The organism is Ruegeria sp. CE12, from assembly GCF_056537525.1.
The window spans coordinates 57,672-115,342 of sequence record NZ_JBQFRS010000007.1; the positions used below are offsets into that span (position 1 = coordinate 57,672).

At 55.3% G+C, this 57,671-nt stretch carries 51 protein-coding genes (2 of these 51 cut by a window edge); 28 read left to right on the plus strand and 23 right to left on the minus strand.

All coding sequences use genetic code 11. The annotated features are described in order from the left end of the window. Window positions 1–211: the final stretch of a LysR family transcriptional regulator gene (locus tag ACR0IO_RS16190; protein WP_155147669.1), read on the plus strand. It extends 752 nt beyond the left edge of the window; the window shows 211 of its 963 coding nt (coding positions 753–963); the start codon falls outside the window, past its left edge; its stop codon occupies window positions 209–211. 113 nt (window positions 212–324) lie between these two features. Here ACR0IO_RS16190 and ACR0IO_RS16195 read toward each other — a convergent pair whose 3' ends face one another. Beyond that, window positions 325–2,466, minus strand: coding sequence for a 3-hydroxyacyl-CoA dehydrogenase NAD-binding domain-containing protein (locus tag ACR0IO_RS16195; RefSeq protein ID WP_480742621.1), 2,142 nt, complete (start codon window positions 2,464–2,466; stop codon window positions 325–327). Window positions 2,467–2,481: 15 nt separating this feature from the next. Next, on the minus strand, window positions 2,482–3,690 hold the full coding sequence (locus ACR0IO_RS16200) for an acetyl-CoA C-acetyltransferase (RefSeq protein ID WP_480742622.1): 1,209 nt from the start codon (window positions 3,688–3,690) through the stop codon (window positions 2,482–2,484). Window positions 3,691–3,788: 98 nt separating this feature from the next. Between ACR0IO_RS16200 and ACR0IO_RS16205 the strand changes: the two genes are divergently transcribed. Continuing rightward, the gene (locus ACR0IO_RS16205) at window positions 3,789–4,784 is read left to right on the plus strand and encodes an AraC family transcriptional regulator (protein WP_480742623.1); all 996 of its coding nucleotides are present in this window, start codon (window positions 3,789–3,791) and stop codon (window positions 4,782–4,784) included. Between the two features lie 8 nt (window positions 4,785–4,792). On the opposite strand, the gene ACR0IO_RS16210 is transcribed toward ACR0IO_RS16205, so the two are convergent. Together ACR0IO_RS16210 and ACR0IO_RS16215 are read right to left on the minus strand one after the other, a co-directional pair. After that, the gene (locus ACR0IO_RS16210; RefSeq protein WP_480742624.1) at window positions 4,793–5,950 is read right to left on the minus strand and encodes an acyl-CoA dehydrogenase family protein; all 1,158 of its coding nucleotides are present in this window, start codon (window positions 5,948–5,950) and stop codon (window positions 4,793–4,795) included. Continuing rightward, window positions 5,947–6,588, minus strand: a complete 642-nt coding sequence (locus ACR0IO_RS16215) for a TetR/AcrR family transcriptional regulator (protein WP_480742625.1) — start codon at window positions 6,586–6,588, stop codon at window positions 5,947–5,949. The genes ACR0IO_RS16210 and ACR0IO_RS16215 overlap by 4 nt, the downstream gene beginning before the upstream one ends. A 114-nt stretch (window positions 6,589–6,702) precedes the next feature. Here ACR0IO_RS16215 and ACR0IO_RS16220 point away from each other — a divergent pair, with 114 nt between their 5' ends. The 7 genes from ACR0IO_RS16220 to ACR0IO_RS16250 all read left to right on the plus strand — a co-directional run bounded on the left by ACR0IO_RS16220 (window position 6,703) and on the right by ACR0IO_RS16250 (window position 15,973). After that, window positions 6,703–8,487: an acyclic terpene utilization AtuA family protein gene (locus tag ACR0IO_RS16220; RefSeq protein ID WP_480742626.1), complete on the plus strand. Its 1,785-nt coding sequence runs from the start codon at window positions 6,703–6,705 to the stop codon at window positions 8,485–8,487. Further along, a complete protein-coding gene (locus ACR0IO_RS16225) occupies window positions 8,487–10,106 on the plus strand; it encodes an acyl-CoA carboxylase subunit beta (protein WP_480742627.1) in 1,620 nt (539 codons plus the stop codon). Before ACR0IO_RS16220 ends, ACR0IO_RS16225 begins: the two co-directional genes overlap by 1 nt. Before the next feature lie 2 nt (window positions 10,107–10,108). Beyond that, complete coding sequence (locus ACR0IO_RS16230; RefSeq protein WP_480742628.1) at window positions 10,109–10,903, plus strand: enoyl-CoA hydratase/isomerase family protein; 795 nt, start codon at window positions 10,109–10,111, stop codon at window positions 10,901–10,903. Window positions 10,904–10,906: 3 nt separating this feature from the next. Next, window positions 10,907–12,880 (plus strand): acetyl/propionyl/methylcrotonyl-CoA carboxylase subunit alpha, encoded by a 1,974-nt coding sequence (locus ACR0IO_RS16235; protein ID WP_480742629.1) that lies wholly within the window; start codon window positions 10,907–10,909, stop codon window positions 12,878–12,880. Further along, window positions 12,881–14,011: an NAD(P)H-dependent flavin oxidoreductase gene (locus ACR0IO_RS16240; protein WP_480742630.1), complete on the plus strand. Its 1,131-nt coding sequence runs from the start codon at window positions 12,881–12,883 to the stop codon at window positions 14,009–14,011. It begins immediately after the preceding gene. A 3-nt stretch (window positions 14,012–14,014) separates the two neighbouring features. Further along, window positions 14,015–14,800 carry a TIGR03084 family metal-binding protein gene (locus tag ACR0IO_RS16245; RefSeq protein WP_480742631.1) on the plus strand — a complete coding sequence of 262 codons (786 nt, stop codon included), beginning with the start codon at window positions 14,015–14,017 and terminating at the stop codon, window positions 14,798–14,800. 123 nt (window positions 14,801–14,923) lie between these two features. Further along, window positions 14,924–15,973, plus strand: coding sequence for an AI-2E family transporter (locus tag ACR0IO_RS16250; RefSeq protein ID WP_480742632.1), 1,050 nt, complete (start codon window positions 14,924–14,926; stop codon window positions 15,971–15,973). A 217-nt stretch (window positions 15,974–16,190) separates the two neighbouring features. On the opposite strand, the gene ACR0IO_RS16255 is transcribed toward ACR0IO_RS16250, so the two are convergent. After that, window positions 16,191–17,225: a glycosyltransferase WbsX family protein gene (locus ACR0IO_RS16255; protein WP_480742633.1), complete on the minus strand. Its 1,035-nt coding sequence runs from the start codon at window positions 17,223–17,225 to the stop codon at window positions 16,191–16,193. A gap of 819 nt (window positions 17,226–18,044) precedes the next feature. Between ACR0IO_RS16255 and napF the strand changes: the two genes are divergently transcribed. The 9 genes from napF (at window position 18,045) to ACR0IO_RS16300 (ending at window position 26,459) form a co-directional block, all read left to right on the plus strand. Then, on the plus strand, window positions 18,045–18,563 hold the full coding sequence (napF, locus tag ACR0IO_RS16260) for a ferredoxin-type protein NapF (protein ID WP_480742634.1): 519 nt from the start codon (window positions 18,045–18,047) through the stop codon (window positions 18,561–18,563). Then, window positions 18,557–18,826 carry a chaperone NapD gene (locus tag ACR0IO_RS16265; RefSeq protein ID WP_155147693.1) on the plus strand — a complete coding sequence of 90 codons (270 nt, stop codon included), beginning with the start codon at window positions 18,557–18,559 and terminating at the stop codon, window positions 18,824–18,826. Before napF ends, ACR0IO_RS16265 begins: the two co-directional genes overlap by 7 nt. Before the next feature lie 16 nt (window positions 18,827–18,842). Further along, window positions 18,843–21,344 carry a nitrate reductase catalytic subunit NapA gene (gene napA / locus ACR0IO_RS16270; protein ID WP_480742635.1) on the plus strand — a complete coding sequence of 834 codons (2,502 nt, stop codon included), beginning with the start codon at window positions 18,843–18,845 and terminating at the stop codon, window positions 21,342–21,344. Between the two features lie 29 nt (window positions 21,345–21,373). Next, window positions 21,374–22,243 (plus strand): ferredoxin-type protein NapG, encoded by an 870-nt coding sequence (napG, locus tag ACR0IO_RS16275; protein ID WP_480742636.1) that lies wholly within the window; start codon window positions 21,374–21,376, stop codon window positions 22,241–22,243. Continuing rightward, on the plus strand, window positions 22,240–23,163 hold the full coding sequence (napH, locus tag ACR0IO_RS16280) for a quinol dehydrogenase ferredoxin subunit NapH (RefSeq protein ID WP_480742637.1): 924 nt from the start codon (window positions 22,240–22,242) through the stop codon (window positions 23,161–23,163). Before napG ends, napH begins: the two co-directional genes overlap by 4 nt. A 19-nt stretch (window positions 23,164–23,182) precedes the next feature. Continuing rightward, window positions 23,183–23,626 carry a nitrate reductase cytochrome c-type subunit gene (locus ACR0IO_RS16285; protein WP_480742638.1) on the plus strand — a complete coding sequence of 148 codons (444 nt, stop codon included), beginning with the start codon at window positions 23,183–23,185 and terminating at the stop codon, window positions 23,624–23,626. Window positions 23,627–23,655: 29 nt separating this feature from the next. Further along, window positions 23,656–24,357 (plus strand): NapC/NirT family cytochrome c, encoded by a 702-nt coding sequence (locus ACR0IO_RS16290; RefSeq protein ID WP_170336049.1) that lies wholly within the window; start codon window positions 23,656–23,658, stop codon window positions 24,355–24,357. A 15-nt stretch (window positions 24,358–24,372) separates the two neighbouring features. Next, the gene (locus tag ACR0IO_RS16295) at window positions 24,373–24,630 is read left to right on the plus strand and encodes a hypothetical protein (RefSeq protein WP_480742639.1); all 258 of its coding nucleotides are present in this window, start codon (window positions 24,373–24,375) and stop codon (window positions 24,628–24,630) included. A 209-nt stretch (window positions 24,631–24,839) separates the two neighbouring features. Further along, window positions 24,840–26,459 (plus strand): GMC family oxidoreductase, encoded by a 1,620-nt coding sequence (locus ACR0IO_RS16300; RefSeq protein ID WP_480742640.1) that lies wholly within the window; start codon window positions 24,840–24,842, stop codon window positions 26,457–26,459. A gap of 14 nt (window positions 26,460–26,473) precedes the next feature. On the opposite strand, the gene fdhD is transcribed toward ACR0IO_RS16300, so the two are convergent. From fdhD to ACR0IO_RS16315, 3 genes are read right to left on the minus strand one after another with little or no spacing between them, the layout of a single operon-like run. Beyond that, window positions 26,474–27,301 carry a formate dehydrogenase accessory sulfurtransferase FdhD gene (gene fdhD / locus ACR0IO_RS16305; protein ID WP_480742641.1) on the minus strand — a complete coding sequence of 276 codons (828 nt, stop codon included), beginning with the start codon at window positions 27,299–27,301 and terminating at the stop codon, window positions 26,474–26,476. 2 nt (window positions 27,302–27,303) lie between these two features. After that, on the minus strand, window positions 27,304–27,576 hold the full coding sequence (locus tag ACR0IO_RS16310; RefSeq protein WP_480742642.1) for a hypothetical protein: 273 nt from the start codon (window positions 27,574–27,576) through the stop codon (window positions 27,304–27,306). Window positions 27,577–27,593: 17 nt separating this feature from the next. Beyond that, window positions 27,594–29,888: an FdhF/YdeP family oxidoreductase gene (locus tag ACR0IO_RS16315; protein WP_480742643.1), complete on the minus strand. Its 2,295-nt coding sequence runs from the start codon at window positions 29,886–29,888 to the stop codon at window positions 27,594–27,596. Between the two features lie 419 nt (window positions 29,889–30,307). On the opposite strand from ACR0IO_RS16315, the gene ACR0IO_RS16320 reads away from it, so the two are divergent. The 4 genes from ACR0IO_RS16320 (at window position 30,308) to ACR0IO_RS16335 (ending at window position 35,225) form a co-directional block, all read left to right on the plus strand. Continuing rightward, the gene (locus ACR0IO_RS16320; RefSeq protein WP_480742644.1) at window positions 30,308–31,513 is read left to right on the plus strand and encodes a YcaO-like family protein; all 1,206 of its coding nucleotides are present in this window, start codon (window positions 30,308–30,310) and stop codon (window positions 31,511–31,513) included. Next, window positions 31,510–32,850, plus strand: a complete 1,341-nt coding sequence (locus tag ACR0IO_RS16325; RefSeq protein WP_480742645.1) for a TfuA-like protein — start codon at window positions 31,510–31,512, stop codon at window positions 32,848–32,850. Before ACR0IO_RS16320 ends, ACR0IO_RS16325 begins: the two co-directional genes overlap by 4 nt. Before the next feature lie 42 nt (window positions 32,851–32,892). After that, window positions 32,893–34,188 carry a gluzincin family metallopeptidase gene (locus ACR0IO_RS16330; RefSeq protein ID WP_480742646.1) on the plus strand — a complete coding sequence of 432 codons (1,296 nt, stop codon included), beginning with the start codon at window positions 32,893–32,895 and terminating at the stop codon, window positions 34,186–34,188. 152 nt (window positions 34,189–34,340) lie between these two features. After that, a complete protein-coding gene (locus tag ACR0IO_RS16335; protein WP_480742647.1) occupies window positions 34,341–35,225 on the plus strand; it encodes a hypothetical protein in 885 nt (294 codons plus the stop codon). Between the two features lie 269 nt (window positions 35,226–35,494). On the opposite strand, the gene ACR0IO_RS16340 is transcribed toward ACR0IO_RS16335, so the two are convergent. The 15 genes from ACR0IO_RS16340 to ACR0IO_RS16410 all read right to left on the minus strand — a co-directional run bounded on the left by ACR0IO_RS16340 (window position 35,495) and on the right by ACR0IO_RS16410 (window position 51,898). Further along, window positions 35,495–36,289: an inositol monophosphatase family protein gene (locus tag ACR0IO_RS16340; protein WP_480742648.1), complete on the minus strand. Its 795-nt coding sequence runs from the start codon at window positions 36,287–36,289 to the stop codon at window positions 35,495–35,497. After that, on the minus strand, window positions 36,282–37,301 hold the full coding sequence (locus tag ACR0IO_RS16345; protein ID WP_480742649.1) for a LacI family DNA-binding transcriptional regulator: 1,020 nt from the start codon (window positions 37,299–37,301) through the stop codon (window positions 36,282–36,284). Before ACR0IO_RS16345 ends, ACR0IO_RS16340 begins: the two co-directional genes overlap by 8 nt. Next, complete coding sequence (locus ACR0IO_RS16350) at window positions 37,294–38,715, minus strand: glycerophosphodiester phosphodiesterase family protein (RefSeq protein ID WP_480742650.1); 1,422 nt, start codon at window positions 38,713–38,715, stop codon at window positions 37,294–37,296. Before ACR0IO_RS16350 ends, ACR0IO_RS16345 begins: the two co-directional genes overlap by 8 nt. Next, a complete protein-coding gene (locus tag ACR0IO_RS16355; protein ID WP_480742651.1) occupies window positions 38,715–39,764 on the minus strand; it encodes an ABC transporter ATP-binding protein in 1,050 nt (349 codons plus the stop codon). The genes ACR0IO_RS16350 and ACR0IO_RS16355 overlap by 1 nt, the downstream gene beginning before the upstream one ends. Further along, window positions 39,764–40,591, minus strand: coding sequence for a carbohydrate ABC transporter permease (locus ACR0IO_RS16360; RefSeq protein ID WP_480742652.1), 828 nt, complete (start codon window positions 40,589–40,591; stop codon window positions 39,764–39,766). The genes ACR0IO_RS16355 and ACR0IO_RS16360 overlap by 1 nt, the downstream gene beginning before the upstream one ends. Before the next feature lie 9 nt (window positions 40,592–40,600). Next, a complete protein-coding gene (locus ACR0IO_RS16365; RefSeq protein WP_480742653.1) occupies window positions 40,601–41,902 on the minus strand; it encodes a carbohydrate ABC transporter permease in 1,302 nt (433 codons plus the stop codon). 62 nt (window positions 41,903–41,964) lie between these two features. Beyond that, window positions 41,965–43,317 carry an ABC transporter substrate-binding protein gene (locus ACR0IO_RS16370; RefSeq protein WP_480742654.1) on the minus strand — a complete coding sequence of 451 codons (1,353 nt, stop codon included), beginning with the start codon at window positions 43,315–43,317 and terminating at the stop codon, window positions 41,965–41,967. Window positions 43,318–43,736: 419 nt separating this feature from the next. Next, a complete protein-coding gene (locus ACR0IO_RS16375) occupies window positions 43,737–44,636 on the minus strand; it encodes a LysR family transcriptional regulator (RefSeq protein ID WP_170336072.1) in 900 nt (299 codons plus the stop codon). A gap of 71 nt (window positions 44,637–44,707) precedes the next feature. Beyond that, a complete protein-coding gene (locus tag ACR0IO_RS16380; protein ID WP_480742655.1) occupies window positions 44,708–45,382 on the minus strand; it encodes a DUF1028 domain-containing protein in 675 nt (224 codons plus the stop codon). Further along, on the minus strand, window positions 45,379–45,798 hold the full coding sequence (locus ACR0IO_RS16385; protein ID WP_480742656.1) for a RidA family protein: 420 nt from the start codon (window positions 45,796–45,798) through the stop codon (window positions 45,379–45,381). Before ACR0IO_RS16385 ends, ACR0IO_RS16380 begins: the two co-directional genes overlap by 4 nt. A gap of 12 nt (window positions 45,799–45,810) precedes the next feature. Further along, entirely contained in the window at window positions 45,811–46,923 is a 1,113-nt protein-coding gene (locus ACR0IO_RS16390; protein WP_480742657.1) for an aromatic ring-hydroxylating oxygenase subunit alpha, read from the minus strand. 1 nt (window position 46,924) lies between these two features. Next, complete coding sequence (locus ACR0IO_RS16395) at window positions 46,925–48,091, minus strand: aromatic ring-hydroxylating oxygenase subunit alpha (RefSeq protein ID WP_480742658.1); 1,167 nt, start codon at window positions 48,089–48,091, stop codon at window positions 46,925–46,927. 23 nt (window positions 48,092–48,114) lie between these two features. Then, the gene (locus ACR0IO_RS16400; RefSeq protein WP_480742659.1) at window positions 48,115–49,371 is read right to left on the minus strand and encodes a flavin-containing monooxygenase; all 1,257 of its coding nucleotides are present in this window, start codon (window positions 49,369–49,371) and stop codon (window positions 48,115–48,117) included. Between the two features lie 188 nt (window positions 49,372–49,559). Next, a complete protein-coding gene (argE, locus tag ACR0IO_RS16405) occupies window positions 49,560–50,714 on the minus strand; it encodes an acetylornithine deacetylase (RefSeq protein WP_480742660.1) in 1,155 nt (384 codons plus the stop codon). Then, window positions 50,714–51,898: a M24 family metallopeptidase gene (locus ACR0IO_RS16410; protein ID WP_480742661.1), complete on the minus strand. Its 1,185-nt coding sequence runs from the start codon at window positions 51,896–51,898 to the stop codon at window positions 50,714–50,716. Before ACR0IO_RS16410 ends, argE begins: the two co-directional genes overlap by 1 nt. 96 nt (window positions 51,899–51,994) lie before the next feature. On the opposite strand from ACR0IO_RS16410, the gene ACR0IO_RS16415 reads away from it, so the two are divergent. From ACR0IO_RS16415 to ACR0IO_RS16440, 6 genes are all read left to right on the plus strand, one after another. Beyond that, window positions 51,995–53,140 (plus strand): M24 family metallopeptidase, encoded by a 1,146-nt coding sequence (locus tag ACR0IO_RS16415; protein ID WP_480742816.1) that lies wholly within the window; start codon window positions 51,995–51,997, stop codon window positions 53,138–53,140. Further along, on the plus strand, window positions 53,137–53,844 hold the full coding sequence (locus tag ACR0IO_RS16420; protein ID WP_480742662.1) for a maleate cis-trans isomerase family protein: 708 nt from the start codon (window positions 53,137–53,139) through the stop codon (window positions 53,842–53,844). The genes ACR0IO_RS16415 and ACR0IO_RS16420 overlap by 4 nt, the downstream gene beginning before the upstream one ends. A 138-nt stretch (window positions 53,845–53,982) precedes the next feature. Further along, window positions 53,983–55,083 (plus strand): ABC transporter ATP-binding protein, encoded by a 1,101-nt coding sequence (locus ACR0IO_RS16425; protein ID WP_170336086.1) that lies wholly within the window; start codon window positions 53,983–53,985, stop codon window positions 55,081–55,083. An 88-nt stretch (window positions 55,084–55,171) separates the two neighbouring features. Further along, window positions 55,172–56,263 (plus strand): extracellular solute-binding protein, encoded by a 1,092-nt coding sequence (locus ACR0IO_RS16430; RefSeq protein WP_155147750.1) that lies wholly within the window; start codon window positions 55,172–55,174, stop codon window positions 56,261–56,263. Between the two features lie 74 nt (window positions 56,264–56,337). Then, window positions 56,338–57,612, plus strand: coding sequence for an ABC transporter permease (locus ACR0IO_RS16435; RefSeq protein ID WP_480742663.1), 1,275 nt, complete (start codon window positions 56,338–56,340; stop codon window positions 57,610–57,612). Window positions 57,613–57,617: 5 nt separating this feature from the next. Next, window positions 57,618–57,671: the start of an ABC transporter permease gene (locus ACR0IO_RS16440; RefSeq protein ID WP_480742664.1), read on the plus strand. It continues 1,158 nt past the right edge of the window; 54 of the gene's 1,212 nt are visible here — the first part of the coding sequence; it begins with the start codon at window positions 57,618–57,620; its stop codon lies beyond the right edge, outside the window.

The following is a 57,671-nucleotide window of genomic DNA, read 5'->3' on the forward strand; positions in this document are numbered from 1 at the left end:
CCTGTTGATTGACGGGATGGTCGAGAACATGCAGCTTCGCCTGCTTGAGTTGCCGGTGGTTGGTCTTTCACGCACGCTGACTGTTGTCGCCCGAAAGGGGGAACTGCAGAACTTACCGAAAGCAATCGCCGCGTTGTCCAAACAAAAGCTGACACATCATATTGCAGAATATGTCGGGAAGATCGGATCCCAGAGTGTAGATCGTTCTTAACTGGTGCATCGGTCTCACCATGGAGTATCGGATATTGATCTAAACTATGCACGCAAAGAAGGGCGAGGCGCATTGTCAGCACCCCGCCCCCTTTGTTGTCTGATGATATAATACTAGCAGAACTCCAATTGATCCGCTGCGTGTTTCTTCAGGATATCAGGTGGTGCAAAGCGGTCGCCGTATTTAGAGGACAGTTCTTCACACCGGGCCACGAACCGGTCCAGCCCGTAGGTGTTGACGAATTGGATGTATCCCCCGGTATGAACAGGGGCGCCGATGCCCAGGATCGAACCAACATTGCCGTCCGCGACTGAACGCAGCACGCCTTCTTCCAGACAGCGCAGGGTTTCCAGGATAGCCCGGAACATGATGCGGTCCTGAATGTCCTGATCGGGCAGGTCTGACCCCTCTTTGCGCCACGCTGCTAAGCCTGACCAGATCTCCTTGCCATCGGCAGAATAATCATAGAACCCCTTGCCAGCTGCTCGGCCGGGTCTGTCATGCTCAGCAACCAGTTCACGGACCAATTTGCGGGCCTCAGGTGTCACCTCTTCTGTCGGATCCTGAAGGCCCATCTGTACTTGCGTGTTGTAAATGTCATCTACAAGCTTCAGCTGTACCTCATCCAGCAAAGAGAGCATTCCGGTTGGCATACCCGTCAGACGCGACAGGTTGTCGACGCGCAACGGATCCTGTCCCTCCGCCACCAGTTGTGCGGCCTCAAGCATCTTTGTACCAATGGTACGCGAGGTGTAGAACCCGGTCTTGTCGCCTACGATAATCGGCGTCTTTTTGATTTGGCGTGCAAAGTCAAAGGCCCGCGCCAGGGTTTCGTCCGACGTCATGTCGCCTGCGATGATCTCAAGCAACGGCATCTTATCGACGGGCGAGAAAAAGTGCAGTCCAACGAAGTTTTCCGGCTTACCCGACTCTTCTGCCAAACGCGTGATAGGTAACGTCGAGGTGTTTGATCCCCAGAAACCGCCTTCGGCCAGCAGTTCCTCGTGTTCGGCCAATACTGCATTCTTGATGTCGATCTTTTCGAAAACCGCTTCGATGATCAGATCGCATCCTTTGACTTCTTTGGCCTTGTCGGTCGGCGTGATCAGCGCCAGCACCGCATCCCGCTTCTCCGGCGTCATGCGTCCTTTATCGACACGCTTGTTCAACAGCATTTCGGTGTAGGCTTTGCCACGTTCCGCAGCCTCAAGCGTCATATCCTTAAGTACAACTGGAATACCTGCCATCGCCGCCGAATAGGTGATGCCCTGACCCATCATACCAGCACCCAGAATGCCGAGGCGTTCCACTTTTGAGCGTGGGACATCCTTGGGGCGTGACGCTCCGCCATTAACCTTGTTCATGCCAAAGAACAGTGTTTCGATCATGTTCTTGGTCGGAGCCAGCGGTGTTAGCGAAGCAAAGCGGCGGCTTTCGTAGCGCTGAGCTGTATCGAAATCGACACGACCCGCGGCCTCGGTCATTATGTCCAGAATGCGCGTTGGCGCGGGCATCAATCCTTTGGTTTTTTTGAACAACATAGCCGCAGCGCCTGCGATGCGCGGTGCATTCTTGGGTGATGCCGACGGGCCGCCGGGGATTTTGTAGCCCTTTGTGTCCCAGGGCTGTGTCACTGCTGCTTCGTCTCCCTGAACCGACAGGATGTACTCCTTTGCGCGGTCCAGCAGCTGATCCGGGGTGACGACCTCATGGATCAGTCCCGCAGCCAACGCCTTTTGTGGATTCACCTGACGACCTTCCAGTAGGTAAGGCATCGCGGCTTCAAGGCCCAACAGCCAAGTCAGACGAACCGTGCCACCACCACCGGGCAGCAGGCCCAGCGTGACCTCAGGCAGACCGATCTTGGTTTTAGGGTTCTTCGCAGCGATGCGATAATTGCAAGCCAGGCAGATTTCATAGCCACCGCCAAGCGCCGCACCATTGATTGCAGCGACGACAGGGACCGGCAATTTCTCCAGCCGGCGCATGACAGCTTTGGTGCCTTCCACGTTCTCAAACAGGGCTTCGACCCCATCCGGAGTGATGGATTTCAGCATGTTTAGATCGCCACCGGCAAAGAACGTTTCCTTAGCCGACGTCCAGATGACACCTTTCAGATCGTCCTCGGCTTCGATCTTATCCACGGCTTCGCGGAATTGCGGCAGAAAGGCGTCGTTCATCGCATTTACGGGACCGTCCATGTCCATGGTGACAGTCACGATGTCATTGGCGTCTTTTTTATATGCAAATGCCATTGATTTGATCCTTCCTTACACGCGTTCGATCAGGGTCGAGATACCCATGCCACCACCAATGCACAGCGACAGCATTGCGCGTTTGGCGTCACGTCGCTCCAGCTCATCCAACATGGTTGAGACCAGCATCGCGCCAGTTGCTCCCAGAGGGTGGCCCATGGCGATTGCGCCACCGTTCACATTGGTGATCTCGTGATCGATACCCAGATCTTTCATGTAACGCATGGCGACCGAAGCGAAGGCTTCGTTAATCTCCCAGAGGTCAATATCGTTTACGTTCAGTCCGGCCTTATCCAGACATTTTTTCGCAGCCGGACCCGGACCCGCCAGCATGATGACCGGGTCTGTAGACACCATTGTGGCCTGCACGATGCGACCGCGCGGCTCCAACCCCAGATCCTTGCCTGCCTGTTCCGACCCGATCAGAACCGAAGCGGATCCGTCCACAATGCCCGAAGAGTTGCCGGGTGTATGAACGTAATTGATGCGCGCTACTTCGGGGTATTTCGACAGGGCCATGTCGTCATAGCCATAGCTGCCCATGGCCGCGAAGGACGGGTTCAGGGCGCCCAGCTTCTGCATGTCGGTGCCGGGTTTGATGAAATCGTCCCGCTCCAAGATGGTCAGGCCACTTTCGTCGCAAACCGGAACCACGGACTTGTCGAACCAACCACTGTCACGTGCGTGGGCAGCGCGGCGCTGGCTTTCTACTGCAAAAGCGTCAACGTCCTCTCGGCTGTAGCCGTCGATGGTAGCGATCAGATCGGCACCGATGCCCTGCGGCACGGCACGCTGATCCATGATCATGTCGGGGTCCAGATACATCGCACCGCCGGATGACCCCATGGGTACGCGGCTCATGGATTCCACGCCGCCTGCGACCATCAGATCCTCTTGCCCGGCGATAATCTTAGCGGCTGCCGTGTTCACTGCCTCAAGCCCGGACCCGCAGAAGCGGTCCAACTGTACGCCCGACACAGATTCGTCCCAATGTGCAGCTTGCACTGCGCCTTTGGCGATATCGCTGCCCTGATCGCCCACGGGTGAGACACACCCCAGCACCACATCACCAACGCGACTGGTATCCAGATCGTGACGGCTCTGCAATTCGCGCAACAGACCCGCGGCAAGTTGAACGGGTTTGACTTCATGCAGTGTTCCGCTGGCCTTGCCACGCGAACGCGGCGTGCGGATGGCATCGTAGATATAGGCGGCGTTCGCCATCAGGGACCTCCAAACTCTATTCAGCGCGCAGCGTGACAGCCAGATAGACAGGCAACAATGATCTGGTGATACAGAAAAATAGACATTATCTTACATGAATGGCGGTTCTCATTCCGGCGGTTTTTGCTGTTAATCTACTTCAGGGTGTGACGCGGCGCGGGGGCGATCCCGCGGCTATTCTAAGTCATGCCGGAATAGATAGTGCGGCGCGTCCAATATCTCATCCAGACTTTGTCAAACTGGTCCGTACAGTCACGCTGACACTCGATGATGAACTAGGGGGGTTGCAGGAACGGCCGCAGCGCATTGGAAGCACAGCCATACTCGCAGCTCACGCAAGTCACGCCGAGACCCTGGGTGATGCTTATCGTCGAACAGTCCAATTCATGGACATTATAGACAATTCGTTCCGCTACACGTTTCGCGAAGAGGGTGAGAGCGCCATATTCGAGATGGTGCGCATACCCGGGCGAGTGGTGCTCAACGAGCTGGCGGTTGAAATGATCATGGTACTGGTCAACCGAATGCTCAGTTGGCTGGCGGGCAACAAAGGCGCCGTCAACCGGGCCTGGTTCGACTATCCCAGCCCGCCCCATGCGCCGATCTATCGGGCGATGTTCATGCAGGCGCCGGTACGGTTCGAGCAATCCAGCAGCGGTCTGGCAATCCCGCGAAACCTGATGAAATTGCCGCTTGTACGCACGGAAGAACAGGCCATGGCATATGCCCGGCGTACGCCTCTGGACGCTTTTTTACCGGTGGACGGCACCACGGGCCTGGCGCTTGAGGCCGCACTGACCATTGATGCAACTCTGACCCGTGAAGGCAGACTTGCGGATATGGACGAGGTCGGTCGCAACCTGAACATGCCCAGTCACAGGTTGCGTCGGCGTCTTAAGCTTGAAGGCGTGGATTATTCGGACCTGCGTAAGCAGGTCCGGCGCGATCTGGCTGTACGTTTGCTGACAACAACGGATCTGTCCATCGAAGTTATTGCGGCGCGCGCCGGGTTTAGTGAGGCCAGCTCTTTTATTCGTGCCTTCAGGGGATGGACTGGTCTGACACCGCGCGCTTATCGCGTCTCAGACCTTTAAACTTGCTGCTATTGGCCCGCTAGGCCCATCTGTCGCACCGCCAGATCACGCATGATCTCTTCCGAACCGCCGCCTATTGCCATTATTTTGATCTCACGCCAGACACGTTCGACCGGGTTGCCCAGCATGTAGGCCGCACCGCCAAAAACCTGCATCGCCTCAGAGGCGACAAATTCCAGCGACTTTGTCGCCTGTACCTTGGCCTTGGCAAGTTCGGCAACGGGCATCAAGCCTTGCTCAATCGCCCAACAGATGCGCTCGATATATGCCTCGTTCATATCGATCCGGGCAGACATTTCCGCAAATTTGTGGCCGATTACCTGGTGCTCAATCAGCCGTTTTCCAAAGGTCTCGCGTTCGCGCGCCCACGCAAGCGCGCTGTCGTAACACAGTTTCATCATGCCCAGTGAAGCAGATGTCAGCCCCAATCGTTCAAAATTGAAATTGTTCATGATCGCGATAAAGCCTTTATTTTCAGGCCCCAATAGCGCGTCCGCATCAAGTTCGCAATCGACGAAATGCAATGTCGCCTGCTGCGAACTATGCCAACCCATTTTGCCACCCAGCGGGGTGCGGCTGAAACCCGGCGCATCGAAGGGAACAAGGAACAAGGAAATCCCGGCTAGTCCAGGACCCCCGGTGCGGGCACCAATCACAAACCATTCGGCATCCATCCCACCGGTGATATAGGTTTTTTCGCCGTTCAGGATCCATTTCCCACCTTTAAGCTCGGCCCGTGTCTTAATGTTGGCCACATCTGATCCTGCACCTGGCTCTGTTATGCCTAGAGCAGACATCATTCGTCCGCCGATAATCTCCGGCAGGACCGTTTTCTTGAACTCTTCAGATGCGAACTGTGCAATCGGGCTGATCGAGATCGTACGACCACCTACCGCCGCGCCGATACCTGACGCGCCACATCCAAACAGAATTTCGCTGTAGTCATGACGCATGAACGCATTGTCGAAACCCAAGCCGCCATATTCTTCATCGATTCCAAAACCAAAGACGCCAAACTCCGCGATTGCAGCATGCAACTCCCAAGGAACTCCGCGATCCGCTTCCCATTGTTCTATGTGAGGCTTGATTTCTGCATCAACAAAACGCCCGAAATCGCGCCGAAACGCTTCTCGTTCGGGCGTCATGAAGGGGGATGGCATTGTCATTCTACTTCCTCAATCTTGGCGTTGTCCGGGGAAGCAACGCGAAGCTGGCTTTCCATCATTCGTGCAAAGCGGCCCATCATCTTTGTCAGGTATTCCGGCGATGAAACGAATTTTTCGTGCAACAAAAGACCGCGTAAGAAATTCCGGGAGATGCTCCACAACAATTCGGTGTCATCTCGGTCACCTGAAACGCTGGCATACTGGCTGGCGATGAGGTTCAGATTGGATTTATCCCAGTCCTTCAGGCTCTGTTCGAGCAACTCAAACAGATCCGCATCAGTTCGGCATGCAACCAGAATCTCGACGATCGCACGACCGCCCGAAGAGTTTACGATGTTGCTCCAGGACGACATGATCAGATCATAGACAGGCGGGGGCGGGCTGCCCTGCTTCCAGATCGGGCTCTGCGCATTGTCCAAAAGCCGCATTGCAGTCGCGGCAACAAGTGCTTGCTTGGTCGGGAAGTGATGCGTGATGGCCCCGCGCGAGATGTCCGCTTTGGCTTGAACTTTGGCGAAAGTTGTCTCGGCATAGCCTAGTTGATCCAGGCAAGCGACCGTAGCGTTGCAGATTCTAGCCTGCATATCCCGAGATCGTTGATCCTGAGCCTTGGGCTTTTTGGATGTTGTTTCCGTCATGTTCCGTGGCGTCGTGTTGGCAGATCACTGTTGACCGATGTAATCGGCAAATCATAAAAACAGAACAGTCGGTCTGTAAAGTACGGAGTCACCGACAGGCGGGAGAGACGTTACGTGAAGCATTCTCTGCGGATCGGAGGGGCAAGCGGGTTTTGGGGTGATGCGCCCCACGCCACACGGCAGTTGTTGCGCGATCCGGATCTGGACTTTCTGGTCTATGACTACCTGGCAGAAATCACCATGTCGATCATGGCGCGTGCTCGCCTGAAGGATTCAGAAAAGGGATATGCTGTGGACTTTGTTTCCGAGGTCATGGCCCAAAACCTGAGCCGGATCGACGAACTGGGCGTAAAAGTTCTTTCGAACGCGGGTGGTGTCAACCCGATGGCCTGCGCCGACGCCTTGCGCGCTGAAATTGCTGAGCTTGGGCTGAACCTGAAGGTAGCGGTTGTCGAAGGTGATGATTTGCTGCCGCGTGCGGCGGAGTTTGCGGATCGTACCGAGATGTTTTCCGGGACTCCGATGCCTGCAGCCGAAAAGATCGCGTCCATCAACGCCTATATCGGTGCCGACCCGATAGTGGCCGCGTTGAAAGCTGGGGCAGATATCGTCGTTACAGGGCGATGTGTTGACAGTGCCCTGACGCTGGCGGCCTGTATGCATCACTATGGGTGGGGGCAGGGTGATCATGATCTGCTGGCAGCAGGATCATTGGCGGGACACCTGCTGGAATGCGGCCCTCAGGCCACAGGTGGAAATTTCACCGACTGGAAACTGGCCGGCGATATCGCGCAGATCGGATATCCGGTTGCCGAGATCAGCGCAGATGGTTCGATGGTCCTGACCAAGCCCGAGGGCACCACCGGATGCGTGACACCGGCATCTGTTTGCGAACAGATGCTGTATGAGATCGGTGATCCGCGCGCGTATATACTGCCGGATGTGGTTTGCGATTTCTCAGAAGTCAGGATGGAACAGGCGGGGCCTGACGGGGTGGCGGTGACAGGTGCCAGAGGGCGCGCACCAACTGGGCAACTCAAAGTGTCGGCGACTTGGGTTGATGGCTATCGTGTTGGGATGACTTTCCTGATCAACGGGCGCGAGGCCCGCCAAAAGGCCGAAGTTTTCGCTCAGGCCGGGCTTGATCGTGCCCGGGCCATACTGACTCGCTTGGGCGCCCCTGACTACCGGGAAGTGTCATTCGAAGCATATGGCGGGCGGCCCGGCGACAGTGACTACGAAGAGATTTCATTCAAGGCGGCCGTAAAACACGATGATGCTCGCGCAGCGGGCCTGTTTTTGCGCGAAATGACTGGAGCAGCTCTGGCTGCTCCGCCGGGTCTACACATCTTTACTGGCGGAGGACGCCCCAAACCTTCGCCGGTCGTTGCCTTGTTTTCATTTTTGCTTCCGGCGGGCACGCTTTCCTACCGTGTGACCCTGGAAGGGAAAAACGTCCCCTATCAACAATCTGAAATCACCCCGAATGAACCAAAACCTATCAAAGGAGAAGTTCCTGAACCCGCAGAAACGGATGTGATGGATTGGGTGACTCGTCCGTTGGAGGAGTTGGCCTGGGCGCGTTCGGGAGACAAAGGTGACAAGGCCAATATCGGTGTCATCGCAAGGAACGCGGCCTACATGCCCCACATCTGGTCTGCGCTGACAGAGGAAAAAGTGTCAGCCGTTTTCTCTGATTATCTGTCCGGCGAAGTCGAACGATTTTATCTGCCGGGCACACATTCCATGAACATTCTGCTGCACGAAGTTTTGGGTGGAGGCGGCATCGCGTCGCTGCGCAACGATGCACAAGGAAAAAGCTTCGCCCAGCTTCTGCTGGCCACACCGGTCAGAATTCCGGCGCGGCTGATCGCCAATTCCGAGCAAGGAGGTATCTGATGGGCTTTGTAAGCCAGGTCGTCCGCGACTCTGAAACCTATGCAAAGAACCGAGCCGACATGCTGGCTCTGGTCGATGAGATGCGCGCGCTTGAGGCGCGGCCCGTGGCCTTGTCCGAGCAACGCCGCGAACGGATGGAAGCGCGTGGTCAGATCACCCCACGCGATCGCCTTGCACATCTGTTGGATCCGGGGATGCCATTTTTGCAGTTGCACGGATTGGCGGGGTATTGCGTCGACAGCAACGATCCAGAGAAATCAGTGCCGGGCGCATCGCTCATTATCGGGATCGGTTTCATTTCCGGTGTCCGATGCATGATTATAGTCGACGACGCCGGGATCAAAGCTGGCGCGATGGTCGAGATGTCAGGTGTGGCATTCCTGAGCGCGCAAGACATGGCGCATAAACAGAACCTGCCATTTGTGCATCTGGTCGAAAGCGCCGGCGCGAACCTGATGGAGTACAAGGTCGAGTTCTGGGCCAACGGCGGAAAACTGTTCCGCAATCTGGCCCGTCATTCTGCTGCTGGCCTTCCCAATGTTGCTGTGTTGCACGGACCTTCAACCGCGGGCGGGGCTTATATGCCGGGGCTCGCCGATTATGTGGTGGGCGTAAAGCAGAACGGTATGGCTGCGTTGGCCGGTGCGGCGTTGGTGTATGCGGCTACCGGCGAGAAGGCTAATGATCGCGATCTGGGCGGATCCGAGATGCACGCGACCACCTCAGGGCTTGTAGAGTATCTGGCTGAAGATGACGCGCACGGTGTCGAATTGGCGCGAGACGTGATGGCGCGGTTGGATTGGAACAAGTCTCTGCCTCTGAGGCGCATTAAAACGGTAGAGCCGCCCAAATACGACCCGGACGAGATCGCCGGTGTCGTCCCAACCGATTATCGCATTCCCTACGAAGTTCGCGAAGTCGTGGCACGTATCGTGGACGGTTCGGATTTTGAAGACTTTAAACCGGGCTACGGTCCGGCAACCGTCTGTTTGCAGGCTGCAATCAACGGTATCGCCGTAGGCATCCTCGGTAACAATGGCCCGCTGGACCCAGCCGGTGCGAACAAGGCCGCGCAGTTCATCCAGCTTTGTGGCCAGGCAGACATTCCGTTGATTTTCCTGAACAATATAACTGGCTTCATGGTTGGCACCCAATACGAGCAGGGTGGCATGATCAAACACGGGGCCAAGATGATCCAGGCCGTGACCTCGGTAGATGTACCCAAAATCACACTGTACATCGGCGCCAGTTTTGGGGCGGGCAACTACGGGATGTGCGGATACGCTTATGACCCGGATTTCTTGTTTGCATGGCCAAACGCTTCTACCGGAGTGATGGGGGGTGAGCAGGCTGCCGGTACGATGGAGATGGTCGCTCGGGCAGGGTTCAAACGAAAAGGGATCGAGCCTGACGAAAACAAACTGGCGGCGCAGAAGGCAGCAATCACGGCACATTTCACCAAGCAGGAGAACGCGTTTTACACTTCGGGCCGTTGTATCGACCACGGTGTCATCGACCCACGCGATACGCGGCGCGTACTGGGATTCTGTCTTGAAACCTGCCTTGAGGCGCGCGCGCGAAAGGTCAAACCCAGCAGCTACGGCGTCCACAGGTTCTGATCATGCTGCCACAATCTCAACATCTTGAGCTGGAACAGGATGGTAGTTGGCTGACCGTCTGGTTCAACGAGCCAGAACGACGGAACCCTCTGACAAATGCGCGGGTGGATGCCCTGCTCGACTTGTGCGCGGCGCTGCCAAACGCACCGATACAAGGTGTAACATTTCGCGGGCGCGGCGGCATTTTTTGTGCCGGCGGCGATTTGAAGTCCTTCAATTCCAGCTTTGACGGCTCGGCATCGCAAGATGACATAGTCCGCCTGAGCCTGCGGGCTGCCGATCTATTCGACGCGGTGGCCGCTCTGCCACAGTTCAGTGTCATGGCTGTTGAAGGCGCTGCAATGGCTGGTGGACTCGGATTGATCTGCACCGGGGATATGATTGTCGCAAGCGAACACTCACGGTTTGGCCTGTCCGAAACACGCATCGGACTGACCCCTGCGCAGATCGCACCATTTGTGGTGACCCGGCTGGGCATGCCCGCTGCGCGGCGACTAATGCTGACAGGTGCTACGGTTAATGTGCAAGAGGCTAAACGCCTGGGATTGGTGGATCGGGTTGTCGCCCCTGAGGAGATGGACAACGCGATTGAAGAAATTCAGGCAATGACCCGATCGACAGCGCCGCAAGCCATGGCCGCGATAAAACGGCAATTGATTGAGATGCCGTTTCAAACCCGGGAACAGCAGAGACAGATGGCAGCAAAGAGTTTCGCCGAGCGATTGCTGTCGGACGAGGCGAAAGAAGGCATTTCGGCCTTTTTGGACAAACGCAAACCCAATTGGGCAGGGGGTTGAGCAATGGCATTCGATACACTTCTGATCGCCAATCGCGGGGAAATAGCCGCACGCATCATCCGGACCGCGCGATCGCTCGGTCTTCGGACAGTGGCTGTTTATACGACTGCGGATGCCAAGGCACCGCATGTTGAGCTTGCTGATGAGGCGGTCTGGATCGGAGACGGACCCGTTGGCGAAAGTTACTTGAAGGGCGACAAGGTCATCGCAGCTGCCGAAAAAACGGGGGCTGGGGCGATCCATCCGGGATATGGCTTTTTGTCTGAAAACGCAGAGTTTGCCCAATCTGTTGAGGCCGCTGGACTGATCTTTGTCGGTCCCGACCCCGAAGCAATCAGGTTGATGGGCGACAAAGCTGACGCCAAACGGCTAATGCTCTCTGCAGGCGTGCCTTGCGTACCGGGATATGAGGGCGAGGATCAGTCCGAAGCCGTTTTGGTCAAAGCCGCGGACAACATTGGATTCCCCATCATGGTCAAGGCAGCAGCTGGAGGCGGCGGGCGCGGGATGCGGCTGGTTCACGACGCTGCTGCTTTGCCCACAGCAATCGCGTTGGCGCGATCTGAGGCAGAAAATGCGTTTGGTTCTGGTGAACTGATCCTTGAAAAGGCGATTACCGACGCCCGCCACGTTGAAATTCAGGTCTTTGCCGACACACATGGAAATGTGATCCATCTGGGCGAACGGGACTGTTCGGTTCAGCGCCGTCACCAGAAGGTTGTCGAAGAGGCTCCTTGCCCGGGGATGACATCTGAATTGCGGGCAAAGATGGGCGATGTCGCCATTGAGGCTGCGCGCGCGGTGAACTATCGCGGAGCAGGCACTGTTGAATTCCTGCTGGATGCTTCAGGGGCATTTTATTTTCTCGAAATGAACACCCGCCTGCAGGTGGAACATCCGGTGACTGAAATGGTCACCGGTCTTGATCTTGTGGCAATACAGATCGCGGTCGCTCAGGGCGAAGCTCTTCCGGTTTCGCAAGTGGATGTGACCCTGAATGGGCATGCGATGGAAGTGCGCCTATATGCCGAGGATCCGGTCAACGGCTATCTGCCGGCAACGGGTCCGATTGACATCTGGCAGTTTGCGACCGGACCCGGAGTGCGCGTGGACGCAGGCATTGAAACCGGGCAGGAAGTGTCTCCGTTCTACGACCCGATGCTGGCCAAAATCATCGCGCATGGACCCACCCGCGAAACTGCGCGAGCGCGGCTGATCAGGGCAGTAAAGGAATCCGTGTTACTCGGAACGGTGACGAATTCGGCCTTCCTTGTGGATGTGCTGGGGCAGGGCACTTTCATCAGCGGCGATGCTACAACAACCTTTCTTGATCGCATCTATCCCGAGGGTTTCCCCGCTTATCAGACCAGCGGGCGCGACGCCGCTTTGGCACTTGCCCTGATGCTCGAAGCCGACCAAGCGCGTGCTAAGGATGCGGCGGGTTACGTCTCATGCGATCAGCTCGGTTGGTCCAGCGCCGCCCTTTTGCCGTTCAGGGTAAAACTGGTGTGTGGTGAGGATGAGGTTAGCATTCGTGCCCGCGCGCGTCCGGATGGTTGGACCGTTTGGGTCAGAGAAGAGAAGTTTGATGTTACGTTCGTGAACCGCTCGGGCTCCAATATCCGAGCACGCATCAATGACCAGACCGTAGATGTTGTGGCCCATCTGACACGCGACATGGTCAAGTTCGCCATCGGTGCTGAGCGTCTGAAGTTTCGACGTCTGCGCCCCGGTGCTGTTGACGAAACAGCCACTGCCGGAGGCTGCGTAATCGCCCCAATGCCGGGTTTGCTGATCGAAATGAACGCGGAAGCCGGTCAGAACGTGGCCAAGGGCGACCGGCTGGCTGTTCTGGAAGCGATGAAAATGCAGCATCAAATCACGGCGGCTGTAGACGGTGTGATCACCGCGGTTCACGTCGAAACGGGGCAGCAGCTGACCTCGGGCGATCTGATGATCGAGATTGAGGAGATCTAGATGAATTCCGATCTGTGCCGTCGACTTGGCATCGAGTTCCCGCTGTTTGCGTTCAGCCATTGCCGGGATGTTGTGGCTGCAGTTTCGCGCGCGGGCGGCATGGGCGTTTTCGGGGCGGTCTTGACGCCACCGGACAAGTTGAGGGCTGAATTGGATTGGATCGACGCACATTGCGGCGGCAAACCTTATGGTGTGGATCTGATCATTCCGACGTCGATGCAGAAACAGGGCGATCCGGCCCTCAGCGGGCAAGACCTGCTTGCCGCTCTGCCGGAGACACACAAGCAGTTCGCCGATACCCTGCTAAACGATCACGGCGTTGGCCTTGACGGTTTGGGCGACGCCCGCCTCGATATGATGCACCTTTCCGACAACATGAACACCACCGGTGCCGAAGCTGTTCTGGACATCGTGTTTTCATATCCGATCAAGCTGATCGCCAATGCACTGGGGACGCCTCCGCCAATCATGATGGAGCGCGCACAGGCTGCTGGTGTACCGGTTGCCGCGCTGGTTGGTTCGAAAAAGCATGCAGAACTGCAGGTGGCTGCAGGTGTTGATATCCTTGTAGCTGCCGGTGGTGAAGCTGGTGGTCATTGCGGGGAAGTGTCGACCATGGTTTTGGTGCCCGAGGTCGTCTCGGTGGCGAACGGCACCCCTGTGCTGGCGGCGGGGGGTATTGTGAATGGCGCGCAGATGGCCGCAGGAATTGCAATGGGCGCTGCGGGCGCCTGGTGCGGCTCGGTCTGGTTGACAACCGCCGAGGGCGAACCTCCACAGCAGATCAAGGACAAGATGCTGGCAGCGACATCGGCCGACACCGTGCGGAGCCGTTCACGCACCGGCAAGCATTCCCGCCAACTCAAATCCACTTGGACGGATGCGTGGGAGGCTGATGGGCCGGATCCACTTGCGATGCCCTATCAGTCGCTGGTTTCAGAACCGGCTTTGCGCAAGGTCGAGAAACTGGCGCAGTCCGGACATGAGGGGGCGGAGAAGCTCTCAACTTACTGGGTCGGACAGGGGGTCGGTCTGATGAACCAGGTAACCTCGGCTACGGCAGTCGTTCAGGAATTTAAGCAGGATTATCTGGCCGCTATCGACCGTCTGAATTCAACGTTGGAGGGCTAAGCAGTGCAACAGGCAATGGATTTTCTGGAAGAAAGCGACGCTTTGCATGCGGTTTTGGCAGATGTATCAGGCAACCAATGGGAAACTGTAACCCAATTCAAGGGATGGACGCTGAACGATGTTCTCGTGCATCTGCACTATTGGAACCAAATGGCTGACCTGTCCCTTAACGATCCTGACGCCTTTACCGCCCGAATTGGGGCATTGTTCGCCAAGGCCAAGGTTGAAGGCCTGCGCGCGGCAGAGAATGAGGTGATCTCAGAACGCGGGGCAGAATTGCGCGCGGCCTGGCGGTCGCTTTATGCCGACATTGGCGCACGCTGGGTGGATCTCGATCCCAAGCACAGGGTGAAATGGGCGGGTCCGGATATGTCGGTACGTTCCTCAATCACTGCCCGGCAGATGGAAACCTGGGCACATGGTCAGGAAGTGTTCGATATTCTGGGTCTTGTGCGCAGCGAGCATGATCGTATCAGGAACGTCGTTGTTTTGTGTGTGAACACTTTTGGTTGGGCCTATAAGGTCAACGGTCGGCCCGTACCTGATGCAATGCCGCGATTGGAGTTGACCGCGCCATCAGGGATACTTTGGGAGTTTGGTGAGCCGGGTGAAAACAAGATCACAGGCTCTGCCGTAGAGTTTGCTCAGGTTTCCGCCCAGACGCGCAACATCGGAGATACTTCCCTGAAAGTGGAAGGTGCAATAGCGACAGAGTGGATGTCGATCGCTCAGTGTTTTGCGGGTGGGGTGGAAAAGCCCCCTGCTGTGGGTACGCGTCACCGATCCTAACGCCAGAAGCGTTGTTGTTTGGCTGGCCGTGATTGTTGGAGTCGCACGGTTTAGTGGGCTCAAGTTGACGATACGTTGTTAACGCGTCAGACACGAACGCAGAAGCGGACAGAGAATACGGATATGCTACAGTTTGATGTGACAAAACTGGCCGCTGGCCTAATCATCGCAGTGTTGGTGGGCTGGCTGTTGGTTCTTGGAAAAAGCATCCTGCTACCGGTGCTTCTGGGCATCATCGGCATCTATGTTCTGGATTCCACCGCTTCGGCGGTTGGTCGCGTTCCCGGGTTGCGTGGCATACCGCGACGGCTGCGGCGCCTGCTTGCCCTGCTGACGATATTCCTGATCGTTTTCCTGATGGCCATGTTCATTGAGGCAAACGCGCAAGCAGTTGCTGAGAACATGCCGCGCTATCAAAGCAACCTGAACACGTTAGTCGAAACCATCATGGGTTCTCTGGGTGTCGAGAAACTGCCGGACTGGTCCACGATCGAGAAAACCATTTCGGATAAATTTGATGTCATGGGTTTCCTGCAAGGGGCACTGACCACCGTGCAGGGTTTTGGCACAATCCTGTTCATGGCGATCCTCTACATGGCGTTCATCCTGACCGATCTGGACGGTATGCCAGCAAAGGTACAGCAAGCTTTTGGCAACGCGGAAACCGCGGGCCGGTCGCTGAAAATAGTTGGCCAGATCAACCAGAAAATCGGCAGCTATCTGAGCGCTAAAACACTGATCAATGTCATTCTGGCGACGATCTCTTTCGTGATTATGCTTCTTTTGGGGATTGAGTTTGCGTTGTTCTGGGCCATCCTGATCGGGCTTTTGAACTACATTCCATACCTCGGATCCATCCTGGGCGTGCTGTTTCCGGTCATGCTGAGCTTGGTGCAGTTCACTGACCTCTGGCATGCCGGGATTGCCTTTGTGGCGCTTATGGCGGCACAGTTGTTTGTCGGCAACGTGCTGGAGCCACGGCTGGTTGGCAATTCCGTGAACCTGAGCGGGTTCATGGTTTTGTTCTCGCTGGCAATCTGGACCGCCATGTGGGGACTGGCGGGCACAATCCTGGCCGCACCTCTGACCGCGGTCGTGATGATCATCCTGTCTCAGATCCAGTCAACACGCCCAATCGCCATCCTCATGTCCGAAAACGGAGAAATCGATTGAGAGTGCAAGCTTTGGGCCCTCGGTTTCCCTGCATTGTGGTTCACGGTATCACTGGAACGATGCCTGCGAACACCAGTTAGCTCTCGATATGTCGAGCATCCTTTTTCTTAGCAACGTATTGCTTCCAGAGCGCAAGTATGCCGGCGCAGTTGACCCTGTATTATTTGCAAGGCACCGGCTGCGCAGAATTTGCTCTGCTCCAACCCCGGATGGGGGCCTATCCGTCCTTTTTCGGTAGCGCATCATAGGTCGCCTGAAGATAGGCAAACCCGTAACGCTGATCCGGTTCCAGGTGAGTTCCCTCGGCCCACTCATTCCAAGCATTGATGAAAACGATTTTTTCGTCAGCGCTGTATTTGTCCCGTGCCAGAACCTGATTGCACAACTGTGCCGTCCAGCGCTTGTATGCGTCGATGGAAAATCGACCCATGATACGGGGTGCATCCTGATTGCGTGCCGTATTGTCCCATGACAGCGTAGAAGATCGGAACAGCTTGTAATCCGGTTCCGGTTTTTGGATTTGGGCTTCCACCACCGCTTCGTAATCCATGATCATACCTGTAAATTCAGGATTGTAGACACCCATTTCGTCGGTGATATCAGTACGCTGTACCTGTTGAGGCGGAAACTCCATCGCGGCATCAAAGCCCAGTTTTTCGGGGTCTCCGATATCGAAGGTCTGCGCTGCGACAAGATAGAGACCCTGCTCACCCCAACGCTGTGCTTCTTCTCGCCAGGCTTTCGTTGTTTCCCTGATATCGGGAATGATATTGGCGCGATAAACAATAAATACGGGTTTTCCGTCTATCCGAATATAGCGCGGATCTTCCGTGTATTTGCGCACATGCCGCAGCAGATTCACAGAGTCCGCGATGGAATGATTCTGCCCGATCAATACGTCATGTTCTCGCCCATCCCAACGACGGGTCCAGTTTTCGTTTGCCCATGTCAAACAAAAGGGCATGTCAACGTCGGGGTTGGCAAGCATCTGCTCCAGCGGATGCTCCAATAGGGTCTTTCCGCCAAACCAATAGAAATAGTATGAAAATCCGCCTATCCCATAGGCTTTGGCCATCTGTGCCTGCTCGACCATGATCTCAGGCAATCGCAGATCATAATACCCCAGGTGAATTGGACAATGCGGCTGATAATGGCCCGGATAGTTTGGGACCGCCTTTCCGACGTTGGTCCACTCGGTAAAACCTTTACCCCACCATTCATCGTTTTCCTTGAATGGATGAAATTGGGGCAAGTAATGTGCGATTGCTTTGACTGCCGGTTCAGCCGCTGCAGGTGGGTTGAAGGGCACAAACTCGTCAGACCGACCGATTGCTTCGAAACTTTGCCGCTGTGATTGGCCTTGAGTATTCCAGCCCCGTCTCGGATCACGCTTTTTAGCCGAATTGCGAAATCGCCTTGCCGTTCGTGAGGATAGAGGAGGGCTGCATTTGGAAGCAGCTGAAAGCAGGTAGAAAAGCAGGGTATCTTTGATCGACATGCAAATTTCTCATTCTACGGCGTTTGACGCTGACTGCGAGGAAGTGGCCCTTCCGCTGTAAGCATGCCAATCGCTTATAGGAATGCTTCCGTCATGCTCAAATGATGCTATCGAGTTTGCTGCTAAATAATATGGCGCTATTCCGCAATCCCTAATTCCAGAGGCAGTAGCCGCTGCAACGATGCGTCTGGGTCAGTCCACCAAGGTACGAATTACCAATGGAAGACTTCTGGCAACATGGTGCATGTTGGGGCCAAATCAGGGCTCAAGCTTCTGCTCTGACCTCAGGATAGATGTTGTCATCAGGGCTTCAGGCAAAACACCAACCAAGGTTGTGGTGAAACTCCAAAACCGCATTTTTCACACAGCGATCCAGAATGTAGTTTCATCGTTTCGATGGCGGTGCCTTTCGCTGATCGCGCTCGCAATACTTGGTAAGTGCATAACATATATGAATAATATAATTCCAAGACTAACTGGTCAAACATGATATAAATCAAGTCTGGGATCCAAAAAACCAAATAGGCTGCTGAACGCAAGGAAAGTAACTTTGTAAGCTAGGACGCGCGCATCATGACGCCCCAAGCCACTCGACGCAGTTTTTTGCGGGGAAGATTCTCGACGCCCGCAGAGAATGAACCGCCCGCCCCGAGGCCATTTGGGGCGATCGGGGATTCTCGCTTTTCTGAGATCTGCTCAAACTGTGGTGATTGTGTACGGGCCTGCCCGGAAGGCATCATCTTATCGGCCCCGGACGGATCGCCGGTCGTCGATTTCAACAAAGGCGCTTGCACTTTCTGCGGTGATTGCATCGATGCTTGCCAGACAGGCGCGTTGGAGGAATCTCAACCCTGGCACTGGCGTGCAGATACCACCGACACCTGCCTCGCCAAGAATGGTGTGCAGTGTCGCAGTTGCGAGGACCACTGCGATGAGTCCGCCATCCGGTTCCGATTGATGACGCAGGGCCGAGCCGAGCCACAAATCGATGAAACCTCCTGCACGGGTTGTGGCGGCTGCGTCGCGCCTTGCCCAGTAGGTGCAATCCAAATGGTCCAAATGCTTCAAACAACGGAGGCACAGACATGCTGAACATTTGCGGCTGCCTTGTCCACGCGATGCCCGAAACGACTGACAGCGTGATCAAATCCATAAATGCGGCCGAAGGCTGTGAGGTTCACGCCTGTGAAAACGGGCGCATTGTTGTCACCGTCGAAGACACCGAAACAACGCGGGCATCTGATCAGATTATGGATATGCACCAGATCCCCGGCGTGCTGACTGTCACCCTGACTTACCACCATTTCGAAGAGCTTCCGGCCGAGAACGAAGCTCATTCGCAACCCTCTGCCTGAACGGGAGAAAATAGCCATGACTCTGCCAACGTCCCGCCGCTCGTTCCTTAAGGCGACCGCTGCCGCTGCAACGGCTTCGGCCGCCGGTATCACCCTGCCTCAGAGTGCTTCTGCTCAGATCGGGGCTCCAGACATTCGCTGGGACAAAGCAGCCTGTCGCTTCTGCGGTACGGGTTGTTCTGTTCTTGTCGGTGTAAAAGACGGTCGCGTTGTGGCCACCCAGGGCGACCCCGAGGCGCCGGTGAACCGCGGCCTTAACTGCATCAAGGGCTATTTCTTGTCCAAGATCATGTACGGCTCCGACCGTCTGACCACTCCGTTATTGCGCAAGTCAAACGGAGCCTACGACAAGAATGGTGAGTTCGAACCGGTCAGCTGGGACGAAGCCTTCGACGTGATGGCCGAGAAATGGAAGGCCTCCATCAAGGAAAAAGGCCCAACCGCGGTTTCGATGTTTGGTTCAGGGCAATGGACCGTCTGGGAAGGCTACGCAGCCGCAAAATTCATGAAGGCCGGTCTGCGTTCGAACAATATCGACCCGAACGCACGCCATTGCATGGCATCAGCTGTGGCCGGCTTCATGCGCACATTCGGCATCGACGAGCCGATGGGCTGCTATGACGACTTCGAACATGCCGACACGTTCGTGCTGTGGGGTTCGAACATGGCCGAGATGCACCCGATCCTTTGGTCGCGGCTGACTGACACCCGTCTGACCAAACCGGGTGCCGAAGTGCATGTGCTTTCGACTTTCGAACACCGCTCATTCGAGCTGGCCGACAACGGCATGATATTTGTGCCGCAAACCGATCTGGCAATCCTCAACTACATCGCCAACTACATCATTCAGAACGATGCGGTGAACTGGGATTTCGTCAACAAGAACGTCAACTTCACAAAAACGGCCACCGACATCGGCTATGGCCTGCGTCCTGAGCATGAACTGGAACAGGCAGCGGCCAATCCAGCCCACGAGGGCAAGCACGGCAAACTCGAACAGATCGATTTCGAAGCCTACAAGGAATATGTAGCACCCTATACGCTGGAATACGTGTCCGAGCTGTCTGGCGTGCCCGCTGCACAGCTGGAGCGTCTGGCTCAGCAATACGCCGACCCCGACCGTAAGATCATGAGCCTGTGGACCATGGGCTTTAACCAACACACCCGCGGATCGTGGGTGAACTCGCTTATGTACAATGTGCATCTGCTGATGGGTAAGATCTCGGAGCCAGGCAACTCACCATTCTCGCTGACCGGTCAGCCATCGGCATGTGGCACTGCACGCGAGGTGGGCACCTTTGCGCACCGCCTGCCCGCAGACATGGTCGTGGCCAATGAAAAGCACCGCGAGATCGCTGAAGAAAAGTGGCTGCTGCCTGCAGGGACTATCCCACCCAAACCCGGCTACCACGCGGTGGAGCAACACCGTAGGTTGAAGGACGGCGATCTGAATTGTCACTGGGTTCAGTGCACCAACAACATGCAGGCCGCTCCTAACATCAATGAAGAAGGATGGCCGGGCTATCGAAACCCGGATAACTTCATCACTGTCTCTGATCCTTATCCCACAGTTACCGCGTTGGCAGCCGACCTGATCCTGCCCACGGCAATGTGGGTCGAAAAAGAGGGTGCGTATGGTAACGCCGAACGACGCACCCAGTTCTGGCGCCAGCAAGTCGATGCCCCGGGTGAGGCGCGTTCAGATGTCTGGCAGGTGATGGAGTTTTCGAAACGCTTCAAGGTCGAGGATGTCTGGCCCGAAGAGCTGATCGCCCAGATGCCCGAATACCGTGGAAAGACCCTGTACGAAATTCTTTACGAAAACGGCAAGGTCAACAAATACCCGCTGTCGGATACCGCCGAAGGCTTCAACAATCAGGAAGCCAATCATTTCGGGTTTTATGTCCAGAAGGGTCTGTTCGAGGAATACGCCTCGTTTGGACGCGGCAAGGCGCATGATCTGGCTGATTTCGACGTTTACCACCAGGCACGCGGGATGCGCTGGCCCGTGGTTGACGGCAAGGAGACTCTCTACCGCTTCCGCGAAGGGTACGACCCCTATGTAAAAGAAGGTGAAGGGGTAAAATTCTACGGCAAGCCGGACGGCAAAGCGAGCATCATCTTCGCGCCATACGAACCGGCGCCGGAGGTTCCGGATGAAGAATATGATCTGTGGCTGGTTACAGGTCGCGTTCTGGAACACTGGCATTCGGGTTCGATGACCCGTCGTGTCCCGGAACTGCACCGTTCGTTCCCTGCTGCAGTAGTCTTCATGCACCCCGAAGACGCGAAAGAGCGCGGTCTGCGGCGAGGGCAAGAGATCAACGTATCAACGCGACGCGGTGATGTGCTGTCGCGGGTTGAGACACGCGGGCGCAACAAGATGCCCAAAGGCGTGGTGTTCTTCCCATGGTTCGATGAAGGCCAGCTGACCAACAAGCTGACGTTGGACGCAACTTGCCCGATCTCGAAAGAGACGGACTTCAAGAAATGTGCCTGCAAGGTCGAACGCGCCTGACACAACCATTTAGAATGTAAGCAAGCCAGATGCCCGCTAACGTCACAACATCAAGTCCCGTGAACCGGCGCCGTTTCCTTCAGGATACAGCGCGGGTCACGGCGGGTTGTGCCGTGGCGGGTAGTTTTCTTGCCTACCTGACGCTGGATGCCCGCGCCCTGCCGGCGCAGGCGATACGGCCACCCGGAGCATTGGATGAAGACAAGTTTCTGGCCGCCTGCATTCGGTGTGGTCTGTGTGTCCGCGATTGCCCTTATGACACCTTGAAGCTGGCGGAACTGGGAGTTGATGGGCCGGCCACCGGCACGCCGTATTTCACGGCCCGCGAAGTGCCTTGTGAAATGTGCGAGGATATTCCCTGCGTCGTCGCTTGTCCGACCGGTGCTCTCGATCCATCACTGACCAATATTGATGACGCCGATATGGGATTGGCCGTTCTGATTGATCAGGAAAGATGCCTGAACGCTTTGGGGCTGCGCTGTGACGTCTGCTATCGGGTCTGTCCGGTTATCGATGAAGCCATTACGCTTGAGCGTCGCCATAATGAACGCTCAGGCCATCACGCCATTTTTATGCCGGTGGTCCATTCGGACGCTTGTACAGGCTGCGGGAAATGTGAAAAATCCTGCGTTCTGCCCGGAGAATCCGCGATCAAGGTCCTGCCGCGCCGAATTGCCATGGCCGAGGCAGCGGATCACTACAAACTCGGATGGGAAGACCGCGACCCATTGGTCGACGAGTTGATTGACCTGCCGGACAGACTGCCCGGACCCGGAACTGACAACCTCGCCGCACCCGGCGGATACACAAACGGGACAGAAGCACTGCCCGACCCTTCAATGGAAGGCGGCTTCACCCCCAGCTTCTCGCTGCCCGATACGGGGAGTGTCGGTCAATGAGTGGCACGGTGCATCTGCCAGTTGGACAGGAGGCCATTGAAGCCAAGGGCTGGATGGGGGCGCACAAGTACCTCATACTGCGCCGCCTTGCCCAACTTACGTTTCTCGGACTTTTCCTGTTAGGTCCTTGGTTTGGCATCTGGTGGGTCAAGGGCAATCTCACCGGTTCTTTAACCTTTGACACGCTGCCGCTGACTGACCCCTTCGTTCTATTGCAAGGAATGTTTGCTCGGCATTGGCCAGAGATGGCTGCCCTCATCGGCGCGCTGATTGTTGGTGGTGTCTATGCGTTAATCGGTGGTCGGGTTTACTGCAGCTGGGTGTGCCCGATCAATCCGGTTACAGACGGCGCCCACTGGGTGCACGACAAACTGGGCATGCAAAAAGGTTGGCAGCCGAAACGAACCACCCGCTACTGGATCTTGGGAACCGTTTTGCTGGTTTCTGCAGCAACCGGAACAATCGCGTGGGAAGTCATCAATCCGATCTCGATGTTGCATCGGGGTCTCATCTTCGGGATTGGTTTCGCCTGGACTTTTGTGCTGGCTGTCTTTGTTTTTGATGTCTTTGTCTCGCGACGGGGCTGGTGCGGCCACATCTGCCCCGTAGGCGCATTCTACGGTCTCTTGGGACAAAAGGCGTTGTTACGTGTCAGCGCGGTCAACCGAGCGGCTTGTGACGATTGCATGGATTGCTTTGCGGTCTGCCCCGAGATGCATGTGATCTCACCAGCGCTGCGTGGAAAGACCGCTGATACACCCCTGATCCTGTCACCGGACTGTACCAATTGCGGACGTTGCATCGACGTCTGCGCGGTTGACGTTTTCAAATTCTCTCACCGTTTCGACACTGCCTCAGCGCCAGGACGCGCGGCCCGTTCGAAACCTCTATCGAAATCCGGGGCCAGTCGCGCCGCCTGAGCAAACAACGGAGTTTCTCATGAACAAGAACGCCATATTCAGCGCCCTCGCTGCCGCGGCACTGACTGCCGCTGCGGGTATCGCTCTTGCGCAATCTACCGGTTCGCAGGTGGATTCTCTGCGCGGTGCAGAAATCGACGAACCTGTCGCCCTCGACCAGGTTCACCGCAATGTCGAAGGGCGGATGCAGCGTAACTATCGCCAACAGCCGCCGTTGATCCCGCACAAGGTGGAACAATACCAAATTGACCTGCGGACCAACCAGTGCCTGTCCTGTCATGACTGGACCAAAGCAGGTGAGCGAAATGCCCCCACCTTGTCCATGACCCACTATCTGGATCGTGACGGTGTCGAATTGGATCGGGTCGCAGGTACACGGTACTTCTGCAATCAATGCCATGTGCCTCAGGCAGATGCGCCAGCGCTGATTGACAACGTCTTTCAGCCTTCTTCCGGCAACTAACCTAGCGCACGTCTGAAAGGAGCACCGAAATGGCAGACTCTCCTGAAAATCATGGCTGGCTTCGCCGCATCTGGACCTGGTTCTGGACACCCGCAGCCCTGTTCAGCACCGGCTTTCTGCTGATTGCAGGCTTTCTGGGCGGTATCCTATTCTGGGGTGGGTTCCACTGGACACTGGAACTGACCAATACCGAAGAATTCTGTGTGTCGTGCCACACGATGGAAACCAATCTTGGCGAGTATCGCGAAACGATCCACTACAACAACCATTCAGGCGTGCGGGCCATCTGTTCCGATTGCCACGTTCCGAAAGAATGGAACCACAAGATCAAAGCCAAGATTATGGCGGTCAAAGACGTATACCACGAACTGGCAGGCACGATCAGTACGCCCGAAAAGTACGAGGATCACCGTCTGCAGATGGCTGCCGCGGTTTGGAAGAAGATGAAAGCCTCTGACAGCCGCGAATGCCGGAACTGCCACAACTTCGACTACATGGACTTTACCCTTCAGGAGACACGCGCCGCGTCCGAACATCAGCGTGCAATCGATAACAACATGACCTGTATCGATTGCCACCAGGGTATCGCCCACAGCCTGCCACCCGGTTATCTTGAAGAGTACCAGAATGTAGTCGGATCGCTGAGCTTCGATGACCCGAATGCAATACGTGCTGAAGCCTCAGTAGATGGCACTGCAATTCAGTCTTTCCTCGACAGTCGCTCGGAATAGGAAACAGGTGATAAGATGCTTGAAATACTTGGAACAATCGGCGGCAATATCCTGAGCCTTCCGGGCATCCTTGGGCTGGCACTTGGCATGATGACACGACGCCTGTGGTTAGGTGCGCTGATGGGTGGTCTCGTTGGTGTGATCGAAACGCTAGTTTTCTCAGGTTGGAAATTCGACCAGATCGAAACGATGGAGTTGGTGATTGCAATTATCGTTGGCGTCATCGCCGGCAGCTTGGGGTGCGCCATTCGTCTCAAGGGTGCTTCTGCCTGATCACCTCGTCGAGTTGGCGCTCAGAATTCTCCGCTGTGGGAAAAATTGTTTATACGCCAAACCTTAGGGGCTGGCGTATTCAGTAAACCTGCTGTTTAGTCTGAAGGCAGCGCAGACAAACCGCACTGACCAACACAAATCCCTATGATCAGGCTTTGCCAGTTTCGGGCACAGATCATGAGCCTGAAAAGAAGATGCTGAGACGTCATATGAAGGATGCAGCGCGCCTAGATGGCGACTATGATTATATTATCGTGGGTGCGGGTACAGCCGGATGCGTACTGGCGAACCGGCTCACAGAAGACCCCAAAACCCGTGTCCTGCTGCTGGAGGCGGGAAAGTCCGACAATTATCACTGGGTGCATATCCCGGTCGGCTATCTTTATTGCATCGGAAATCCCCGTACCGACTGGATGATGAAGACCGCGCCCGAGGCCGGCCTGAACGGCCGCTCATTGACTTATCCACGCGGCAAAGTGTTGGGCGGCTGCAGTTCAGTCAATGGCATGATCTATATGCGCGGGCAGGCGGCGGATTATGACCACTGGCGGCAACTTGGGAACACAGGCTGGGGCTGGGATGATGTACTGCCTTATTTCCTGAAGTCCGAAGATCACCATGCCGGTGACAGCGAGATGCATCGCAGTGGTGGTGAATGGAAAGTCCAGAAACAAAAACTGAGCTGGGATATCCTGCAGGCAGTACAGGACGGTGCAAAAGAGTTTGGCATTCTCCCACGTGATGACTTCAATGATGGCAACAACGAAGGTTCGGGATTCTTCGAGGTCAACCAGAACAATGGCGTGCGTTGGAATACTGCTAAGGGCTTTCTGCGACCGGCGATGAAACGCCCGAACCTGCGCGTCCTGACCGAAGCGATGACCGAGCATCTGATCCTTGACGGTAAAACTGTCCGAGGCGTTCGCTTTCGTCACAGGGGCAAGGTTCTGGACGCGATGACCAATGGTGAAGTGCTTCTGGCAGCCGGGTCGATCAATTCGCCCAAAATACTCGAAATGTCCGGTATTGGGCGAGGCGATCTGTTGACCGATCTGGGCATCCCAGTCCGGAATGAAAGCGCCGGAGTTGGCGAAAACCTTCAGGACCATCTGCAGATACGTACCGTGTTTCGAGTGCAGAATGCCAAGACGCTGAACACGATTGCCAATAGCCTGTTGGGAAAGGCTCGGATCGCGCTGCAATACGGGCTGACGCAGTCAGGACCGATGTCCATGGCCCCGAGCCAGTTTGGTATGTTCACCAAATCGGACCCTTCCATGGAAACGCCGGATCTTGAATACCACATTCAGCCATTGTCGACCGACAAGCTGGGTGATCCGCTGCATCCCTTCCCGGCAATCACTGTTTCGGTCTGTAATCTGCGTCCGGACAGTATCGGCAGCAGCCATATCACGACCCAGGATTGTGATATCCAGCCTGATATCCGGCTCAACTACCTCTCAGCCTCGCGGGATCAATCAATCGCGGTCAAATCGGTCAAGCAGGCACGCAAGATCATGACAGCAAAGTCGCTTGAGCCGTATCAGCCTGAAGAGATTCTGCCCGGACCCAAGTTTCAAAGCGATGCAGAGCTTGTCGAGGCGGTCGGTGACATCGCCACCACGATCTTTCATCCGGTAGGCACCTGCAAGATGGGAACGGATCCAATGGCCGTCGTTGATCCGCAGTTGCGCGTACACGGCTTGGAAGGGGTTCGTGTGGCAGATGCTTCCGTGATGCCAAAAATAGTCTCAGGCAACACCGCTTCGCCCGTTATTATGATCGCGGAAAAACTGGCCGGGATGATCGGTAAAACAGCCAAACCCTAGTAGGTATTTCTGGATTACGTCCTGATGCGGTGAGCGTGGGTGAACACTTCACATTCAGCTCTCTTCGAATTTGCGACCAGCGTCATCCCCGATTGTTGCGCAAGCTTGACTGCAAAAGCTGTCGGAGCTGATACGGCGATTAGCATGGAACACCCAAGAGCAGCGGTCTTCTGAATCAGCTCGACAGACACACGCGAGGTGACAACAACGGCACCCCGTCCTGGATCTGTTTCACTGAGGATCAGCGCACCCAAAAGCTTATCCAAAGCGTTGTGCCGACCTATGTCTTCGCGAGCCATCACGATGCCTTTCCCCGGAACGAGAAATCCTGCAGCATGGGCTGATCTGGTACGATCATGCAACGCCTGATGATCCCGAAGCTGATCTGTTGCCGATGCAATATCTGCCGCATCGATCTGCAATTGGATGCCCGAAACAGGTGCTATATTCCGAACGGCCTGTTCCAAGCTATCGATCCCGCACAGCCCGCAGCCGACCGGCCCCATTGACGCCCTGCGACGTCTTCCCAGTTTTTCGGACGCATTGTCTTTTAGCCAATAGCGAGCTTCTATACCTGCCTCATGGGCAACCTGCTCGAAATCCACAATCTCATCGGGATCAGAGATGAACCCCTCGGTCAGCGCAAATCCATAGGCAAAGTCCTGTATGTCGGAAGGCGAGGCCATCATCACTGCTGTCGTCGTGCCGTTAAACACCAGAGCAACCGGTGTCTCCTGTGCCAGTTCACGCGATATCTCAACACCAGTCCCGACGCTGAATGAAGACATCCGCACCGCGGCTTCATATTGCATTTTTGGGCTGTCACGGAATGGCACCGTCATCTTCAGTGCACCTTCGCCAGTAAATCATGTCCTTGCGCGGTCAAAGAATAGAACAAGCGCTGTGAACGCTCTTCTCGGTTCTCAAGACTTATCAGCTGGTGCTCTTCAGCAAGCCTCACGCACTCACGCAGGACTAGAGCGTGCGCGACGCCCAGTTTGGACGCAAAGCTACGGCTGTCGCTGGAAACTCCAAAATGCGCGGCGACCAGAACTCCGGCTCCGATCGGGCTCAGGTGTTCTGGGCTTTCTGCCATAAGACTGGTGACGGTTTTCATCATTGCGTCTTCCACCCCTATTTCTCCAACAGTCGAAAACGGACCATGACGGACTTGGAAGCAGGGGTGAAGCTTTTGTCCCCAAACGCCTGATAGGGAACCAGAACGTTCAGTTCCGGATAGTAGCCAGCAACGCAACCCCTTGGAATGTCGTAAGGAACAAGGCGGAAGTTTTCGGCGACACGATCGACTCCGTCATCATGACAACCGATGACATCCACCCGAGCACCAGCTTCAGCTCCCAGCAGCGCGACATCTTTAGGATGCATGAACACCACCTGACGCTCACCATAGACGCCCCGGTAACGATCATCCATTCCATAGACTGTTGTGTTGTACTGGTCGTGTGAGCGGAAAGTCTGCAACACGAATGTCTGATCGTCGCTTTTGGCCCGTTGCCACTCGGTCTGATCCGGCAGATCAGCGTCCGAGAAGTTTGCTCGCCCCGTTGGGGTCTTCCAATCCCGCGCAGCAGCACTGTTGTACAGGTGGAAACCGCGCGGCTTGCGGACAGCTACGTTGTAGTTGCCAAAAGCGGGCAGGACACGCGCGATCAGGTCACGAATCTTGTCGTTGTCATCTGCAAGCGCTTCCCAATCGACCACATCGCTGCCCACAGTTGCCTTGGCGATACCAGCGACGATCCCGACCTCGGACCTTAGTTCTTTCGAAGCTGGCAGATTGATCCCACCGGAACCATGCACCATCGACATCGAATCCTCGACCGTCACGATCTGGCGCGCACCTTGTGAGTTGCGATCAATCTCAGTCCGTCCAAGACAGGGAAGGATGTAAGAGGCTTTACCCGGCAACAAATGACCGTGGTTCAGCTTGGTGGCCACATTGACGGTCAGATCCAGATTGCCCAAAGCCTGTGCAATCAGTTGGCTATCAGGCGTGGCGCGGGCAAAGTTGCCACCCAATCCAATAAACGCCCTAGCCTGACCGTTCAGCATCGCACCAATGGCATGCAATACGTTGTGACCCGGATCACGCGGCATGGGAACGCCCAATTCCCGCTCCATCGCGTCCAGCAAAGGGGCAGGGGCCTTTTCATTGATCCCAACTGTGCGGTCACCTTGTACATTCGAATGGCCACGCACCGGGCACAAACCCGCACCCGGTCGTCCAATATTGCCGCGCAAGAACATAAAGCTGGCAATCTCGCGGATTGTCTGAACCGAATGCTTGTGCTGCGTCACCCCCATGGCCCAGGTGGTGATCACCTTATCCGAGGACATGTAAATTTCTGCGGCTTCTTCGATCTGGGAACGGCTCAGACCAGATTGTTCCTCGATGGTTTCCCAAGACGTGCTTTCGACCAGGGCGCGGTAGGCGTCAAATCCGTGGGCATGTTCGGTCATGAAGTCATGATCCAGAACCGACGGTCGTCCTTCAGCCAAAGCAACTTCGTCAGCGGCTAAAACAGTCTTGGCCATGCCGCGGAAGATCGCCATGTCACCACCGAGCCGTGGCCGATAGTAATCCGTTGAGGTTGCTTCAGACCGACCCCGGATCATCTCAAGCTTGTTCTGAGGATCGGCAAATCGGTGCAGGCCTTTTTCCTTGAGAGTGTTGAAGACAACAACACGCGCTCCGCGCAGAGTGGCTTTGCGCAAATCAGCGAGCATCCTTGGATGGTTGGTTCCCGGGTTCTGGCCCACCACAAAGATAGCGTCTGCCTTTTCAAAGTCTTCCAACAGGACCGTACCTTTACCGATCCCGATTGACTCGGTCAGCGCGACACCGCTCGCCTCATGACACATGTTCGAGCAATCCGGGAAGTTGTTTGTGCCGTAAAGGCGCACGAACATCTGGTATAGAAAGGCGGCCTCATTGCTTGCACGACCTGACGTGTAGAATTCAGCACGGTTCGGATCGTCCAATGCGTTCAGCGCTGCACCGATTTCAGCAAATGCAGTTTCCCAGTCTACCTGCTCGTACTTGTCGGTCGCAGGGTTGTAGCGCACTGGATGTGTCAACCGGCCCTGATGCTCCAAATCATAGTCGGTCCAGCTACGCAGCTCTGTAACTGTGTGTCTGGCAAAGAATTCGGGCGTGACACGGGCCTTGGTGGCCTCCCAAGCCACTGCTTTGACGCCATTTTCACAGAATTCAAAGGATGACCCATGCTCGGGGTCGCCCCAGGCACAACCAGGGCAATCAAACCCATCGGGCTGGTTGGCCTTGAGCATTGTTTTGGCACCTGACAAAGGTTTCCCACTGCCCATCAACTGGCGCCCTACGCTCTTGAGGGCCCCCCAACCGCCAGCAGCTTTCGAACTTTTTCCGGTGCAGTCTTTTTTTGCCATTCTCGAACCTGTTTGATCACGCGCGATGACAAGGCATGCATGGTGCAATACCTCTCGCCTTGGCGGAGCCGATACGAAGTTGTTGATTTGTTGCAGCTGCTTGTTTTGGCACGCAGATTCACGCCCAGTCCAAGTGGCTTTCCATCAGCTAGATGCGACGGAATGGCATACCTGTCAATCGCAAGATCGAGTTTTTGATAAACTACGTATATTAAATTTCTGAAGCCACAATAATCAAACCTGATTGCAAAAGGGACACCTACAGATTGACATGAGGCCACAAGGTTGAAACCGACAGGTATCCACCACTGTTGACCAATCCAATTCCATCTCGCATCCTTGCGCAAATTTATTTGGCCCGACACGCATTTAAGGCGCACCACGAAGGCCGTAATGTTATGAATTTGTAAGGCCGGCAAATGCCAGAAACTTCACGAAAGCACTATGTGCTTGATACGCACCGATTACGCGACCCGGAACAAACCCTCGAAATCGTCAGGCCCTTTCTCAAAGAGATGGGGATCACTCGCATCGCAAATCTGACCGGGCTGGATCGGGTTGGATTACCCACTGTGATGGTTGCAAGACCAAACTCGCGCTCGGTTGCGGTGTCGCTCGGCAAGGGTTTGTCTCTGCGCGCGGCCGAAGCCTCGGGCGTCATGGAAGCCATTGAGTCATGGCACGCAGAGCAGGTGGATCTGCCGCAACGCCTTGCCCGATATAACGATCTTGTTGAAAAAGAGCATGTGGTTGATGCTTATGCTCTACCTCGTGTGTCTGGTGGTCGGTTCGATCCTGATCGCAACACGGTCTGGGTTGAGGGCGAGGACCTGAGTGCTGACCGTCCGTGCTGGGTTCCACTTGAAATGGTAGATACGGACTACACTTCGGCCCCGATGGGAGGGCAGGCGGCCTTTCCCAGAACAACCAATGGGCTGGCTTCGGGGAACTGTAAAATCGAGGCGAGCTGCCACGCCATATGCGAACTGATCGAACGTGATGCCACGACCTTATGGAACCATCAACCTGCGACTGAGCGTCTGGATCCCAACAGCGTTGACGACCAACGATGTATTCAGGCGATGGAACAGATTGAGGCTGCGGATCTGGAGTTGGGGATCTGGGATACAACATCCGATATAGGCATCGCCAGTTTCCGTTGTGTGATCTGCGAAGCTGATGGCAAATCGGGACATATCGGCATTGGCGACGGGTGCCACCCTGATCGCGCGATTGCATTGTTGCGTGCACTGACAGAAGCGGCGCAAACCCGACTGACCTATATCTCCGGTGCGCGCGATGATCTGGACCCCGAGGAGTTTACAGATGCAGCGCAGAACGATCGATGCCGCTACGTTCGCGAGCTGATTGATCAAGCTCAACCTGCAAAGTCGTTCCGTGATTGCCCGACTCATGTGACCTCTTCATTCGAAGATGACCTCAACCTGTTGTTAACGCGCCTGAAAGCTGTTGGGATCTCTCAGGTTGTGACAGTGAACCTGTCCCGAACCGAATACGACATCGCTGTTATCCGGGCTGTTGTACCAGGCCTGGAAGCACCGCATGACGAACCTGATTATATACCCGGTCCTCGGGCGCAGCGCGTGATGGGGCAGGCAATATGACCGTATTTGTGTTTACAGGCCCGACCTTAACGGCTGATGCGGTTTCCGAGTTTCTGGACGCAACAGTTTTGCCACCAGTAAGGCAGGGTGACGTATATCGCGTCGTTCGGGAAAACCCGCGCGCGATCGGGATCATTGACGGCTTTTTTGAAGGAGTGCCATCTGTCTGGCACAAAGAAATCCTCTGGGCGATGGAGCAGGGCATTCCAGTGTTTGGCAGCGCCAGCATGGGGGCCTTGCGTGCTGCGGAACTTGCTGATTTCGGAATGATCGGGGTCGGGCGCATCTATGAAGAATATCACAACGGCACGCTGACTGATGATGATGAAGTCGCAGTGGTGCACGGTCCGGCCGAGCTTGGGTTCATGCCGTTGAGTGAACCGATGGTTTCGATCAGGGCGACAGTCGATCGCGCATGCGACGAAGGCGTGCTACCGCACGAGACCGCGACAGAAGTGCTGCGCGTAGCAAAGGCCCTGAACTATCGTGACCGTATCTGGAAAGATATCGGGCATTCGAAGCGAGAATTGCCTGGGATGATCGAGTTTATCGATTGGCTGCCTGTTGGTCGTGTGGATGCCAAAGGCGATGACGCGCGCGCGATGCTGGTTCGGATGTCTCAACATCTGGAGGAAAGCGCTTCTAGCGGTCTATTCGCAGTTCGAACTGAGCGCTCGCTAATGTGGCAGAGCCTGCGCGCGCGTATTGATGCTGAGCCAAGTTCTGATCGCGCTGTCAATGATGCCGTATTGAACGAAATTCGATTGCAACCCGATCTCTTCGCAACTTTGCGAGAGCGCGCCACCCTCAGCCTTTTGGCCCGAGAAGAGGCGAAAAGGCGCGATCAACAACCTGATCGCGATGCACTGGTTAAACAAATGTCGGCCCATCGGACCAAAGAAGGTTTGTCCCAACACGCAGATCTGATGCGCTGGCTCGAAGTGAACGATCTGACCGCAGACGGCTACGAGGGAATGCTGGCCGATGCCTCCCGCGTTGACAGGATGATTTCTGAACGCACCGACAAGCTCGGTGCCACGCTGCTGGTAGAACTGCGCCGGTCGGGTGGTTACTCAGACTTGCGAGACCGAGCGATGCGCAAAGCAGAATACGGCTCTCGTGTACCGTCAGGAAGCTCTCACGCAGGGGCCGATCGATTGCGGATGCTGATGTGGTATTTTGAAACACATCTTGACCGAGAGGTCCCTGATGATCTTGAATCATACGCAGCTTCGGTTGGTCTCTCAGGCCGCGAAGCGTTTTATGACTTGATTGAAGCTGAATTTTTGTTTTGCCAAATGGATGTCGACTCGGACCAAAAGAAACCTGCCGAATAGGCGGTAACTGAATGGCACCTGCGCGACGCGGGAAGGGAATTTATGAACTGGCCCGAACAGATGGAGGACGAAGCGCCGGGTACCCGGTTCCTACTGTATCCGCAATCGCCCTTTCTTGAATCCAATGCTGTGCCGGAATTGGTGGAGATCTCTGCTCCACCCGGTTCGATTGGTCCCGGCCCTGCGGGCCCACGCATGTACACAGTCGATCCGGTCGGCAAGACGACTCCATACGGTGCGAACATCCAGGGACCGCATGGCCCGCAAATGTACCTGCCCCCTTGGGATGGTTATATACAACCGCCTCCGTCTCCGGATGAGGACGGCAATTTCATCCATGTCCAACCCGGCGATCCCGGGTTCGAGGCGGCTCATCTATTCGGCTCGGCACATTTCACGATGGATGTCTGGGAGGGTTATTTCGGGCGACCGATCCCCTGGCATTTTGCGCGCGATTTCGATCGTTTGGAGCTGTCACTACTTCCCAGTCTCGACAATGCTCATATCGGGTGGGGCTTCCTGGAAACCGGAGGCACACATGAGCATGGCAATGAATACCGACCCTACAGCCTGAACTTTGATGTTGTCGCGCATGAGATTGGGCATGCGATCATCTATAGTGTCATTGGGATGCCGTCGACCGAAGATGCATCCGGAGAATATTATGGGTTCCATGAATCTGCGGCGGACATGGTTGCCTTGCTGGCGTCCCTGCATTTTGGATCTGTTGTGGACGATCTGCTGAGAAACACCCGTGGAAATCTCTATACGTTCAACCGCTTAAACCGATTTGCGGAACTGTCCGAGAACGCCCAGATTCGGACTGCCGCCAATGACAGGGTCCTGTCCGAATTCGCAGGTGGCTGGTCAAGTGAACACGATCTTTCCGAGCCTTTGACCGGCGCAATGTTTGATATCTTCGTAGACATCTATCATGAGCGCTTGCTGCTGCATGGACTGATCTCAGCCGAGGAAGAGGATCTGTCGGACAAACTCGAAGATTCCCCAGACTACAACGAGGTGATGCAAAATATCTTTGATGCGCGCTATGAGCAAAATCCTGAAGGGTTTCGCATCGCCTTGTTGGAAGCGCGCGACTATCTTGGCACTTATCTGGCCGACACCTGGGAGAAGCTTGACGCTGATATGCTAAGCTATTTCGGAGTCGAAAAAGCCCTGCTTGCAGTTGATCAGGAAATCACCGGTGGCGCGTTCCGAAATATCATCGAAGGCAACTTCAGAATGCGTGAAATTGGTATAACAACAGCGGGTCCCCGACTGCCTGAAGCTGAAGAAAATAGTCATGCAAACTCTGTACGAACAAAAATACCAAATTGACCCGAACGTAAATTGCTTTGTTTTGCGCGCATTTTGTGGCATTTAATACGCGGGTGAATTCTTATGAAACATTTGGTCCGAATTGATCGGGCCTCAAAGAGGGGGGGGCGCAGTCTCGGACTTCGCCAATCCCGTAATTGGGAGAAAGTGATATGTCTGAGTCGTTGCTCAGTTTTTCAGAAGTGCTTTTGTTTGGCCGCGCTGTAGATGATCTCAAACTCAAGAAAGACACACGGGTCCGTGTTGCCATTATTGACGATGGCGTCACCTCACTGCCCACCATCACAAGTGGTGTGATTGACGATGTGACCGTTGAGGTTGGTAACAAAGTTCTGGTTCAGATCAATGATGTTGATGTCTCAGGAGTTTACCGGGTTCAGAACTCGGGCGGCTCTCTCGTTCTGGGCAATCGGAGGTTAGAGCCGAAGGGTGACTTTGTATTTGTCAAAAAGGGGTCAAAGCACAAGCGCACGTTCTGGCAACAGACCGATGATGTCACCGCAGCAGCGGAACATCAGAAGTTCGAATTCAAAGGTAAACGCCGCCGGGGCAAAGGTGTGAACAATTTCCTTGGTGATCAGTTCCTTGATGGCGGACAATTGGCCAGAATATACGGGTTTGCATTCGAGGGCGCATATTACGAATTGCCTGAGCCCACCATTTTCCTCGTGCATGGTGACGGAGATTTCGTCAACAAAGAGGGGTCTGACGACAACGCGCCGGGCAATCTGGCATCGCGTGCGCCAAACAACCCCAACCTTACCGGGATTGCCGCTGCCGATTTTCAGTTTGCGGACGACATTCGGGTCTGGAACTACAACAAAGCTGATTTCACCGTTCGTATGGATGTGATGACCGGCCAGTTCGAACAGGTCCTGTTGGATGTCTGCTTCGGAGGTGATGGGCCTGGTGTCAGCGGCGCCCGCGTCAGTGGTGCACGTGTTAGCGGTGCACGGGTCAGTGGTGCAAGAGTGAGCGGCGCTCGCGTCAGCGGTGCACGGGTCAGTGGCGCAAGAGCTCGAGGCTCCGAAGATTAACTTGCATATGGCGCTGCGCTTGCCGATGTAGCGCTGTCAAATAGGGGCGGCATATTATCCGCCCCTAAAACGCTGTTTGCTGGATCACCCTATCAAATCATTGGACCAAACACCGCGCGCACCATCGAATGCGGTAGCCGACTTGCGTGTATGGGTGGTTTCGCTACTTCGATCAGCGGAAAATCTTTCGGCTGCACATAGCGGTGGTGCGACCAGACACCTTGTGGCGAGATACTCCTTAGAGGTTCTCCGTTTCAAAGAGGCAGGGCTTACGCAACAAAATCCTGATGCATGATGGTGTCGACCGTGATCCGCTCTAGTTCAGGAACAATTGCCAGAATCTCGCTGCCATTCTCAAGCGTCTCCGCAACTGGTTGAGAGCGCACCAATCCGCCCGCCTCACGAATGATCAACACACCGGCCAGTGCGTCCCAAGCATTCAGATGAGCCTCGTAATATCCCTCAGCACGTCCTTGAGCGACCCACATCAGACTCACAGCAGCCGAACCATTGCGGCGATACTCCATGTTCGCATCAACCGTGTGCTGCACGATGTCCAAATATTCCTGAAGCGGTTTGCGAGATGAACGACCCAACAACAATACTGCCTGGTCGGGTTGGCAGCAGTTCGAAACCTCAATTGCAACCCCATTGCAGAAAGCGCCCTGATCTTTGGCAGCCCAGCACAACTCATCTCGGTCAGGCGCATAAATTGCCCCAACCATGATCTCTTCGTTTTCGCAGTATGCAATCGAGACAGCCCAATCCGGCAAACCTCTCATGTAGTTTGCCGTGCCATCAATCGGATCGACCACCCAGATCGCCTCACTTTGCCCGGATTGGCCTTCTTCTTCGCCCAAGACTGCGTCCGATGGGTAGTATTCCTTGATCAAGGCGCGAATGCGCTGTTCGACTTTGCGATCTGCAATTGTCACAAAATCCTGCAAACCTTTGACGGAAACAAAATCCTGGTCTTTGTTTTGGTAGAGCTCACGAGCCAAGGTGCCGGCTTCAACAGCTAAAAATCTGGCAAAATCCAGTTTGGTTTCAAAATTGTCAGTCATGCCTGCTCATTGTTGTCTGCCGAAAAATCGGTGTCAGTTTTTGATTGTAGTTTTGAATTGGTGCGTCGGGGTTTTCGATGCGATCCAGCATCTGGGTGACGGCGGCAAGCACTTGTTCCTCAGCGTCCTGCCGCATCGTCGATAGCTGATAGGCCCCCCAACTGGCCTGTTCGATGTCGTCGCAGCCAACCACCTGCAGGTCTTCGGGAAACCGGGTGTTCCAGTCCGCGCGAAGCCGGTCCAGAACACCCAGGGCCAACAGATCAGTCGAGCAGAACACACCATCGATCTGATCCAGCGAAAGACCCAGGTTTCCTGCTACGTCGTATCCTGCTGCATAGCTTTGGCTGGAGGATATGAATTCCGTAACCTCGATGCCTTTGGCATGACATTTCTCAATGAATGCGCGGGCGCGCCCGGTCACTGAATATGACGATGCCTGAGGGTGAACCACGGCCAAGCGACCCGCACCGGATCGGGTGAGCATCGTGTATGCCAATTCTCCGGCTTGTTGTACGTCGATTTGAACCGTGTCCGCGATGTCCTGGTTCGTGCCGCGATTGATCAAGACAAGGGGCATGCGCAGGCGGCGGCATTCCTGAATGATCTTTGAAGACGGCGTCGCTGATGTCACCATCACGCCAGCAACATTGTAGTTGAGCAGCACCGACATGAGTTGTTCGACACTTTCATGGGCGTCTACGGTCAGCAAAATCGGGCGATAGCCGTGGCTGATGAACTCTTGCGCGGCAATTTTGACCTGTCGGGAACGGAACGGAGTATCCAGAGATGAAGCGACGATGCCAACCAGATTGGACTGTCGCGTTTGCAGACCGCGCGCCAGAAAGTTGACGCGATAACCTAACTCTTCAGCAGCTTTCAGAACCTTTTGGCGGGATTTGTCCGAAATAGCCCCGCCTTCGGTAAACGCCCTTGAAACCATCGAGCGTGAAACGCCAGCCCGGCGGGCGACATCAAATGAAGTAACAGATTTTCTGGGTTCGTCAGTCACTGATCAACCCCTTTTTGCGACAAATCTCTGCAAAACTAAACGGTTGATCAAGATTGACCAAATCAGCCTTCGCGTCAGCGATTTTCTCGAGTGTTTCGCTCTCGTCGCCACCGTAAGCGATCATGAAGGGCATCCCGAGCTGGCGCAGCTTGGGAAATTCAGACCAGTCGTCCGATATCGTGTATTCGATCAGTTTTGGAGCCAGACAATTCAAAGCCTCATCCAAACTCGAAAAATCCTGTCGGCGCATCATCAGGTTTGCTTCGGAGGAAATCGCACGCATGTCGTGCAAGGATTGAGACACGAAGGACCAGAAAAACACCCGATCCTGCATGTCGTGAGCTGTTACGCGATCCCAGACTAGTTTCGCCGGTGCCGATTTCAGCTCGATATAGAGATGGCCGTCATAGGATTTGGCCAACTCCAACACTTCATCAAGCGTGGGTATCTTTTCTTCGGCGTAGAACTGCGAAAACCAATCCCCGGCGCTCAGCGATTGTAGCTCTGCCAGGGTCCGGTCGCATACTGGCCCGCTTCCGTTAGTGGTGCGATCCAGTGTGGGGTCGTGCAAAACCACCAGTTGATCATCGGCTGTCACATGGACGTCGATCTCGACATGGCTAAAGCCCGCAGCAAAGCATGCGTGCGCAGCGGCAAGGGTGTTTTCAGGTGCGATTTTGTTGGCGCCTCGGTGACACACGACTTGCAAACCGTCGCGAAACTCAATCGGATTGACCAATTCGGGACGATCCGAACAGATTCCCAATACCGGCTTGTTGCGCAGCTCAGCCATTCGGACCGGATCTTCTTCGTGCCAAAGAACAACCTTCTGTCCGGTATTGCGGCACCGTTCAAAAAGGGCGTCATCCAGCAGATCCTGTGGGCGCTCCAGCTTCTCCCAGCATAGATGAAGGATATCTGCCTCGGTTGCGATCTCGAATGGATCGATCCCGATTGGTATCAGGACAGCAACAGGGTAGGGGCAATCTGCAGCGCGCAGAGCTTGCACCGCAGTTGGATCAAAAGCACCAAGAATAGCGCGTTTTATCCCAACGGACTGTAGCAACTCTGATGTCGGTACGGCTGCATCCGGTGCCTTGATATCCGCATAAATACCGCAGCAGCGATCCTGTGCCAGTTCGATGATCTGAGACAACAGAGGGGCCTCATCCTGACGAACTGCTGCCCGAATTTCTGCATATGTGAGGTGACGAAGGGCGCGCCCGTCTGCCAATGAAAAATCGTGGAAAGCGATGATCTGATTATCTGCTGTCAGGTGCAGATCCACCTCCCACATGTCCGCACCTAGATCGGCGGCCAGTGCAAATGCAGGCAGGGTGTTTTCCTGCGCATAGGCACTGGCCCCGCGATGCGCGATCGACAAGGGACGGGAGGGGGTCAACCAATCCGACATCAGATGCGCGTTCCTTCGGGTGTAAAGGCCAATGCGTGATCCGAGGCGATACCCCAGTTCACGGTCTCACCCAGTTTCAGACGCGGTCCAGCAGGTTGGATCGACCGCAGAACCGACCCGTTGGGAAGGGTAACGTTATAAAGATCTTCGCGCCCTTGCGTTTCAACGAAACTGATCTTGCCAGTCAGGTCAGATCCGAATTGCGGGCCGAAATACTCTGGTCTGATGCCAAGTTGCACCTGTCCATTGACCTTCGGCCTTAGTGTCTCGGCAATAGCAATACCGCTGTCGCCAATGCGGAACTGGCCATCAGCAACAGTAGCGTCCAGGAATGAAATCGGCGGGTTGCCAAGGAACCCGGCCACAAAGGTATCAACCGGATCGTTGTACATCTGGTCCGGTTCGCTCAGTTGCACGATCTTGCCGTCCTTCATCAACGCGATGCGGTCGCACATTGACATCGCTTCGACCTGATCATGGGTCACGAGGATGGCGGTAATGCCGGTTTCCAGCTGAATGCGGCGGATTTCCGAGCGCATCTCAAGCCGCAGCTTGGCGTCGAGGTTGGCCAGCGGTTCGTCCAGCAACAGCACATCCGGCTGCCGAACCAGCGCGCGGGCAAGGGCTACGCGCTGCTGCTGACCACCCGATAGTTGCGCCGGGCGACGATTCAAAAGCTCAGGGATATGTACGAGTTCGGCGATCTCGCCCACCTTGCGTGTGATCGTCGCGTTATCCAGCTTCTGCACGCGCAATGGGAAAGCAATATTCTCGCGAATGTTCATATGCGGGTAAAGCGCATAGTTCTGGAACACCACGCCTACGTTGCGCTTTTGTGAGGGCAGGTCCGAGACATTGCGATCCCCGAAGTGCAGCGTACCGCCATTCATCCGGTGAATACCGCAGATGGTAAACAGCGTGGTGGACTTGCCGCAACCAGATGGACCCAGCAGCGCCATCATCTCACCGCTCTCTACCGTAAGGTTCAACTTATCGATGACGGTAAGGCCGTCGAAGGTTTTGGTGAAGTTTTCGAGCCTAAGTTGCATCAGCCTTTCGAGCCCCCGCCGTAGATATTCATGAGTTTTTTCTGGAAAACCAGATAGATCAGGATTACCGGCAGTGCGTAGAACAGGCCCACCGATTTAAAGAGGTTGAAGTCGACTTCCAAACTGTCATCCAGCAGGAAGTACGCCAGGTAGGTCGACAGAACCTGGGCATCGCTGCCCGGAGCCAACACCAGCGGCAGGATGAATTCGCTCCACCCCGACAGGAACGAAAAGATCAGCAGCGCAGACAGGCCCGGCTGCACCTGCGGCAGTACCAGCTTGCGCCAGACCATGAAGCGGCTGGCGCCATCCTGTACACCGGCCATCTCGATCTCCCACGGGACGGTGTCGTAGAAACCTTTCATGACCCAGATGCCGAAGGGCAGTTCCAACGCGGCCTTGACCATGATGACACCAATTAACGTGTCGAACAGGCCAAGGAATTGCAGGATCAGGAAGATCGCAATGATCAAGGTGATCGTCGGGAACGCGTGCAGTATGATGACACCCGCCAGAAAGAACCGCCGTGCCGGGAAGTTAAGACGCGACAGCGCATAGGCCGAGGTCAGCGATGTGGCACAGACGATGGCCGCTGTGGAACCCGCAAAGATGAAGGTGTTGATCGTTGCGATCCACACTGATCCCCGCCCAGTGGTGTCATCCCAAAGGAACCGCCAGTGGTGAAAGGTGAACTCCGAAGGTATCAGACTGCCGGGTTCCGCATCGGTGATCGAGTCCACAAGTGTAAAGGCGTACATGATCACCAGTGGCAGCGACAGGATCGTAAGCAGCGCAATGACCGGAAGCGAGCGAAAGTTCGAAGTCATGACAGGCCCCTATTGCTCGATCCGTGGCTTCGCCACGAGGTCTTTGAAGTTGAAGAACCGCAGGTACAACGCGCTGGTCACGATGCCGATAACCACCAGCACCAGCGCATAGGCTGCGCCGAGACCGTATTGCAGGTTTCCGCCATAGTTGTTCAGAGCGGTGTGATAGGCGGCCAGAGCCCAAACTTCGGTCGCGCCACCCGGGCCGCCATCAGTGGCCAGCAGGATGTATTCAAACGAAGTCAGCAGCGAGAGTGTCTGGTAAGACGAGGTGAACAGGATGGGCCAGCGTAGTTGCGGCAGGATGATATAGCGGATCTGTTGCCACCGATTGGCCCCATCCACCTCAGAGGCATAGAGCATCGATGCAGGGATCGTCCGGATCGCTGATGAGAAAAGGATCATCCCCAGAGAGGCGCCTACAAATCCATTGATCAGGATCACCACGATCCAGGCATTTGTCGCTGTATCCAGCATCCAGTTTCGGGGGGCGACGCCGAACCAACTCATAAAGGACGAAATGATTCCAGTGTCCCATGTCAGCCAGTACCACATCAGCACATACAAAACCGGCGGCAGGATACGCGGAAGAAACCAGATGGTGCGAAAGGTGTTGGCGATGCCAGAAGGCAGATAGAAGGTCGAGATCGCCAGAAACAGGCCGAAGCCCACGTTAAACGTCAATGTAAACACAACATAGAACAGTGAGTTCATTGCATAGCGCCAGGAACTGTCCAGCGAGAACAGCAACTTCATATTCTCTGTGGTCCAGACCCAGCCGGTATAGGCAACCTTAACCAAGATGTTTTGATCGGCCTCGGGGATGCTGGCTGCAGTCAGGGCTGCTCGAAACTCTTCTTCGGTTTGAAACCGTTCATCCATCACGCTCGAGGTGAAAAGCTCGGCCAGTGCCTTACGATCCCGGGTTGAACGGATCCGATTTGCTCGCAAGTCCTTGAGCGCACGCTCCATATCCCGGCGCGATGAAAACTGTGCCCCAGCGTGCAGATCTGACAGTTCATCTGCGGTTGCCTGATCGCGCGCTTCGGCCAAAAGGGCCAGACCGGTTTCGTCGACGACATAACCGGCATTTTCCAGCTTGTTATAGGTTTCCTCCGACACACCGCTGGCTTTCACCTCGCGCAGATCGGATTGAGTCAGCAGGTATTCACCACCTGTAATGCCCGTTGATGTGGACATGTTGGTAAAGGCGAAGAATACCGTCAGGATGACCGGGGCCAGAAAGAACAGCGTCACCACGATCATCGCGGGCGCAAGAAATCCGAACCCAAGCGCATTGAAGCGGGGCATTGCAATCTCCGAGAAAAAGTTGGCCAGGGCAGGCTAACCCGCCCCAGCCAGTGGGAGGAAACTTAGCGGACGATCAGGTTGTCGCCCAATTTCGCGTTCAACTCGGATTCCAACTCGGCAACCGCGTCTGCTGGGGATTTCACACCCGTCCAGGCCGCCTCGAGCCCCTTGAACATGGCTTCTGAAAACGCGCCGTAGTCCAGGTTGTTCGGCTGTGCGTTGGCGCTGACCAGCAGGCGTTCGGTCGCTTCCGAGGCCCAGCGGTCATTGGCGTAAAGCTCGATGTTCGACTGCTGTTGACCGATGCCCAGATGCGCCGATTTGATCGCATGCAGCGAGTTCAGGCGCGGTTCTGAAGCGATTTTGACCAGTTGTGCGGCGATGTCCTCGTGATCGTCGTTTTCCTGATCTGTCACCAGATAGACCAGCGGGTGAGTGATGGTGTTGGCGCGGCCGTTTTCGTTGCCTGCCGGGATCAGAGAAAACTCGATGGTACCGAAGAAGTCTTCGTTGCCTTCCTTGCCGGTATAGCGGGCGTAGTGCCATGTACCGCCATGCCACGTCGCGGCTTTTCCGTTCGCCACTTCGCTGTACCACTGGCCCCAGTCAGTACCCAGGTGGTTTTTGCGCGTGATACCTGCATCCACTGCATCGGCGAAAAACTGGTAGAATGCTTCCATCGCGGCCTTGTCTAAGACCAGCTTGCCTGTCTCAGGATCCTGCAACTGCCCACCAAAAGACTGGTAGAACTGAGCATAGTCCGGACCGTTCGATGGCCGAGGGTAAAAGCCGTAACCCTCTTCTACAAGGCCAGCATCCACTGCTTTCTTCGCATCTTCCAAGACGTTTTGAAGAGTGTATTCACCCGATGCGATTTTGTCAGGCAGGGCAGCGATGTCTTCGTCGGAATAACCGATACCGCGCATGGTGTCCTTCCAGAAGAAGAATGGGCGGCTTTCTGCGTCCTGCGGCAAGCCCCACTGAATGCCATTATAGGCAGCGATCTCAAGTAGGTTGGGGTAGATGTCGTTCAGTGGCCACGCGTCGAAATCCAAATAATCCTCTGCGGGAACGATGTAACCGGCCTGGCTCCAGGGTGCGATATCGAGGTGGCTGGTGACCACAATGTTCGGCGCAGTGCCAGCTTCAGCCGCAAGGGTCACGCCCTGCTTGAACTCTTCCCAGCCCCCAAAGTCACGTTTACCTTCGACGGTGATGTTCAGCTCGCGGCCTTCAATGGCGGCTTCACGCTCCAGCATTTCGGCGGCGATTTCAATGGCATCAATACGATAGGCATCTGCATCGTTCGAGCCCCCAGCCCAGACTGTGATCGTCACGTCTTCGGCCAGAGCGGGTAGGGCGATTGTGCTCAGCAACAATGCTGCTGTAGCGCGTTTAAACTTGAATGTGGTCATGCGGAACCCCTGTTTGGTTAGTGAGCGCAAGTATCGCACACGTGTGCATGAGTTGCCCTATCATTTATTTATGTAGCCAGTGTGACACGAGCCCAGGTTTGTTATCGAGGATAGGGTTCCTCTGTCGAATAGTGGTAATTTGGTTGTTTTCAGTCGGAACGAGCTAGCGCCGACTCTCTCCTCCAGCGGAATCGACAATTGAACACGTGTGCAAAATAGTCAACAAATTTATCATTTTTTGAATGCAGACCTTCGTGCGCTTGGTCGTTTTGGGGTGCAGAACGGACCAAAATGCTAAGGCTTTGTCGCTTGAAGATATTCAGGTCCGATTGATTCGAGAATCGGGTTTGATCGAGATTGATACCCAGAACTTGATTGCCCGGTCAGAATGTCCCTGAGCCTAGTTCAGTGACTTCGCTTCAAATCAGTTCTGCACGACAATGCTCGACAAAAGCCGCGTGGGTGCTGCTGCTGGTCGCGCCCGGCACACCCAGAACACCCATGGCTATCGGGGGTACTCCTCCGACGATCGGTACGAATTTCAGTGGCTTACCATCTGGTGCTAGATCGTTCAGCGGAAGGAAATTCGCAATGGAATACCCGAATCCATTGGCAACCAGACTTCGCATTACGGCCATATCGCGCGTTCGCTCACTGATCACTGGTCGTAGCCCTGCGCGGGTGAAAAACGACAGGAAGTAGTCAGAACTGATGGGCAAATCGAGCAGGACCATCGGATAGGCCGCAAGATCATGAACGGTCACGCTGTCACAGATGGCAAGCGGGTGCTCCGGCGCCAGTAACGCGAATGGCGGCAACTCCTTTACCAGATGAAACTCAAGATCAGGTGGAAGGTTCAGATCATAGCTGAGGGCCAGATCGACTTCAGCGCGTCGCAGGGCCGCGAATATTTCGTTCTGAGTCAGTTCAACCTGACTCATATGTACATCCGGGTATTGCGCTTCAAAGCTGCGGCGCAGGCCTGAAACCACAATCTGGGCAAATGATACAAGGCAACCCAACCGCAAAGGACCCTGAACCGTGTTCGAGACAGTCGCGGCCATCCGCGTCAACTCAGTCGCCTGATTGAGAATGAGAAGCGCTTGCCCGGTAAGGGTTCTTCCCGCCTCGGTCATTTTCAGACCCTGAGCCCGCTGGCGCACAAATAGCGGGATACCCAACTCGGTTTCCAATTGTGTTATCGCAGATGAGATCGAAGGCGAAGATACGTTAAGCTTTTGACTCGCAGCGGCGATGCTGCCGCACTCACCGGCTGCAACAAAATACTCCAACTGGCGTAACGTGAATCTGATTGGCATGTACAAGCTTTCAAGTGGCCTGCTCATGGTGAAGCAAGGGCCACCCGACGTCCAGTCACCATTGCAACCGGTCAATCGTCACCCGGCACCCCGTAAGAAGGCGCCTCGCGCGGGTCGAGCGCGCGCTGGACATAGGCATCAATCTGCGGTGCGTAGATTTCCCAAGCCGTTGCGATGTTTTCGATCGGACAATCTTCGGTCCAGTCACAGCGCAAATCAGCAATGGGCCAGGAAAGGCGGTCGACGATCTTGAGACCGGCAGAGTGTACAGGTCCCGCCTCTCCTCCAGCTCTCAGTCCCGCCCGCATTGCGGCAATCAGGCGATCACCGATATGGCCGGTAGATTCGTCAAATCCAGCCACGATGGCCGCGGGAACACCATCGTTGGCCAGCAGATTGCCACCAGAGGCTACATCGCGACCTTCGGCTTGGGTCCAGATGCCCAGACTGTTGGCACCTGAATGGATGGCCGTGCGTCCTTGTGTGTCGATGGCCAATACCTGTCGATATTCCATGAAATTTCCCTGCCGACCGATCTGGTCGATCGCTTGGGGAGCGGACAGGCCATTTTGCATCAGATCAAGCGTGAGTGGACCCAGCGTCGGGTCCGTCACGTTCTGAGACGCTACTGCCCCGACACCAGCGCGTGCAAAAGAGCAGCGCGCTGCCACAGCCGGAGAGGACGATGATATAGCCAAACCGAACATGCCGGTTTCAGCGCAGCGGGCAACAAGGGAAAATGTCATGCGGGGATCACCGCAGTCCCGTCAATTTCAACCAGCCATTCGGGTCTGGCCAACGCCTGAACCACCAGACCGGTCGAGACCGGGTGTACGCCTTTGATGTAATCGCCCATGGTGCGGTACACCGCCTCGCGATGACGGACATCGGTTATGTAGACCACGACTTTCACGAGGTGGCTCATGTCTCCGCCTGCTTCTTCAATAAGCTGGCGAATGTTCTGCATCACCTTATGAGTTTGCTCAACCGGGTCATGGCTGTCGATGTTTACTGCGTCGTCCAGATTCTGTGGACATTGGCCCCGTAGCCAGACAATCTTGCCACTGGCCTCGGTCACAACGGCCTGACAGAGGTCATTGTCCAGATTCTGTTCAGGATAAGTATCGGACGTATTGAATTTCCGAATTCGGGTATGGGCCATCAAGTGCCTCCGCTATGCCACGGCCTGAACGCGATCCTGTTTGGCAAGCCAAAGCTGGAAGTCCCGAATAGTGCCTTCGTAGTTGTCTTCTGCCAGAGGTCCGGAACAGGCGTGTTCAGAATTCAGGGCAACTTGCATTCTTTCAAGCTTTTCCCGATCTTCACGATTGACCTCTTCCCATAGCGAAACCCGCTTAGAGATTGTTTCTTCATCCAGATCGTCGCCGTAAACCGACAGGGTCCATTTGACTCGTATCTGTTCAGCGTTCAGCGGAAAAATACTCAGCGAGACAAGAAGACTTGCCGCCTGGCTGGCAACTTGCGTTGGGAACACTGAAAACAATGTTGACCGCAAACGCTCATCCTCGGAAAGACCTTCTGCGCCGAAGCCGCGTGAAGGGATGTCTTTGGGGTAGTTTGCAGCATATGAGGTAAAGCCGTCACCTCCGTAGAGTTTCCGTGCCAGACCTGTCGGGGTGTAACCATGCAACGTTTCCGGGTGTACGACCGACAGGTGGTAACCTTCCATGAAATTCTCGACGAGACATTTCCAGTTGGTATTCCAAATCTCTTCTCCCACATGGGCAACACGGAACGTCTCGCTTTCGTAGGGGGCGAGCAATGCATCAAGCTCCGGATATTCAAAGGGCTGGGCTTGCGGGTCCAGGCTTACGTAGATAAACCCGTTCCACAAATGCATATTGTGCCGGTGCAGACCACAGTTGGAGGCATCAAAACCCGCATTCTTCATGCGCGCAGCCCGCATCAGAGATCCATCAAGGTCATACGCCCAGGCGTGATAAGAGCAAATGAACCGTTTAGCCGATCCACTGCCCTCGGCCAGTGGCATACCCCGATGCCGGCATACATTTGCCAAAACTGCGATATCTCCGTCTGCTTTGCGCACGACGATCAAGGGTTCGTTCAACAACTGAACGGTAAAGAAATCACCGGGTTCAGGCACCTCGTCCGCACGACCTAGACAATGCCAGCCACGACGCAGGACAGTCGCGGCTTCGTGTTCGAATTGCGATGCAGAGGTGTAAAATGCACCGGGCATCGACATCGGCCGGTCCGCAGGCAGGGCCGCAATCTCTTGCAGCTGTTTCGCAAGCTCGGTGTGCATCTCAGGCCCCCTCCTTTATTCTGGGTTGAAAACTGGAATCCATGCGGTTCATCAGGTATTGTGCAAAGTCGAAATTCGGCCGTTCCAGATGCGACAGATGTCCGGGCTCGGCCCCATCCGCGCAAAGACCGCGATAGACCTTCTCTGTGCAGCCACGGTCCTCGACGTTGACTTCGTCCAACAATGTTTTCAGGTCGATCAGGTTCTGCTGGGCCTCCGTATCGTCCGCATAATCATCGGACATGCCTCCGCCGAAACGGATCTGTACCTGTGACGGCCCCTTGGGGTGCAAGCTCAGATACCAGAAATATCCGGGCGTTAGTGTGATCAGTAGGCTCGGATAGATCGCCAATAGAAAGGTCGTTCGGCGCTCATCTCCCTGCAGGCGGTCATTCTTGGGATGCGCCATCGCGATACGCAGCGATTCATCCTTGAGGATCGTGTGATAATTGAAAGCTTTCCGACCCGGCGGGCAAATCATTTCATCCAGCCGTGAAAGCCCACCGATGGTTCCTGCGTGACAAACCGGCAAGTGATAACTTTCCATGAAGTTTTCTGCGAGCACCTTCCAGTTTGTGTCCCACAGATGTTCTTCAAAGAAGGTCTCAGTATAGTTGGTCATGTCGTATCCGGCGACCAGATCCTCGACTTCTTTAAGTTGCGAGGCCACCGGGGATGCGTCGGGATTGAGGGTTATGAAAACCCAACCCAGCCATTCCTCACACGACACTTCCGGCAGAGCATAATCGCTTTTGCAGAACCCCTTGTTTCCGGCCATTGCGGGCGCGCCGCGCAACGAACCATCCAGATTGTAAGTCCATGCGTGGTAGGGACAAACAATCGATTTGGTTTGCCCCCGTCCATGCAGCAGCGTCGACATACGGTGGCGACAGACATTCGAGAAAGCCCTCAATTCACCATCCCGATCGCGTAGTACGATGATCGGTTGATCAGCCAGTTCGCAGGTTACGTAGTCTCCAACTTCTGACAACGAACTGGCGCGACCGACGCAGAACCAGTCTTTCTTGAAGATGTTTTCAAGTTCGGCCTCCAGAAACTCTTGCGAATAGTACACGGAAGGCGGCATTGCCCGGGCCTGTTCGAATGGGACGGATACATTGGCCCGCAATGCTTCGACCGGGTTCTCGATGGGATGCATAACTGTCATGTTTCGGTGCCTTTCCTGCCGAGTCACTCAGCGGCTGCAGGACAATAGTCCCGGTAATTTTTCTGGATGGCTATCTGATCTGCGACATAAGCTGCGTCGTGCCAAACGCCCCAAATGAAGGTAGACCCGCGCCGCGATTGCCACGGCAGTCCAAGAAAATAGATGCCTGGCTCAGTCGAGACGCCGCGCTGATGCACCGGCGCACCTGTTTGGTCGAACGCATCCACTTTCATCCAGCTGAAATCCTGACGATAGCCCGTGGCCCAGATGATGGTGGTGATACCTTCGGCCCTGAGATCAAGCTCATGGAACGGATTGGTCAGGCATTCCGGGTCAGGTGGCAGGATCCTTGCCTCGGGTTCCTGAGGCAAATCCAGACCCATACGTTCAGCGTAGGCATCCGCCTGATCAAGCATATCGAGATAGTTCGCATCCCCTGCGGCGATGTTTTCCGCCAGATCATTGTCGATGATCAGCTTGCCGTTTTCATAGCGATCAGCCCTGCCCAGCAGCGTCATGCCTTCGGCTGCGAGGCGGCGGAAATCTACCGTCTGTCCACCCTGCGCGCCACTGACCGAAATCGTGACATGTTCGGTGCCGGGTTCCTTGGCGGGAATGTCCCACAGGCCCAGTACACCCAGCCACCAGCAATAGTCCCGACCGCGATACGCACGAGGGGGACGATCATGCGGGCCAACACAAAGGAAAGTCTTGCGGCCGGCGCGCTGCAACTCATCTGCAATCTGACCTCCCGACGAACCAGCGCCCACTACAAGCACAGCCCCTTCGGGAAGATCTTGCGGGTTGCGGTACGAGGCCGAATGGATCTGTGTAATGCCCTCACTCTCGGGCACGATATCCGGGAAAACCGGATGCTGAAATGCGCCTGTTGCTGAGACTACGGCCTCGGCTTCGATCACGCCGTCCGATGTTTCAACCTTAAATCCCGGCCGACCGACATTCTTTGTAAGAGAGATCACCTCAACCCCTGTCCGAATGGGGGCCTCGATCATCTCGGCATAAGCGTTCAGATAATCTGCAACCTGTTCTTTGGGTGGAAATGCGTCCGCCCCACAGGTCTGAAACTTCATGTTTGGAAAACGATCGTGCCAAGCCGGGCCGTTTGCCACCAGCGAATCCCAGCGGCGCGATCTCCAGGCTTCGGCCACGCGATGCTTTTCAAGAACGATATGAGAAATCGAGTTGCGGCTCAGATGCTCGCTCATCGCGATTCCAGCCTGCCCTGCGCCTACAACAAGGGTATCAACATATTCCACCATCGCTCGGAGCCTTTCTTGCTAGGTCTCCGGGAACCTGCCATTCCCGGAGAGCGCAAAAAAGAACAGTCTTTCTTCTTTTCAATTAGGTAAGAGCTAAGAAGTAAAATAACCGGTAACTATTGGCGATCGGCACCAATTATCACATTGAAAAATATTGATAATAACGCGGATCAATCCTAGCTGATCAGTCAGTTGACCAGCGTCTCACCCAAACGCTTTAGCATACGGCAGCAAAGTTCCAGCTGCCCGATCTCCAGATACTCATCAGGCTTATGAGCTTCACGGATCGAACCGGGGCCGCAGACAATCGTATTTGAGCCCAATTTCTGAAACAGCCCTGCCTCGGTTCCGAACGCCACCAGATCGGCACCGTTTGCCCCTGTCAGCTTTGCAACCAGATCGCGGGCCGCGTTGTCATCCATGGGCTCGAGACCAGCAACTTCTGCTATGATTTCCAGCTCGATACCTGCCTTTGGATGAACGGACTTCATATCGGGCACCAGTGTACCGTCAACGTAATCCGTCATTTCCCCTTTCACGAAATCTGCATCGCTCGCCTGAACCGGTCGCATTTCCCAGTCGACCTCGGCTTTGCCGACAATAACATTATGCGCTACGCCGCCCGAGATTCTGCCGATATTTATAGTGCTCCATGGCGGGTCAAACTTGCTGGTCTCTGGGGTCCTTGCCTTCAGAGCCTCTCGCAACTCGAGCAATTTCGCCACATAGCGCGCAGCATATTCGGCGGCGTTCACACCTGCATCCGGCGCTGAACCATGCCCCTCCAACCCGGCAAATCGGGCCGTGTACTCATAGCAGCCCTTGTGACCCTCGATGACGCGCATCTCGGTGGGCTCGCCAACAATCGCGATATCCGGAACAATTCCTCGCTGTGCGAGATCACGGATCAAATTTTGCGCGCCCAAACAGCCCGTTTCCTCATCATATGTGAAGGCAAAGTGCAGTGGTTGCTTCAAGGCGCTTGCATCAAGCGTCTCGGCAAGCGCCAGACTGGCTGCAATGAACCCCTTCATGTCACAGGTGCCCCGACCAAAAAGCTTTCCATCGCGACAATTCAATTCAAAGGGATCGGCTGTCCAATCCTGATCCACAACGGGGACGACATCAGTGTGTCCGGACAACATGACACCGCCCGGCAGATCCGGCCCTAGTGTCGCAAAAAGATTGGCTTTGGTGCCGCTATGGTCTGCTGTTAAGGAACAACGTGCGCCGAGCGCTTCGAAACGATCCGACAGGTATTTGATCAGATCCAGGTTTGAATCTACCGAAACTGTCGGAAATGCGATCAAATCGCCAAGTATATTGATAGACCGGTCCAGCATTATGGTTTCACAAACATCTTGCGGGGCCGATCGCAAAAGCACTCAGCAGGTCCATTTTCGGTAATCAGGATCGACTCGGTGATCTCTAGCCCCCAGTCATCCATCCAGAGGCCGGGCATGAAGTGAAAGGTCATGCCGGGTTCGAGGATGGTCTCATCTTCGTCGCGCAGCGAGATTGTGCGCTCCCCCCAATCGGGCGGATAACTCAGTCCAATCGGATATCCGCAACGCGCCCCGCGTTCTATTCCCGCGCGCTCCAGCGGTGCGGCCAGAGCGGCAGCGATGTCCTTTGCTCGATTTCCCGCCCTCGCGGCATCAAGACCGGCTTCCAATCCTTCGACCAGTGCCGCTTCTGCACGTTTCAGCTGATCGGGGGGACTCCCCAAATACACAGACCGGCAGAACGGGGCGTGATAGCGCCTGTAACATCCTGATAATTCAAAAAAGGTACATTCGCCGGATTTGAATGCATCACCATTCCACGTCAGATGGGGTGCTGCAGCATCCGTTCCCGACGGTAACAGGGGCACAATTGCTGCGTAGTCCCCCCAATCGTCGCCAACACCCGTGATCGCGTCGTGATAAATTTGGGCAACAAGTTCATTTTTGCGAAGGCCCGGTTCAACACGCTCGAGTACGCCATCAACGATATGCTCGGAAATACGCGCGGCCTTGCGCATCAAGGCAATCTCTTCCTCCGACTTTACGGCGCGTTGCCAATTCACCAGTGCGGTTGCATCGATCAGTGACGCACCAGGCAATTTAGATAGCAGCGTCTGATGTGCCTTCGCTGAATAATAGTAGTTGTCCAGCTCAACACCAATCCGACCGTGGGCATGCCCATATTCGGTGATCAGTTTCGCAAGATCCTGCATCGGATGGCGTGTTGTCGATTGCACAAAGCTGTCTTCATAACCGTGGATACGGTCATCCGTCATCCAAACGGTACGGCGCGCGCCATTTGCATCCTGACTGCGCCCCCACCAAACCGGAACAGAGTCCAGAAAGATCAGCGCGCCCTGATGAACATAGAACGACCAACCTTCGTAGCCAGTGAGCCATGAAATGTTTGAAGGGTCTTCTATGAAGAGGCAATCCAGACCGGCCTGAGACATTGCGTTCCGGGTTTTGGCAAGGCGGCGATCATATTCCGCTTGGGTAAAGGCCGGGTCAGTATGCGCCATCTGAATCTCCGCTTCGCAACGAACTTTGGTTGACACAACTTCACCAATCGGCTCACGTCAATGGGTCAGGCAGTCGACGGGATGGAGTTCATCAAAATGAGAGGGTTTGAACAGGCCGAGTTCGAGGCCCGGACTAAGCGTGCTCAAAAGGTGATGGAGCAGAAGGGCCTCTCGGCACTATTGCTGACGACCGAGACGGATTTGCGTTACTTTACCGGGTATCTGACGCGGTTCTGGGAAAGCCCGACGCGCCCTTGGTTTCTTGTACTGCCCGCGAGCGGCAAGCCGGTGGCAGTGATCCCCTCAATCGGTGCAGCGCTCATGGGGCAGACATGGGTTGATGATATCAGAACATGGAGCGCGCCTGATCTGGAGGATGATGGCGTTTCATTGCTGGTTGAGACACTGATCGAGTTGACACCGGCAGATGGTCAAATCGGGATACCAGACGGCCACGAAACGCACGCGCGGATACCGCTGGCGGACCTCGACCGTGTGCGTGGAAACATTGGTCAGCGGCAAATTGCAGGTGACCATGGCATCCTACGGCAGCTTCGAATGGTCAAATCTCCCGCTGAAATTGCCAAGATCGAAACCGCTTGTGACATTGCAGGTCGCGCATTTGCACGTGTCCCGGAAATTGCCTCTTCCGGTGTGCCACTGGATGAGGTGTTTCGCGGGTTTCAAATCCTCTGTCTCGAAGAAGGAGCTGATTGGGTGCCTTATCTGGCAGGCGGAGCAGAGCGTGGCGGGTATTCGGATGTAATCTCGCCCGCACGACCGGTGCCATTGTCCAATGGTGACGTGCTAATGCTGGACACAGGCCTCGTCTGGGATGGGTACTTCAGTGACTTTGATCGCAACTGGTCGATAGGACCTGCCAGCAACGAAGTCCAATCCGCACATGCCCGCCTGATCGAAGCTTCGGACGCTGCATTTGAAATCGCAAGGCCCGGGACCACGGCCGCCGATCTGTTTCACGCTATGAATGATGTGTTGACCCGTGATGCTGAAGGGACGGATGCGGGGCGGCTGGGTCACGGTTTGGGTATGTCGCTGACTGAATGGCCGTCGCTTATCCCATCAGATCACACAGTGCTGGAGCCGGGTATGGTCCTTACGCTAGAGCCGGGAATCGCTGTTGGTGACAAAATACTTGTCCACGAAGAGAACATCGTCATCACTGACAATGCACCAAGATATATCAGCCCCCGTATCGGGCCCGAGTTGATCGAACTATGACACATATTCCTTACACTCTGGATGCAGACGATCCGAATGCGTCACCTCTGGGCCTGATTGTGCTTCAGACCGATGAAACTCTTGAGCCAGAATTCAGTGCCTATTTCTCGGATCGGAAGTATCCAATCCATGTCACCCGCATTCCAAGTGGTATTGAGGTGACAACGGATAGTCTGGCTGAAATGGAAACTGCGCTGCCGGCTGCTGCCAGTCTTTTGCCGAACGCGAGGCCTTATCGGGTTGTTGGATATGGATGTACCTCGGCCAGTTCGGTCATAGGGTCCGAACGTGTGGCGGAACTGGTTAAGCAAACCTGCAATACTGCTGAGGTTACCAATCCCCTGCGTGCGGCTGCGGCTTGCGCCGCAGATCTTGGGGTTTCAAAGTTTGCGTTGCTCTCACCCTACATAGAAGAGGTCAACATACCGTTGCGCCGGGCGTTTGCCGAGCGCGGAATGTCGACTGATGTTTTCGGAACCTTTGGCGAGGCCGAAGAGGCAAAAGTGGTACGGATATCCAATCAATCGGTAGTCGACGCCGCCGTAAAATTGGGCTCCGATTCTTCGATCGAAGCAGTATTTCTAAGTTGTACGAACCTCAGAACCTTGTCGGCCATCCCGGAAATCCAGAACAGGATCGGAAAGCCGGTTCTTTCAAGTAATCAAAGTCTCGCTTGGCATATGAAGCGTTTGAATGCAGCTTAATGAATTATCAAAACGATATCTCAATTATCAAAAATTGCATTCAAGGTTGCAATGACGCACCTGCTTGGTCTTAACTGAGTCGACAGATCAGTGAAATCCGACGCTGTTGGATAATCATTTGACGAGACAGGGGGTCTTGTGACCGAAACAAGTAACGACGCCGCGTTTGTCGAATTTCAACGCGTTCAAAAGTCTTATGATGGCGAAAATCTCGTCGTTAAAGATTTAAATCTGGCTATGCCCAAGGGTGAGTTTCTGACGATGCTCGGGCCATCAGGGTCCGGGAAAACCACCTGCCTTATGATGCTCGCCGGGTTTGAAACAGCCACCCATGGTGAAATCCTGTTGGATGGGCGACCCATCAACAATATTCCGCCCCACAAGCGCGGCATCGGCATGGTGTTTCAAAACTACGCCCTGTTCCCGCACATGACTGTGGCCGAAAACCTTTCGTTCCCACTGGAAGTCCGCAAGATGGGCAAGTCCGAACGTGAGGAAAAGGTAAAACGCGCACTGGATATGGTGCAGATGGGTGCCTTTGGCAGCCGCCGTCCCGCTCAGTTGTCAGGTGGACAGCAACAGCGGATCGCACTGGCGCGTGCTCTCGTTTTTGAACCTGAGCTGGTATTGATGGACGAACCACTGGGCGCGCTGGACAAGCAGCTGCGTGAACACATGCAGTTCGAAATCACCCGTCTTGCGCATGAGCTTGGAATCACGACCGTTTACGTCACTCACGACCAGACCGAAGCCCTGACCATGTCGGATCGTGTGGCGGTTTTCGATGACGGCCGCATCCAGCAGCTTGCCCCACCAGATCAGCTCTATGAAGAACCCGAGAACAGCTTTGTTGCGCAGTTCATCGGTGAGAACAACACGCTGGAAGGCGTGGTGAAATCTATCGACGGTGATACCTGCCTTGTTCAACTGGATGATGGCTCGGAAATTGATGCGGTTCCGATCAATGTTCACCAGCCGGGCGAGCGCACCAAAGTGTCGATCCGGCCTGAGCGTGTTGAATTCAACAAAGACCGACTGCACGCCGATGCGCACACGCTCAAGGCGATAGTGAAAGAGTTCATCTATATGGGCGATGTGTTCCGCTTCCGCATGTCGGTCGCTGGAAATGACGAGTTCATCGTCAAGACACGAAATGCCCCGGATGCTGTAAAACTGAAACCCGGCGAAGAGATAGAGATCGGGTGGCTGCCTCAGGATTGTCGTGCGCTGGACGCATAGACCAGCCGGGTCAGGCAGAGGGACAGGCTGACGAAAACCCGTGCGTCAGCCTACAATAATACAAACGGGAATAACTGGGAGATACTTTATGAAACCAACAAAGATCTTGCTTTCTGCAGCCGCAATTGCGACGGCCGCAGGCACCGTTTCCGCAGAAGAGATGACGATCGTCTCGTGGGGCGGCGCCTATTCGAAATCTCAGCTAAAGGCTTACCACGAGCCCTATTCGGAAAAGACCGGCGTCACAATTCTTAACGATGACAGCTCGGCCGAAGCGGTGGCAAAACTGCGCGCCATGAACGAAGCGGGCAACATCACATGGGATGTGGTTGATGTTGTGGCTGCAGATGCGATCCGTCTGTGTGACGAAGGCCTGGCGATGGAAATCGACCCGGATACGCAACTGGCGGCAGCACCTGACGGAACACCTGCATCGGAAGATTTTGGTGACCTGTTGGTCAGCGAGTGCTTTATCCCACAGATCGTGTATTCGACGACCTTTGGCTATCGTACAGATCTGGTGGGTGATAATCCTCCGACCGACATTTGTGCGGTATTCGATCTCGAAGCCTATCCCGGCAAACGTTCGCTGGAAAAGCGCCCGATCAACAACATGGAATGGGCTCTGCTCTGTGACGGCGTAGCCAAAGAAGACGTTTATGACGTTCTGGCAACTGCCGAAGGTCAGGACCAGGCTCTTGCCAAGCTCGACACCATCAAGGACAGCGTTGTTTGGTGGTCCGCCGGTGCCGACACACCGCAGCTTTTGGCTGATGGCGAAGTCGTCATGGGTTCGACCTATAACGGTCGTCTGTTCAGCGTGATCGAAGAGCAGAAGCAGCCGGTTGCAATGCTTTGGGACGCTCAGGTGTTTGACCTTGATGGCTGGATCATCCCGGCCGGTCTGAGCGATGAGCGCAAGCAGCGCGCGCTGGACTACATCATGTTCGCCACCGACACTCAGCGTCTGGCAGATCAGGCCAAGTACATCTCGTACGGTCCTGCACGTGCATCGTCTGCACCGCTGGTTGGTCAGCACGCCGAACTGGGTATCGACATGGCACCACATATGCCGACCGATCCGGAAAACGCTAAGAACACGTTCCTCTACAACTACGAGTTCTGGGCTGACTATCGTGACGACATCGACGCCAAATTCCAGGCGTGGCTGGCACAATAATCGCTGAATGCGTTGAAAGACCAGTTAGGTGGCGGTGCGCCGCCGCCTGACCCAAGCAGAACCAAGAGGCACGAATGACTGACGCAAGCCAACCCGCCGGACCCATGCTGGCAGCGGACGGAACGCCGCTCAAGCAATCGCTCGCGCGTTCGTTGCGGCGTCAGAAACTCCGGGCGCTATTACTTGTCGCGCCACTGCTCCTGTTCGTGCTGTTTTCGTTCCTTGTGCCCATAGCCTCAATGCTGTTCCGCTCGGTCGAAAACAGCATCGTTTCGGATACGATCCCGTTGACGGTCGAGGCGCTGAACAACTGGGATGAGACAAGTGGCGAGTTACCGAGCGAAGACGTTTATGATGCGTTCGTCCGTGATATGGTCATTGCGATCGATAACAAACAACATACCCGGCTGGGAACGCGTCTGAACTACGAAGAAACGGGCATGTCTTCGATGTTCCGCAAATCCGGTCGGAAGCTCAAGCGCCTGGATCCCGAGACCGACGGACCGTTCAAGGAACAGCTGATCGAAATTCACGAGGGTTGGGGTGATCCGCAGACATGGCGTGTGATCAAGACCCACGCGGTGCCGATTACCAATGGTTACTTCCTGAATGCGGTCGATATGCGGCGCACTCCGGAAGGGGCGCAGGCGCAACCGGAAGACAAGCAGATTCTGATCAAGCTTTTTGGCCGTACGCTGTTCATGTCACTGGTGATTACCGGTGCATGTATACTGTTGGCCTATCCGATCAGCTACCTGCTGGCGACATTGCCTATGCGGGTTTCGAACCTGCTGATGATCCTCGTATTATTGCCATTCTGGACATCCCTTCTGGTGCGAACCTCGGCCTGGAAGGTCATGCTGCAGCAACAAGGTGTGATCAATGACACGCTGGTTTGGCTCGGGCTGGTTGCAGATGATTCACGTCTGATCATCATCAACAACCAGATCGGTACGATTGTTGCGATGACGCATATCCTGCTGCCATTCATGATCCTGCCGATGTATTCGGTGATGCAAACGATCCCGCCATCCTACACCCGTGCCGCCAAATCGATGGGGGCCACGAACTGGACCACCTTCTGGCGCATCTACTTCCCGCAATCCATTCCGGGTATCGGAGCGGGTTCGATCCTCGTGTTCATTCTGGCGATTGGTTACTACATCACGCCCGAGATTGTCGGCGGAACCAAGGGTGTCTTCATCTCGAACCGGATCGCCTACCACATCTCGTCCTCGCTGAACTGGGGACTTGCCGCGGCCTTGGGAACAATCCTGCTAGGTGTCGTGCTGTTGCTCTATTGGGTCTACGACAAGATCGTCGGCATTGATAACGTGAAGCTGGGATAAGAATAATGGCCGCACTTACACCGATATCCCGCAAACCTCTGTCAATGGTCCTGCTCAGC

Coding starts and splice junctions, on each gene's coding strand:
- napG (WP_480742636.1), top strand. CDS start 21,374: ATGCCCGCTAACGTCACAACATCAAGTCCCGTGAACCGGCGCCGTTTC.
- ACR0IO_RS16410 (WP_480742661.1), bottom strand. CDS start 51,898: ATGGCGCATACTGACCCGGCCTTTACCCAAGCGGAATATGATCGCCGC.
- ACR0IO_RS16385 (WP_480742656.1), bottom strand. CDS start 45,798: ATGGCCCATACCCGAATTCGGAAATTCAATACGTCCGATACTTATCCT.
- napH (WP_480742637.1), top strand. CDS start 22,240: ATGAGTGGCACGGTGCATCTGCCAGTTGGACAGGAGGCCATTGAAGCC.
- ACR0IO_RS16430 (WP_155147750.1), top strand. CDS start 55,172: ATGAAACCAACAAAGATCTTGCTTTCTGCAGCCGCAATTGCGACGGCC.
- ACR0IO_RS16350 (WP_480742650.1), bottom strand. CDS start 38,715: ATGTCGGATTGGTTGACCCCCTCCCGTCCCTTGTCGATCGCGCATCGC.
- ACR0IO_RS16390 (WP_480742657.1), bottom strand. CDS start 46,923: ATGCACACCGAGCTTGCGAAACAGCTGCAAGAGATTGCGGCCCTGCCT.
- ACR0IO_RS16400 (WP_480742659.1), bottom strand. CDS start 49,371: ATGGTGGAATATGTTGATACCCTTGTTGTAGGCGCAGGGCAGGCTGGA.
- ACR0IO_RS16230 (WP_480742628.1), top strand. CDS start 10,109: ATGCTGCCACAATCTCAACATCTTGAGCTGGAACAGGATGGTAGTTGG.
- ACR0IO_RS16395 (WP_480742658.1), bottom strand. CDS start 48,091: ATGACAGTTATGCATCCCATCGAGAACCCGGTCGAAGCATTGCGGGCC.
- ACR0IO_RS16360 (WP_480742652.1), bottom strand. CDS start 40,591: ATGACTTCGAACTTTCGCTCGCTTCCGGTCATTGCGCTGCTTACGATC.
- ACR0IO_RS16355 (WP_480742651.1), bottom strand. CDS start 39,764: ATGCAACTTAGGCTCGAAAACTTCACCAAAACCTTCGACGGCCTTACC.
- ACR0IO_RS16370 (WP_480742654.1), bottom strand. CDS start 43,317: ATGACCACATTCAAGTTTAAACGCGCTACAGCAGCATTGTTGCTGAGC.
- ACR0IO_RS16195 (WP_480742621.1), bottom strand. CDS start 2,466: ATGGCATTTGCATATAAAAAAGACGCCAATGACATCGTGACTGTCACC.
- ACR0IO_RS16330 (WP_480742646.1), top strand. CDS start 32,893: ATGAACTGGCCCGAACAGATGGAGGACGAAGCGCCGGGTACCCGGTTC.
- napF (WP_480742634.1), top strand. CDS start 18,045: ATGACGCCCCAAGCCACTCGACGCAGTTTTTTGCGGGGAAGATTCTCG.
- ACR0IO_RS16415 (WP_480742816.1), top strand. CDS start 51,995: ATGAGAGGGTTTGAACAGGCCGAGTTCGAGGCCCGGACTAAGCGTGCT.
- ACR0IO_RS16285 (WP_480742638.1), top strand. CDS start 23,183: ATGAACAAGAACGCCATATTCAGCGCCCTCGCTGCCGCGGCACTGACT.
- ACR0IO_RS16240 (WP_480742630.1), top strand. CDS start 12,881: ATGAATTCCGATCTGTGCCGTCGACTTGGCATCGAGTTCCCGCTGTTT.
- ACR0IO_RS16340 (WP_480742648.1), bottom strand. CDS start 36,289: ATGACTGACAATTTTGAAACCAAACTGGATTTTGCCAGATTTTTAGCT.
- ACR0IO_RS16325 (WP_480742645.1), top strand. CDS start 31,510: ATGACCGTATTTGTGTTTACAGGCCCGACCTTAACGGCTGATGCGGTT.
- ACR0IO_RS16250 (WP_480742632.1), top strand. CDS start 14,924: ATGCTACAGTTTGATGTGACAAAACTGGCCGCTGGCCTAATCATCGCA.
- ACR0IO_RS16225 (WP_480742627.1), top strand. CDS start 8,487: ATGGGCTTTGTAAGCCAGGTCGTCCGCGACTCTGAAACCTATGCAAAG.
- ACR0IO_RS16200 (WP_480742622.1), bottom strand. CDS start 3,690: ATGGCGAACGCCGCCTATATCTACGATGCCATCCGCACGCCGCGTTCG.
- ACR0IO_RS16215 (WP_480742625.1), bottom strand. CDS start 6,588: ATGACGGAAACAACATCCAAAAAGCCCAAGGCTCAGGATCAACGATCT.
- ACR0IO_RS16380 (WP_480742655.1), bottom strand. CDS start 45,382: ATGACATTTTCCCTTGTTGCCCGCTGCGCTGAAACCGGCATGTTCGGT.
- argE (WP_480742660.1), bottom strand. CDS start 50,714: ATGCTGGACCGGTCTATCAATATACTTGGCGATTTGATCGCATTTCCG.
- ACR0IO_RS16205 (WP_480742623.1), top strand. CDS start 3,789: ATGGCGGTTCTCATTCCGGCGGTTTTTGCTGTTAATCTACTTCAGGGT.
- ACR0IO_RS16295 (WP_480742639.1), top strand. CDS start 24,373: ATGCTTGAAATACTTGGAACAATCGGCGGCAATATCCTGAGCCTTCCG.
- napA (WP_480742635.1), top strand. CDS start 18,843: ATGACTCTGCCAACGTCCCGCCGCTCGTTCCTTAAGGCGACCGCTGCC.
- ACR0IO_RS16310 (WP_480742642.1), bottom strand. CDS start 27,576: ATGAAAACCGTCACCAGTCTTATGGCAGAAAGCCCAGAACACCTGAGC.
- ACR0IO_RS16290 (WP_170336049.1), top strand. CDS start 23,656: ATGGCAGACTCTCCTGAAAATCATGGCTGGCTTCGCCGCATCTGGACC.
- ACR0IO_RS16420 (WP_480742662.1), top strand. CDS start 53,137: ATGACACATATTCCTTACACTCTGGATGCAGACGATCCGAATGCGTCA.
- fdhD (WP_480742641.1), bottom strand. CDS start 27,301: ATGACGGTGCCATTCCGTGACAGCCCAAAAATGCAATATGAAGCCGCG.
- ACR0IO_RS16435 (WP_480742663.1), top strand. CDS start 56,338: ATGACTGACGCAAGCCAACCCGCCGGACCCATGCTGGCAGCGGACGGA.
- ACR0IO_RS16335 (WP_480742647.1), top strand. CDS start 34,341: ATGTCTGAGTCGTTGCTCAGTTTTTCAGAAGTGCTTTTGTTTGGCCGC.
- ACR0IO_RS16300 (WP_480742640.1), top strand. CDS start 24,840: ATGAAGGATGCAGCGCGCCTAGATGGCGACTATGATTATATTATCGTG.
- ACR0IO_RS16320 (WP_480742644.1), top strand. CDS start 30,308: ATGCCAGAAACTTCACGAAAGCACTATGTGCTTGATACGCACCGATTA.
- ACR0IO_RS16375 (WP_170336072.1), bottom strand. CDS start 44,636: ATGCCAATCAGATTCACGTTACGCCAGTTGGAGTATTTTGTTGCAGCC.
- ACR0IO_RS16235 (WP_480742629.1), top strand. CDS start 10,907: ATGGCATTCGATACACTTCTGATCGCCAATCGCGGGGAAATAGCCGCA.
- ACR0IO_RS16365 (WP_480742653.1), bottom strand. CDS start 41,902: ATGCCCCGCTTCAATGCGCTTGGGTTCGGATTTCTTGCGCCCGCGATG.
- ACR0IO_RS16210 (WP_480742624.1), bottom strand. CDS start 5,950: ATGACAATGCCATCCCCCTTCATGACGCCCGAACGAGAAGCGTTTCGG.
- ACR0IO_RS16315 (WP_480742643.1), bottom strand. CDS start 29,888: ATGGCAAAAAAAGACTGCACCGGAAAAAGTTCGAAAGCTGCTGGCGGT.
- ACR0IO_RS16265 (WP_155147693.1), top strand. CDS start 18,557: ATGCTGAACATTTGCGGCTGCCTTGTCCACGCGATGCCCGAAACGACT.